The organism is Corallococcus sp. AB038B, assembly GCF_003668955.1.
In the GTDB taxonomy this organism is placed as follows: Bacteria; Myxococcota; Myxococcia; order Myxococcales; family Myxococcaceae; genus Corallococcus; species Corallococcus exiguus.
The window spans coordinates 169,139-226,290 of the sequence record NZ_RAWO01000008.1 but is presented as its reverse complement, the minus strand read 5'-3'; the positions used below and the strand labels follow the sequence as shown (position 1 = coordinate 226,290).

Here is a 57,152-nt window from a genome sequence, read left to right as displayed (position 1 = left end):
GAGGAACGCCGGGACACGCTTCCCGGCCAGCTCCAGCGCGCGCTGGGGCACGGAGGTGGCGGACGCGGCCGTGTAGCCCGCCTCCAGGAAGAGGGACTCCGGCGTGTCCGTCATGTCCTGGAAGGACGCACCCATGCTGGCGAGCACCGCGTGAATGTCGGCGCTGTACTCGCGCTGGAAGCTGGCGCGCATCAGGTCGCAGTACACGGCGTGGTGGGGGAACACCTGCTGGAGCACCGCGAGCATGTCCCGGCGCTGCGCGGTGGACAGGTACATGAGCACGCCCTCGATGATGACGTGCGTGCGCCGCGGGTCCTGGTAGGGCTCCAGCTTCCGGGCGAGCGACTCCGTCCCGAAGTCGATGGGGAGCCGCTCGAGCGGGTTCTTCGCCTCCGTCACCGGCAGCTTCGCGTCCTTGAGCGTGAGGATGGCGGGCTCGTCCACCTCCAGCCACCGGCCTCCACGCAGCCGGTAGGCCCGCGTGTCGAAGCCCGCGCCCAGCACCACCACGCGCGCGTCCGGAGCGCGGTCCAGCTCCTCCTGCACCAGCGCGTCGATGATCCGGTGCCGCGCGGCGTTGCTCGCGTTGGGCCGGTCGAAGGACTGGAAGTTGGACCAGATCCGCCGCGCCTCGTCATCCATGAAGCGGGCCGCGAAGGAGTCATTGCACAGCGGCCGTGGCTTGCGCGCGTCCTCCGCCCGGCAAGCCAGGGTGTAGTACGCGGTCTTCGAGATGGCGTTGGCCATGGTTGGGGCTCCTTGAAACCTGCGCGCAGCTTGCATGAGATACGCGCTTTCTCGAAAGGTTGGTCCAGATGCGATTCGTGATGGCGCTGGGTGTGGTCGCGTTGGGTGCGGGCTGTGCGCATGCTCCAAAGCCGGCGGACCCAGCGGCGCGGGCCCAGCAGCTCTCGGAGGAAGCAGAGCAGGCCTATCTCGCGTTGGACTTCGAGCGGTGCGCGGAGCGCTTCCTCGCCTCCGGCGAGGCGAACGGGGAGGGGCCGGACCGCGCGGAGTCCCTCTATCGCGCCGCGGGGTGTGCCTCCCTCGCGGGCCATGCGGACGCGGCGGTGGAGGTGCTGAAGCGCTCAGTCCAGGGCGGCTACTACGACGCGGATCACCTCGAATACAACCCGGAGCTGGCGGCGCTGCACGCGCTGCCCGCGTGGAGCGGCATCGTGGCGGAGGCCCGCGCCAACCTGTCGAAGGCGCCCGAACCTCCGTTCCCGGTGATGACGCTCATGGGCGTGGATGCCTTTGGTTCGCGGAAGGTGGACCGGGCGACGGTCCAGCGGGTGCTGGGGCTGGAGGTGGGCAAGCCCATCGTGCACAGCGCCGCGGTCTTCAAGCAGAAGGAGGCTGCGCTGCGTGAGCAGTACGGTCTCGCCTTCGCCCACGTGGGCATGTCCATCTACTTCGCCGATGAGCGCAAGGGCACCGCCTATGTGGTGATGGACATGGTGGACGCCGAGGACGCAGCCCGGCTGCGCTTCCTGCCCGAACCCAAGGGCCACCCCGCGGATCCAGAAGGGCTGGTCGCCCGGTGGGACGCGTACAAGGAGCGCCTGAACATGCTCCAGATGATGGGCAAGCTCGCCGAGGACTCCAGCTGCAAGGTGGCGCACTGCATTGGTGGGTTCGGCCATCCGGACCTCGCGGCCTACGAACCGGAGTTCCTCGCGAAGGTGCCCCAGCAGATGGACGCGCTGAGCGCCGTCCTGCGCGAGGAATCGGACCCGGGGAAGCGAGGTGCGGCCGCGTCCCTGATGGCCTACGCGCCTACGGCGGAGGAGACCGTGAAGCGGCTGGAGCCCTTCATTCGGGATCCGGACTACGGGGTGCGCAACAACGTGCTGCGCGTGCTGACGGCCACGCAGGAGGCCGCGACGAAGCCGCTGCTGGACGTGGCTACGGTGGCGGACGCGGTGGCGCTGCCAAACTCGAGCGACCGCAACAAGGCGACCTATCTGCTGACCTACCTTCTGGCGGACCTGTCGCCGGAGGCCCTGAAGGCACAGCGGGCCGGACTGCTCCGCCAACTGGGGGAGCGGCTGGTGGAGATGTCCGCGCTCCAGATACCCATCAACAGAGAGCCTGCGGTCCTGGTACTGAAGCAGCTTTCCGGTGAGCAGTACGAGACCGCCGAGGAGTGGCGCGCGTGGCTTGCGCGTCAGCCGAAGACGGAAAGGTAGGGGACCGCTCAGTCCCCGACGACGACGGAGACGGGCGTGGAGAACTGCCGCACGACGCAGTCCTCCGCGCCCCCGTCCTCCCACGCCAGCATCGCGAACTCGGCCGGTTCATCGAGCGCGATGATGGGGTGGTGCCACACGCCCTGGTGGTAGTTCACGCCCTGGCCGGGGCCGCAGACGAACGCTACGAGCCCTTCCAGGTCGGGCCCGCCCGAAGGCGCGGTCGGCGCGACGCACACCAGGAAGCGCGAGCAGCGCATGGGCAGGAACGCCTGGCTGGACTGGGGATGGTGTTCGAGCAGCTTCACGGTGAAGGGAAGCGGCTGCGGCACGGAGCGGAACACCGCGAGGTTGGGCTTCGCCCCCGGCCGGCCGTTCTCCAGCCGCGCCGACCAGTCGAAGCGCACCGCGGTGCCCTGGTTCGCCGAAGCGCCGCTCTTGAGCCCGGCGGACACGACGTCGCCAAAGGGAGCGAAGCCCTCCTGCGTCAGGGGAAGGGCGACGATGGAGCGGAGCGGGGCGGAAGCGTCCCTCATGAGAGGACTATAGGGGCGAGTGCCAGGGCTGGCGTACCGGGCCCGACTTCCGGCTCCCACATCACCCCAGGTAGTCCTGATTCAAGGAGAACACGTCTCTTTCTTGACATCACGCGTCTAGACCTCTAGAGGAAGTGAAAATGAGAATGCCTATCATTTTCATGTCCGGGCCCCCGTCCCGGCTGAAAAGGGCAGGCGCTCATCCCCCCACTCCAAGAGGCCACTGCCGATGAAGCATCTGTTTGCCTTGCGTTCCTTGCGACTCTCCACCGCGGCGATCGCCCTGTCCCTGTTCGCGGGCTGCGGCGACGACGAAGAGGAAGGAACGGACACGGACGGTCCGCTGTACGCCATCACCACCCAGATGCTCGCGGAGGATCCCTCCGACAGCTACGTCCTGGTGACGCCGGACGCGGAGAAGGCCGCGTCGCTGTCGCTGGACGGCGCCATCAAGATCTCCGGCCGCGCGCTGGGCGTGGGCATCCCCAAGACGGGCTCCGTCTACGTGGTGAGCGACGAGAGCGCCACGGTGACCCGCTACAAGCTCAACAGCGCCGGCAAGCTGGAGGCCTCGGGCACCGTGAGCTTCAGCCCCCAGGGCGTGACGTCGCTGGGCGAGTACCAGGCCAACTTCCAGTTCGTCTCGGAGACGAAGGCGTACTTCTTCGACGGTAACGCCGCGAAGATCGTCATCTGGAACCCCACGGCGATGACCGTGACGGACACCCGCTCGCTGGACGCACTGGTCCTCCCGGACACGGTCATGGCGTTCTCCGGCGCCGTCGTGCAGACCGGTGGGCAGATCATCATGCCCGTGGGCTGGAGGCCGGTGGAGGGCAACAGCGTCACGAAGAAGGCGGGCGTGGTCTCCATCGACACGGCGACGGACGCCGTCACGCTCGCGACGGATGACCGCTGCGGCTACACGCACGACGCCGCGCTCGGCACCGACGGCAAGGTCTACATCGCGACGGAGGCGTACGGCGCGGCGTCGCGCCGCGTGGTGGGCGCGGACTCGCCGGAGCCCTGCCTGCTCCGGTTCGACCCGACGACGCGGGACTTCGACAAGACCTTCTACCGCTCGCTGGCGGAGCTGGTGGGCGGTGGCACCGCGGGCGCGCTCATCCCGAGCCACACGCCGGGAACGGCGTACGTGCGCGTGCTCGACGAGACCATCACTCCGGTGTCGGAGGGTTCGCATCCGCGCACGCTCGCGAGCGGCACCGGCTGGCAGTGGTGGGAGCTGAACCTGGCCACGCTGACCGCGACGCGGAAGGCTGACTTCCCGTCCACCTCCGGCAGCGTCTTCCTCTTCGAGTCGGAGAACCAGACGCTCTACACCGAGTTCGGGGCCGGCGCCTCGTCCACCACCTTCCGGGTGCTGGGCGACAACGGCAAGGCCACGGTGAAGACGCCGGGCCTGTCCTTCTCCTTCCTCCAGCTGCGCTAGTCCCAGGACCCAAGACCATGAACAGCAATTCGATGCGCCACGCGGGCGTGTTTGTCATTGCGCTGTTGGGGGCGACGTCCGCCTTCGCCACCAGCACGGGCATCAGCGGCAATTCCGGCAAGGACACGGCGACCTGCAACACCTGCCACAAGGGCGGTGAGGCCCCCACCGTGGAGTTCGAGGGCCCCTCGACGCTGGAGAAGGGCGCCACCGGCCAGTACACCCTCATCATCCGGGGCGGGGCCGGGAAGACGGGCGGCGCGGGCATCGCCGTGGACGACGCGGGGGCCAGCCTCGTGGCCGGCACCGGGATGAAGAAGCTGGGCAGCGAACTGGCCCACTCCGCTCCCCAGGCCTTCACGGGCACGGAGCTGCGCTTCAACTTCTCGCTCGTCGCGCCCGCCACGGACGTCACCCTCAACCTCTTCGGCGCGGGCAACTCGGCGAACGCGGACCAGAAGAGCGACGGCGACCGCGCGGCGTCCACGAAGCTGAGCATCAAGGTGGGCAACGGCACGCCGGTGGTGCAAGAGCCGGGTGGCGACGAAGACGAGGGCGGAGGCTGCGCCGCCGCGAGCAGCGCTCCGTTCTGGGCGCTCGCGCTGGCGGGCCTGCCGCTGGTGGCGAGCCGCCGTCGCCGCCGGAGCTGAAGCACCCCCGGTCGTCTTGAAGCACGAGGCCCCTTTCCCGCATGCGTGGGGGAGGGGCCTTCTTTTGCGTCAGTCCGTGAAGGTACCGGGCTCCTTGCTGAACCCCGCCTTCGCGTGGTGCGCCAGCCGCTCCGAGCGCGACGCGTGCTCCAGCGCGGCGATGATGGCCTTCTCCGCGTCCGGCCCCCATTCCTTCACCTTGGCGGGGTCCACGCCCTTGTCCTTCACGTACTTCTCCAGCGCGGCGGCGGCGACCTTTCCGCCCGACCCGGCGTTGACCGCCAGGTCGGTCATGATGGCGGTGCCGTACTCGCTGGTGACGACGTCCTTGAGCTTCAGCTTCGCGCTCTTGGGATGGCCCTCCGCGTCCTTGCCCGTCACGGACACCGTCCTGTCGCGGGTGCCGGAGATCTTCCCCTCGTTGGCGAACTTGATTTGAGCCTGCTGCATGGCCGGGTCGGCGCCCGCGGCCATGAAGATGGCGGACAGCTTCACGTCGGTGCGGATGGCCTCGGCCGCGGCGACGCCCTTGAGCACCGTGCCGTCCGGCCGGGTGAGCACCACGCCCTCCTTGCCAATGTCGATGCCGAACTTGCCGAAGCTCTTGTCGTACTGGGCCGGGTCGGTCTTCTTCAGGTCCCGCATGAACTCAGCGAGCGTGCCGTTGCCATTCTTGCCGAGCGTCCACTGGGTGAAGCCCCACGACACGCGCCCGATGTCCCAGGTGTTCACCTTGCTGAAGGTGCCCTCCAGGCCGGAGATGGACTCGAGGACCTTCTGCCGGTCCTCGCTGATGCCGCTCTTCTCCAACTGGGACGTGACCTGCGCGTCTGAGTCTCCGGAGACGGCGCCGCCATCCACCGCGTTCCACGAATTCGTGTAGGCAGTTTCGCGCCCATCCCGCATGCGCACGGTCGTCCCATTCACGGTGACGTCCGAACGGGTCTGCTTGACGCCGACCATGGGCGCGTACGCGTCGACCCGAGCGAGCAGCCCGTCCTTCACGGTCTTCATCCGGGCCTGCGCGTCGGTGACCTTCGCCTTCGCCGCGTCGAGCGCCGTCTTCTGGGTCTGCCGGAACGTCTCCGCTTCGGCGGGGTCCTTGGGAACCTTCGCCTTCTTCTGCTTCGCCTCCAGCCCGGCGAGCGCGCGTTCGGAGACCTTCACCGCCGCCTTGGCATCGCGGAGGGCGGGATTGTCTCCAATGTTCTTCCTGAGCCACTCCTTGACCTTCTCGCCCTCGGCCTTGACGGTCTCCTCCGCGGCCTTGAGCTTCTCCTGCGCGGCCTTCTTCGCGGGCTCGGTGGTGGCCGCGTTGACGGCGGCCTCCGCCTTGTTGCGCGCCTCGACCGCCTTCTTCAACGGGGCGTAGGCCTTCGCCTTGGGGGGCTTCAGGGTCGCGACGTTGCGGGGGATGAGGTCGTTGAGCTCCACGGCGTTGCCGCGCTGGAGGGTGCCCTCGTCCTTGGCCGTCACCTGGATGGCGTCGAGGTTCTTCTGGATGTCGCTGACGGACGCGGCGGCGACCTTCGTGGTCGCGGCGGCCTTGGTTGCGGCCTGCACCGGCGCGGAGGGAGTGGCCGGTGCTTGCGGCTGGAGCGCCGTGAGCGCGCGCTTCAGGTCCGCGCCCTCGAGCTCCAGGTGGAGCGCGTCTTCCAGAGGGGTGCTGGTCAGCTTCTCGTACTTCTCCGCCACCTGCTTGAGCTGGGATGCATCCAGGCCCTCCAGGACCTCGAAGACGGCGGCCTCGTCGGTGCCCCAGATGTCATCCATCGCCGTCTTGAGCTTCGCCGCGGCGGCGTCCACGGCGCTGGTGGGAGCCGAGCGCTTCGTGGCTCCCGCGGACGCGGACATCGGGTTGAAGGAGAAGCCCTGATGGGAAGGGGGGCGTCCGCGAATCTGATCCGCCAGGCGCTTGAGCGTCACGCCGGAAGCGCCGCCCGCCACGGCCTTGAGGAGGAAGGTGCGCTCCGCGTCCGCGTCGGAGCGGGGCGAGGCCTTGGTGCTGACTCCCGCCTTCGACAGCAGGCCCGACAGCTCCTTCTGTTGCGCGGGGCTGAGTCCGCCCACCGCGGTGGCGATCGCGCCCGCGTCGGTAGGGGACAGGCCGCTCGAAAGCGCCTTCATCAGGGCCTGCCGCGTGGGGCCTTCCGGGAGCGCGGAGAGCTGCTGCTCCGTCTTCCGCTGCGCTGGAGACTTCGCGCCCGCCGAGATCGCGGCGGCCATGGACGAGGTGGCGGTGGAGGGGCGCGAGGGCGCCACGGTCGCGGCGGAGGGCGCCTGCGTGACAGGCGTATCCACACTCGCGACGCGCGTCGCCTTGGGGCCAGGGGAGCCGGTTATCTTGACCATGCGGCCCCGAGCCTAATGCACTGTCAATGTGGCTGACATCCGGCCGCCGGACAGGGGAGGGCCCTGCCCGGCGCGTCAAAGCCGGTTACTTCGCGGCGACGGTGGACTCGCCCAGGATGTTGAAGGTGCTGGCGGCGGCCTTCACGTCGATGGAGGAGAAGCCGGTGTACGGATAGTGGCCGTCGCCGATGTCCTCGACGATCTCCAGGAAGTCGCCGCTGACGGGCTTGCCATCCACATTCAGCGTGAAGGCGTCACCGGTGCCGCGGAAGGTCCAGCTGCAGGCGCCCGGGGCGACGCGGCCGAACATGCTGCTCCCCATGCCGTGGTTCTTGAAGCCGAAGTCGTACCGCGTGAGCCCGATGTGGATCTGGTACCACACCGAGCCGACGCCGTAATCGGGCTCGAAGTAGTGCGAGTTCATCAGCATGTTGCCGCGCCACAGGTTGACGGTGAAGGGCGAACCGCCCGCCCGGCCCGAGAACGAGGGCCGCAGGGTCACCTGATCGCGGTCCTTGCCCGGCTGGACGCTGATGGTGCTGACCACCTGGTCGCCGTCACGCGCGGCGAGCGTGAAGCCCTGGCCTGCGGCGCCCACGCCACCCAGCTCCGTCTTCAGCACCCAGTCGACGGCGCGAGGGAACTCGCTGGAGAAGCCGTCCGTCTTCACGTTGGTCAGGTTGGACACGGCGATGCTCTTGCCGGTGTTCGTGAGCGTCGCGCGGCCCGTCGCGCAGTTCTTGATGCCCTCGAAGCCCTCGATGCAGGTCCGCTCGGCCTTCGCTTCCTGCGTGGCGAGCGAGTCACCCGTGCTCGTGGTGGGCTCTTCACCCTGGCAGCCCGCGGCCGTGACACTCAGGAGCGCGGCCGTCAGCAGGCGGCCCGTCAGCTTCATCATCATGGAGAGATCTCTCGTAGGTGGGGGATGACTGCATGCCGGTCCCGGTAAAGCCCGGCGCGGGGCACGCTTGCACCCACCGAGCCACCCGCCGACCCGGAGGTCCCTCCTCTGGGCAGGGCGCCACGAGCCGGGTCCGCGTGGCGAGTCAGGTCACAGCCAGGCGCACCGCGTAACCTGTCGTGTCACACGGGAGCGGAGGGAGCGAGCCCCGGGTTCCCGGTCGGGACAGGGCCGGAAGGACGCGGCGCGCCCCGCCTCCTCCCTGCCATCCCGGCCGTCCGTCTCCACCGTGAGTGAAGGAGGCAACGACAGTCATGGCGCAGGGATATTCCATCAACATCGGTTTGAACGCGGTGGATCCGAAGCACTACGCGGGCTGGGATGGCCAGCTGCTGGCGTGCGAAGCGGACGCCGAGGACATGGTCAGCATCGCGAAGGCGCAGCAGTTCAGCCGCGTCCGCCCCTTTCTCACGAAGGACGCCACGCGCGCGAAGGTGCTCGCGGAGCTGGGCGAGGCGGCGTCGGTGCTCCAGGCGGGGGACCTGCTGCTGTTCACCTATTCAGGGCACGGCGGCCAGCTCCCCGACATGAACGGGGATGAGGACGACGGGCTGGATGAGACGTGGTGTCTGTATGACGGGGAGCTCGTCGACGACGAAATCTACCAGGCGATGGGGAAGCTCAAGGCGGGCGTGCGGGTCTTCATGCTCTCCGACAGCTGCCACAGCGGCACGGTGAGCAGCGTGGCCTATGCGGCCCTGCGCTCCAGCGGCAGCCTGCAACTGCTGGCGGATTCGATGCGGACCACGGAGCCCGCGGAGCGGCGCTTCAAGGAGATGCCCCTGGGCATCGAGCGGCGCACGTACCGCGAGAACAAGGCGATGTACGACGGCATCCTGAAGGGGCTGCCCAAGGACGACCCGAGGCTGACGCTCAAGGCCACGGTGCTGCTCATCTCCGGCTGCCAGGACAACCAGCTCTCCAGCGACGGCGTCCACAACGGTCTCTTCACGGCCAACCTGCTGCGCGTCTGGAACGGGGGGAAGTTCAAGGCCAGCTACCCGACCTTCCACCGCCGCATCCTGCGCACCATGCCGCCCATCCAGTCTCCGGCGTACTCCATCATCGGAGTCCCCAGCCGCGAGTTCGAGCGCATGGTGCCATTCCACGTCGGCTGACGCGAAGGGGTCAACGGGCCTGGACGGCGCGGAGGCCCTCCTGACCAGCGGAGTGGACGGTTTCGCGAAAGGGCTCGCTGGGACGGCCCCTGGCTCGCGAAATGCTTTGCCTCCCTGGGTCTCACAACCCAGGGGGTCTCATGGAGAAGGCCGGCAAGACCGATTCGTTCATGCAGTCCACGCGCATGCCCACGTCCACGGTGGATGCGTTGACCGCATGGTGGGACCGCAGGCTGCCAAACAACCTCGCATACAGCGGCTACCTGCCGTTCAAGGTCAAGATCGAGAGCAATGCGCTCGAGGATGGGGTTCGGGTGCTGCGCTTCTTCGTGGTCGGCCATCCCTCGCCCGCCGACAAGCCCTTCGAGCTGAAGCTGCAGCTCGAACATGGCTACGTCTGGCCCGACCTGCCTTCGACGGCCCAGTGGGGCTTCAAGGACCAGTTCGGGTTTCTCTTCCTGACCTCGCTGTGGCTGTCGCAGAACGGTGTTCCCGAGGCGCTCGCTGAAGGCGGCGGCAAGTGGCCGATTGGTGCCGCCTTGGCGCCCGCGCTCGCCCTTCAGGTGCTGGAGGCGCTGCAGGACGAAGGTCTGCGCCAGCAGGTGCAGCGGCTGATGGCTGAGCACCTCCCTTCGAAGGGCTGAGCGCACCATGGACTCCTACCTCACGGTGATCTCCTACCCGGCGAAGATGGAGACCGTCTTCGAGAGCATCGCCTTCAACGTGCAACGGCAGGACTCGCAAGAACGGCAGGACGCGCAGCACCGCTTCTACAGGTGCCAGGACCCGGCCCAGCTCTACGAAATCGTCATGGGCGCCGGGCGTCTGCTCACGCGCCTCGACCTCGTGGGCCATGGCTCTCCCACGCGCTTCCGGCTCGGAGATGGCGACCTGCTGGAACTGGGGCGCGAACCGCACCCGGTGCTCAAGCAACTGGCCAAGGAGCTGCCCGACGACATCGAGGTCCGCGTCCTGGGATGCCTGACGGGCATTGGCCAGGAGGGCCTCGCCATGATCCAGGCCGCCTCCGCGGCCCTGGGAGACAAGACTGTGATTGGGACGACCTCGCGGGTGGAGCCGGAGCACTTCGGGGCCGAGGGGCTGCTGAACAGCTTCACGGCGACTCACTCCTCCCGCAGGACCGACATCGCGAGGCCCTTGCCAATCCCTTTCACGGCTCCGGCGATTGGAGCCGCGTCCGGGCGCAATCCGTACCTCACCCATCTGCTCACGCTGGACATGCAGGACGTGGAGGCCTTGCTTCATTGGAAGCAGTTCTTCCCCGCGGGTTTCCAGCCGCTGGGCCGAGGTCAACCCCTGGCGCGGCCGGACTTCAGCCTCCGCCACGAGGGAATCCAGGTCACGTTCGCCTGCGACTGCCGGTTGGTGCTCATCCACGACGTCCCCGGCAAGCCGCCCCTGCTGATGGGCTGGAGCAGCCCGGATCCCGTCCCTCTCCTGCCCGCGATGATGCAGGCGCTGGGGGCTGACGGGCTTCCAGGGCTCTTGTTCGCGCCTGCCACGCCTCACCCGGAGCCTCGCGGGACGAAGCGCTCACGGAGGCGCTGAGTCCTTCGCGGTCCAGTTCGGATGTCTCAACGCAGCATGTGATGTCAGGGAGGACATATTCATGGCGATGCGAACCAAGGGGCTTGAGCGGTTCCTGGCGAGGGCTGACCCACGGAAGGGCCCGCACAGGCTGGAGGCTGCGCACCTGGCGGAGGAGGCCGCGTCAGGCGAGCCGGGCTGTTCAGTGAAGCAACTGCCCGAACGCCTCCTGATGCGAGCGGCGGAGGTGGCCAGCAGGCTCAATCCCGTGAACGAGCCTGTCTTCGGGCGGATCGCCGCGGCGGCCGAGGGCGCCTTGCTCACGCCCATGATGGCGGCGGTGATCACCTCCAAGTACTGGGGCCTCAAGCCCCGAAGACTCACCGTGAGCTTCATGGACAACGCGCCGGTGGACCTGCGCAGGCGCATCGTCACGCACCTGAACGCATGGGCGCGGTTCGGGTGCATCGAGTTCGTCGAGACCTCGGGTGTCGGGCAGATCCGGATCGCGCGTGAGCCGAAGGGATACTGGTCCTATCTGGGAACGGACGTCCTGCTCATCCCCCAACATCTGCCGACCCTGAACCTGCAGGGTTTCACCATGAGCACGGATGAGAGCGAGTTCAGGCGCGTGGTCCGCCACGAGGCGGGACATACCCTGGGAATGCCTCACGAGCACATGCGCAGACAGCTGGTGGAACGGATTGATCGTCAGAAGGCCTACGATTACTTCCTGCGCACCCAGGGCTGGAATCGGTCGACCGTGGACCAGCAGGTGCTCACGCCTCTGGAGGATGCGTCCATCATGGCCACTCCCGCGGATGAGGACTCCATCATGTGCTACCAGCTGCCGGGGGGCATCACGATCGACGGCAAGCCCATCCGTGGCGGCGTGGACATCACCGCGTCCGATGCCGACTTCGTCGCCAAAATCTACCCACGGGCTGGAGGGCTCCCCGCGATGGGGCGCGGCTGGACCGAGAACGACTGGCCCGAGAGCGACGACGTCCAGGATGAAGACCTCCTGATCGACGCGGCCTGAGCCGAGCGGGTCCCCGCCGCGGGTCAACCCGCGGCGGGCGGTTGCTCGCCCGTCATGCGGCGCTCAGGGTGACACCGGATGGGCCATCCACTTCCGGAAGGAGGAGACCTGCGTGGAGACGCCAGGGAAGTCCGGGCGGGCGCAGCCCACGCCGAAGCTCGTGATGCCCACTTGAAGCACCTTGCCCTCGGCGGTGGTCATCAGGAGTGGCCCGCCACTGTCTCCCGGACATGCGTCCGCCGTCCCGGGCGCGCTCACACAGAGCATCCCGGGCGTGATGGGGTACTTCCCCCGGTAGCGGGTCGCGCACGCGGCTCGGGGGGCCACCTGCACCGCCACCTCGCGCAGGACCGGGGTGCTGGCGTGCCCCTCGTGCGCGCGGCCCCAGCCGAGGGTGGTCAGGGCCTGCCCCTCTTCCAGCACCAGGTCCGGTTCAGCGAGCCGCACGGGGGCGAACTCCGTCACGGGGGCGGCCAGCCGGAGGAGGGCGACGTCGTTCTGGAAGCTCTGGCTGTCAAATCCCACAGGTGAGGTCACCGCGACGATCCGGAGCGCGCGTCCCCGGGTCGTGGACAGGTCATGTCTGCCAATGACGGCGTAGTGGCCGGTGGAGACCTCGCAGTGCGCGGCGGTCAGCACGGTGTCCGGTGAGATCAATGAGCCGCTGCAATACTGCGTCAGGGTGCCCTGCTGGTTGCGATAGGTGATGGCGACGCTGAAGGGCCACCTTCCAGGCGCGGCCTCGCGACCTCCCGCGATGGACTGGGTGGCGCGGACCCGTTCGGCGCGAGGGCTCGCGGCCTTGGTGGACGGGCGCTCGCTCGCGGAGGGCTGCGACACGCCCCGGGCCTTGAACATGACCCGGGTGCTGTCCTCGAGCGACAAGGCCACGGGCGGCGCGGGGCGGTGCGGAGGTACGGCCAGGGTCATGCTCCAGAACAGGCCGAGGGGCACAAGCATCATCGGACGGATGCTCCAGGTGTCGCGGCACGGAAGGAGGGCCGCTCGTCCCACGGGAGTGCGTGAACTGTGCCGCCACCCGGTTGCGGCCCGGCGCGCGTCGCTCCTTGTCGTTGGGCCGTCGGGCCTGTCCAATCCGGGCGACTGCGTGCCCGTGGCCTGTCGAGCCGGATGGACGGCGTGGCGCCTTCGAGGTGCGGTCCGCCTCACTGGCCCGGTGTGCAGTTGCATGCGTGGATGGCATTGGCGGACACTCGGGGTCCGATGCCAGGGGAACCTGCCGCGCCGCCCCCCTCCGGGCCGGGTGCCATCGAGGTGGACAGCCAGGTGGATGGCTTCCGCATCGTGCGTTTCCTCGCGGAAGGAGCAATGGGCGAAGTCTTCCTCGCCCAGGACGAGGAGCTGGGCCGGCGGGTGGCATTGAAGTTCCTCAAGGTGGAGCTGCTGGGGGAGGCGCACGCGGAGCGGCTCATGGACGAAGCGCGCACGACCGCGCGCTTCAGTCACCCCCACATCGTCACCGTGCACGCGGTGGGCCGGCATCACGGACGCCCGTACCTGGCGCTGGAGTACGTGGATGGCGAGTCGCTCCGCGAGCGGATCGCCCGCGAGACGCCCGGCCTCCATGAGTCGCTTCGCATCTGCCGCGCCATCGCGGAGGCCATCGCGGAGGCGCACCAGCACGGCATCATCCACGCGGACCTCAAGCCGGAGAACATCCTCATCCCCCGGGACGGGCGGGTGCGGGTGGTGGACTTCGGGTTGGCGCGCCATGCAGGGGGGGAACAGGGCGCCGCGTCCGGCACTCCGGCGTACATGGCGCCCGAGCGCTGGCGGGGCGCCCCCCCTTCGCCCGCCATGGACCTCTGGTCCCTGGGCATCATCGCGTGTGAGATGCTGGAGGGACGGCGTCCGCTCGACGACGTGCAGCTCGCCACCTTCGCCTTCACGCCGAAGCCCCTGGCCTTCTCCCCCCGCCTGCGAGGGCTTCCAGGAGGCGACGTGCTGGAGCGCTGCCTCGCGCTGGAGCCCGAGGCCCGCCCCAGCGCGAGGGACGTGGCCCAGGCGCTGTCGGAGGCACTCATCCCTGAGCCACTCCGCCTGGTGGACCGGGCCCCCTTTCGTGGACTGCGGCCGTTCACCGAGGCCGACGCAGGGGACTACTTCGGCCGTGAGCTGGAGCTCGATGGCTTCGTTGAACGCCTGCGCCATGAACCCCTGGTGCCACTGATCGGGCCTTCGGGCATTGGCAAGAGCTCGTTCCTCCATGCGGCGGTGTTCGCACGGTACCGGCGGATGGAGCGCTGGTCGGTGCTGCACGCCCGGCCCGGTCCGAACCCGTTGACCCGACTTGCCGCGCTGCTGACGTCGGGGCGGGAGGGGGAGCCTTCCGTCAGCACCGTCGCGGAGTCGCTCGCCAGCCGGCCTGGAGAGATCGTGCGTCACTTGCGGCGCCTCTGCCAGGAGACGGGCGGCAGCGTGCTCCTGGCGCTGGATGCATTCGAGGAGGTCTTCACGCTCGCCTCGCCACAGGAGGCCGCGCGGGTCGCCGCGTGCCTGATGGCGGCCGCATCCCTGGAGGAACCCTGGCGCATCGTCCTGGTGCTGCGGGACGACTATCTGGGCCAGTACTCGCGGCTGGAGCCGCTGAGGACCTCCCTGGGTGCTGCCTTCGCGCTCGCCAGGCTGACGCCCGCGGCCCTGCGGGAGGCGATTACAGGCCCCCTGCGGCGCGTGGGATATTCCGTCGACTCGCCCTCGCTGGTCTCGCGGCTGGTGGAGGAGGTGGAGGCCCAACCCGCCGGGCTGCCCCTGCTGCAGTTCGTCTGCATGGCGCTGTGGGAGCGGCGCGACGTCGACTCGCGCACGCTGCGCGCTTCCGTCCACGAGGCCCTGGGGGGCGTGGGGGGAGCGCTCGCGCTCTATGCGCAGAAGTTCCTGCAACAGCTTCCCGCCGAGGAGATACGCGCGGCGCGCGGCCTCCTACTGCGTCTGGTCACCGCCGCGGGCACGCGCCGGCCCCGTCCCCTGGCCGAGCTGCTGGAGGGCCTCGCGGACTCCGCGCCGGGCGTGCTGGAGAAGCTCCACGCCAACCGGCTGGTGGTGACGACCCGCGACACCCAGACAGACGAGCCGCTGGTGGAGCTGGCCCACGAATCGCTCGCGACCACCTGGCCCGCGCTGGCGCACTGGGTGGAGGAGACCCGCGAAGAGCGCGTGCTGGTGCAGCAGCTCGAGGAGGCGTCACGGCTCTGGGAGCAAAGGGGGCGGCCGGACGGGGAGACGTGGGCGGACGAACCCTTGCGGCAGGCCCTGCGCCGGGTAGAGGCCTGGAACATCTCATTGCCCACGCGCTCGAAGTCCTTCCTGGAGGCGGGGCAGCGGCGGGCCTGGACCCTGACTCGCCGCCGCCGGTGGCTGTTGGGGGGATTCATCAGCCTGCTGGTGGGGGTCTCCATCGCGGCGGTGCTCGCGGCGCTGGCCTTCCGTCAGAACCAGCTCGAAGCCATCCGCCAGCAGGCCACCCTCCGTCTGGCCTCGGCGGACATCGGTGAGTTCGACCTCATCCTGGAGTCCCACGACTTCGATCCGATGACGCAGCGCTGGACGAAGGCCTCGCGGTCGGACGTGGTGGCCTGGCGCCTGGCACCCGTCCAGGGCGACACGAAGGCGGAGGACGCGCTTCCCTACCGGGAGCCGGACCTCCAGCGGCGGCAGCTCCTCCGGGAGGCGGACGCAAGTCCTCGGGAGCGTGTCGAGGTGCCCTCCCGGCCGGCGTGGTTGGTGGTGGAGCGAGAGAGCTGCGGGCCGTCCATCCTCCGGTTGGAGCGGCTCCCCGGCCACCGGGAGCGGATACCCGTCCAGGAGATCCGCCTGCCCATTCCGACGTGCGAGGCCTCGCGTGTGGGATTGGTCTCCATTCCAGCGGGACCCTTCTGGCGCCCGGCGGACGACGACACGCGCGAGCCGGAGCGGACGGTCGACGTGGCGGGCTTCGCCATGGACCAGACCGAGGTCACCAACGGCCAGTTCCGCCTCTTCGAGGAGGGCGTGCTGCGGCGGACGCCGTATGTCCACGAGCTCCCACCTCAGCATCCCATCTTCTCGCGCTCGCTCGAGCTGGCGAGTCCGGTGACCGGGCTGGATGCCTTCTCCGCGGAAGCCTTCTGTCGCTACCTGGGAAAGGCGCTCCCGACCGCGGACGAATGGCGCAAGGGCTTCCGGGGGGGACTGACGCTCGATGAGTCGGGGACGCGCATCAACCCTGCGCCGAAGCGGAAGACCGCCTGGCTGACGCCCAGGAAGGACCCGCCCGCGAACCTCCTGGGGCACGATCCGTATCCGGGGGTCGCGCCCGTGGGCTCCTTCCCAGAGGACCTGAGTCCATACGGCCTGTTCGACATGGCGGGCAACGTCGCGGAGTGGACCGAGACGACGGCCATGCAGGGAGACTTCCAGAACCTGCGAAGCCTTCTGGGCGGGCGGTGGGATGCGCCGAGGGAGGAGGGACACCACGAGGTCACGTGGACGAACCACCTGCCTCCTCGGCGCTTCGAGTTCGGCATCGGGGTGCGCTGCGTGGAGCGCCCCCGTCCCAGCTCATTCCCGGGGCAGTCCGGGATCCGCTGACGCGGCCCCCTCCTAAGCCGAAGAAAGCAGCAGGTGTTGGTAGTCGTCCGACAGTCCTGTCTGGCCAAAGTGCCAGGGCTCGAGGACGCCGGTGGATACGGCGATCTTCTGCTTTAGGACCTGCTTGACGTCGTTGAACATCTGCAGCCCCGTGTCCTCGGCGCCCGTCAGGCACCCCAGGAACCGGATCGTGGTGGCGCGGGGGAGCAGGTCATTGAGCTCACGGACCACGCTGGAGCGGATCCTGCCGTTTTCGACGAGGATCTCATCGCCCAGCTTGAAATAGCCCGCGCGACCGTGTCCCACGAGGTCGAGGACCGACACGTCCGGCAGTCTCTCCGGACCCCGAGGCCTGCTGTTCGCGATGGCCAGGCGCAGGCCACTCCCATTCTGACACCTCGCGAACTTGTGGTCGCTGGACTGGTTGTTGGCCGCCAGGGCGACCGCCTCGAACATCGGATGGATGGTTTGAGGATAGGAGATGACCGTGAGGTGGATTCCCATGTGCCGTCTACTTGAGCAACAGGTCGAGCAGTTCCAGGAGGTCATCCTGCCGTTGCTTGTCGTGAACGCGTTCCATGATGAACTCGCGCAGGGACTTCTCTCCCGCGCCAATGGGCCATTTCCCTCCACCCTCCGCGAAAGCACCCAGATTCGTGCCCACCGTCTGGCTTTGTGTGGCGACCCACTCCGGCGACAGCAGCAGGAATCCGTAGGGCGCGTCCTTCGTGGCGAATTGAATGGTCGAAGGCAGGTCCGACCACACGAATCGGTAATCATCCTTGAGGTCGACGTAGAAGGGCCCGAGCGCTTCATTCCGAGCGAACCGGAAGGTCAGGAGGTCCTTCTTCTGTTGCAGGTCCGTGGTCCGGCTTTCGAACCTGACCTTGAACGCGTTGTAGAGGCGCACCCAGTTCTTGAACCACCAGGCGCCCAGTTCGTCCGGATGCTTCTTCGTCGAGATATCCGCCCGGTAGTAGTCCTCGGTCGAAATGGTGTCTGCCATGAACTGCCTCGTCTCAGACCGCGTGTGGTACTGCGTGAAAGACCCGCGCGTTACTCCCGCTTCAGGCCGAAAGAGTGCATGAGGTTGTAGACATGCGCTCGGGTGAGGTCGAACTGGCGGGCCACCTCGCTCACGTTCCCACCAAAAGTTTTGAGCCCTCGCCGCAAGAGCTTCTCCTGGAACCGCCGCGTCGCCTCATGGAAGGAGAGGGGGCCCTCCTGCTGGGAGGGAAGTCCCTCCGCCAGATGGCGCGGCTCGATGTAGCTGGCGCCTTCCGCGCTCGCGCGGATGAGCGCCGCCTCCAGTCGGTGCCGGAGCTGCCGGACGTTGCCAGGCCATTCAGTGGCCTCGCAGGCCGCATGGAAGCCGGGGGAAGCCCTGAGTGCCGGCAGCCCATGCTCCTCCGACAGCCGTTCCAGCAACTGCTCCACGAGGCACCCCATGTCCTCCTTCCGCTCGGCAAGGCTGGGCATGCGGAGCGTGAAGACATTCAGCCGGTAGAAGAGATCCTCGCGGAAGCGCCGCTCGGCCACCTGTTGTTCCAGCGACGCGTTGGTGGCGGCGATGATCCGGATGTTCGCCTTCGCGAGCCGCGAGCTCGCCAGCGCATAATATTGCTTTGACTGAAGCAGCTGCAGCAGCTTGCCCTGGGCCGCCAGTGGAATCTCCGCGATTTCATCCAGGAACAGCGTGCCGCCTTCCGCCGCCTCCACCTTGCCCACCGTGCGCCGCGCCCCTGGAAACGCGCCGGGCAGCGCCCCGAAGAGCTCGCTTTCGATGAGCCCTTCGGGAATCGCCGCGCAGTTGATCTCCACGAAGGGGCCGCCACGCCGCTTGCTGTTGTCGTGGATGGCCTGCGCCAGCTGGGTCTTCCCCGTGCCGGAGGCACCGGTGACGAGCATGGAGACGTCGAGGGGCGCCGCCAGCGCCACCTGCTCGAAGACGTGCGCCATGACACGGCTGCGCCCCGCGATGGCATCCAGCCGGAGCTTCTCCCGGAAGGGCCGGGTGGGATCCTCCGCCTCTCGCCAGCTCCCGGAGCCCGCGTGCTGCACCGCCGTGCCCACGAAGCGAGCCACGGTCTCCGCCACCTGGACCGCCTCCGCGGAGAAGGGCCCCGCGCCCCGTTGGCCCTCGAGGTAGAGGACGCCCGGGCCGCTTCCGCTCAGGGGCACGCAGAGCACGGCCTCCAGCCGTTGCTCCTTGACGCTGCGAGCGCTGGAGAAGCGTGGGTCGAGCAGCGCGAAGGGCGTATGGAGCGTCTGTCCGGAGGCGATCGCCGCCGCGACGATGCCTCGCGAGGTCACCGCGCGGATGTGCTCTTCCTCGCTCGTCGAGCATCCATGGGAGAGGGACCACTGGCGCCCGCCCGCCGCCAGGTCCGCGTACAGCTCCAGGTAGGCGCGTTCCGCCTGGGTCACCTCCACCAGCGCGGTCAGCACGTCGCGCAGGGGCTCACCGGGCGCTGGGGCCCCCAGGAGGCGGAGCAGGTGGAGGTACAGACTCCGCTCGCGGGTCAGGCGGATTTCCAGCTCGGTCATTCCCGAGACTCTAGGACCCTCTCGCAGTGAGACAAATGGCCTTCCCGCGACGTGCATGTCCGTGAGGTAAGCATTTCGCGCGCCAGCCCCCATCCCGGGGCGAGCCGCCAAAGACTGTCCACCGGACTGGTCAGCTCCGAGGCCGGAGATTCAAGGCGATTGGACACCGCGACGGCATGTCGCCGGGCGAACAGTCCTGGCACGAAGGCTGCTGTGGAGAAAGGGAGCGCCGCGCCGCCGAGGGTGGGGCCGCGGGGGGGAACCTCGCCAGCGGCGGCGTTGGCGTTCACGCCCTGCTCACGCCGTAGTGGAGATCGTCGATGCCTGTCCAGACGCGAGATGAAAACAGACTTTCCGTGTGTGTCGGGGCCTTGGCATGGCTGTGCGCCATGGGCCTGCTGCTCAGGGGGACGCCTGTGAATGCCGCGGAGTCCGAGGCTGACACCCGCATCCCGGAAATGGAGCTTCTTTGCACAGACGCTGTGCCTCCTCCCGTCTTGGACGCCGCCGAGGACCCCAGGTTCGTCATCAACAGGTCGGGCGCGGTGACGCTCTCCAAGAAGAAAGAGAACCTCTTGATGGAGTTCAATCTGGGAGGAAATGCGCATCCCGCCTGGGTCCAGGTCGAGCGGGTCACCCACAAGGGCGTCCGCCATCCCGTGGCTTGCGGCCAAGTGGATGATGGGATGCGTTATCGGCTTCCCGAGGCCGACCCGGAGACCGAGAAGGACGTCCTGGTGGTGCGCCTTTTCGACCTGCCCCGCAGCGCGGTGGAGCAGGCCCGGCTCCGCTCCGTTCGCGAGGAGCGCGAGAAGGTGCTCCTCACACCCGGGATCATCGAAAGTGAGCAGGCTGCGCTCCGGGATTGGGCGGAAGTGGGCCTGGTCGCCAAGACCGTGGAGCAGTTCGCATTGTCGACCGATGGCAAGGAGGAAGTCCTCGCGAAGGCTGTGATTGCCAACGCCCTGAGCATCGTCGCGCAGCTCGGAGCTGCGTGTCCGGGTGCTGGCTCCGCTGCGTCCGGTCCCGCACTGCTCAACAAGCTCTGCGAGGAAAACCGGTCGTTGGATTCGCAGCTGGGAACCGTGTCCGAGGCGCTCGATCGCTATTCTCGCGCGATGAGGGACGCTGCCCTCAAGGAGCGGCGCACGGAGTTCCGCGTTGCGCTGCGAGCCGCCGCCGAAACCCTGAAGCCTGGAGCGCGGCTTGAGGGCGAAGCCCGCGAAGCACATTGCACACAGATTGCCATGCTGAACTGGCTCCACGACGACGAGAGGCCGCACCTGGTCGCCCAGGTCGAGCTCCCGCTGGTGGACGGCGCACGGATCGTCGAGGCGACGTACGGCGGCGGTGACTCCAGACAGGACCTTTCCTCTGGGATGCACAAGCCGCTCGCGGTGTTGCTCCACGATGTCACGTCTGGGGTCGAGTTGGGCGTCGGAACGCAGCAGGTCATCACCGGACGCAATGACGCAGCGGATGCAGTGGCGGGAGCCTTTTCCTTCATGATCCGCCTGGCGAAGCTCGCCCCTGGGGCGCTGCCTGCCGCGGTGGGAGGGAAGGTTTTCCCGGCGGCTCACCGAGAGCTGGACTTCAGCGTGAAGGCGCCCACCCTCATCTGCCTCGACCAGACAACGGCCCCGGCCGGCGCATCGGAAAGGGTCCTGAAGGCTACGCTCAAAGCGGACATGGGCGCGCCACCGCTCGCCCGCATTGGCACGCGCACCCTCGTCGTGGAGCCGCTCGACAAGGGCTCACGACGCGAAGTCTATGTATGTGATGCGAAGCCTTGCGAGCCTTCGAAGGACAACGTCAAGGTCCGCAATCGGGTGATTCTGGACGCGGACCAGGGGAGTTCCTTCCTGTTGCTGGTGGAGGTGGCGGGAACGGCGGCCATGGAGGGGCAGGGGGGATTCACCACCCCTCGATACGCGCCGCTGGGGAGCAGCGCCGGCCCGCAGCGGGTCTACGAGTTGCGCGGTGACTACCGCACCCAGGACCTGGCTTCTGTTTCAGTCCTGTTCGGAGTGAGGCTGTCTCGGAGCTGGCTGTTGGCCGGAGGCCCCAGCGTCCTCGTGGGCACTTCCGGGGGGACGTTCTCGCAGCTGGGCTTGCGCGCGGGCTGGGAGTTCGCACGAGGAGTGGTCTTGACCACCGGTCCCAGCCTGCGGTTCGTCCAGACGGCCACGAAGGAGGCCCCGCTGGGCTCACGCATCGCGCTGGCGAACGGAGAGGAGCCCAAGGTTCCCGCTCCGCCCGGGCTCGAATACCAGCCAAGGTTTGGATGGTCGGTTGGGCTCGGAGTGGATGCCTCGGTGTTGACGGATGCCGGCAAGTCGCTGCTGAAGAGCGTGGGGGTGACGGAATGAAGGCATTCTTTGGTGTGTGTCTGGCGTTGTCGGTCCTGCTGGCGGGATGCGGTGGAAACGAGACGGTGAAAGGCTATGACGCGAAGCCCGAGGCGGAGTTCGATCCAGGGCTGACCCTCGTCTTCCCGGACAGGCAGCCCAACGGCACCCTGCCGCTAAAATCCGGAGGGACGTTCAAGGTGCGGCTGGACGCATTCATCCCCCACCTCTGCGAGCCCATCACCGCGACCGTGGAGTTGGTCACCGCGGCGGCTCCAGAGGACGCGAAGGTCTCCGCCCTGGCGACGCTGAGCCCGCAGAGCCCCTGTGAACAGGTCGCCGGCGAGGTGGAGCTGGCATGGCCCGAAGGAGGTGAGGTGCTTGTCCGGGCGACACTTGCCGGTGCCATCCGGGAGGAGCGGGTGGCCTTCGGGACGCGCGGCGTCCTGGAGCTCCGCGTCGACCCGGCTCAAGCGGTGCTGCCCGCGGCGGGGGAGGTGGTCGAGGTGACGGTCCTCGCGACACTGGATGGGGTGTCCGCTCCAGGCATCCCCATCCGCGTGGAGGCGGTCCCCGCGACGCAGGTGCTCCCTGCCACGGGTGTCTCGGATGCGCGCGGCGCCTTCCGCGCGAGCATCCTGGTTCCAGTGGACACGCTTGGGATGCGCATCGACGCCATCGCGGGCAGCGTCCGGACGGGAGTGACCCTCCGCGTGGCCCCCTGATGTGGGGCTCCGTGCCCGCTCTCCCGGGTGAGCGTTCAGCCGCGCGCGAACACGGTCGGCTCCGGGGTGTCGCTCCAGAGCAGCTCCAGCGCCTTGCCGGTCAGCCGCGCGCGCAGGACCTCGTAGCCGTCCACCGCGAACAGCCCCTCCGGCGTCAGGGGCGTGAGGCGGGCGGGGGCCCGGCTTCCCCGGCGGAGCCACAGGACTCCGTCCTTCCAGGACACCTCATTCGGTCCAAAGCGGCCGGCCAGGGCTTTGAGGGCCTGCGGCGCGATGGAGACCGGGTGCAGCCCTGCTTCCACCGTCGTCTGGGCCCAGGCGTATTCGAAGCGCTGCTCGGGGGCGAGGCCGGGAGTCGCCAGCAGCTTCTTCAAGGCGCGGGACTTCGCGACCTCCAGGGCCTGCTCGGGAGGTGTCTCTACGTCCGGAGCAATGCCCACGCCCTCCCAGTTCGTCTGGCTGACCGCGTGGACCGGGCGCCCATGCGAGACGCTGAGCACGAAGCAGGGGGCGACGGGCACGAGCGAGTTGTTGTTGGCGGCCCCCGCGGTCCTGGCGCCGATCAGCTCGCCCAGCTTGAGCTGCTGGACGTGATAGGCGAACTCTTCCCCCGCTGAAGCCACGCGCGGGTTGATCAGCACGTACAGGGGCTTGCCCATCAACCTCCCGGCGGGAAGGTGCTCCAGCGTCCGGGACTGCTCGGGAGGCTTGGAGCCGGAGAGAAACGTCAGCAGCGGTACGTCCCCATCGAGGAAGTGGCTGACCAGGTAGCGCACCGCCGCGTGGGAGCCACCTCCGTTGTCCCGCAGGTCGATGATGATCGCGTCCCCGTCCTTCAGGAACCGCAGGGCGTCGTCATAGGCCGTACCGGTCTCGTCCTGGACCCAGTGGAACCCGGTGACCCTCAGGTAGCGCACGTTGCCCGGCAGCACGCGCAGATCCGTGAGGCCGTGGTGTTCGCGCAGGGCCAGCTGGTGCCAGTACGCGTCGGTGTCCGTCGCCCGCACCCTGGGCGCCTCCGCGGCGGTGTACCGCGCGGCATCGTTCACCAGGTACATGTGCCGGTCCTTGCTGGCATCCACCAGGTCGGCGGTGACGCGCTCGGCGAACGCCGCTGGCGAGTCCACGTTGTAGCGTCCCGCCTTCCGCTCTTGTTCCAGACGCTCGACGAGCGCCGCGCGCTTCTCCGGGAAGACGTAGGTCCGCTGGAGCTCCGCCTGGATGGAGGACAGCGCCGCGTCGCGCTCCGTGGCGGTGAGCCGCGCGGGGGCCGTGACGGCGCCACTGACGGGGCGCTGCGCGAAGGAGGGCAGGGGTCCTGTCACGAGCCACAGGGCGGTCACTGCGATGAGCAGACGGTCAGCGCTTGGAATCATGGGTCGCTCCAGGTGCGTCGGAATCTTCGAGGTGCAGCAGGTCACCCACCCGCGCGCGCAGGCCGCGGCGGAGGCGACGAGCGCGGGCTGCCTCGGAGCGCTGTCCATGATGCCGTCGCGGCCATGACCCCTTGGGTGCTTCCACCGTGAAATCCGGCCCTCGCTGGCGACGACTCCCAGGTCCGAGCGAAGCCAACGCTCGAGCCCGTTCATCGGCACGGAGGCGTGCGTCTTTTCGCTCGGATCGAGTGGGGAGGTCGCCTTGGCGCCTGGCTGTCCATGGCGCGAAGGGAGCGATGACGCTTCACGCGCACATCGCTCCCCTCATGTCAGCGACGACTCCTAGTCCTTCGTACAGACGACGTCGTCGACCTGGAGGTGGTCGCGGTCGGCGACGCTGCGGCTCGGATAGAAGAACAGGCGCCAGTCGCGCACGTTGCCGGTGAAGCGGAAGAACACCGGCTGCCACTCGTCGCTGTCCACGGTGACGAAGTCCGTCTGCGGGCTCCAGCCGCCGCTCGAGTAGCTGCGGTGGCGGATGCTGCCGTGGCCGCGCACCCGGTACGAGCAGGAGTAGTTGCCCACCGGCACGTTGAACTTCTCCGTGGTGAAGCGCTCCGCGACCTGGATGGGCACCACGAACTGCAGCGCCGCCGAGCCGCCGTGCACCGCGCTCGTGTAGCGCGCGAGGCGCGAGGGCTTGATCTCCGAACCCGGGTCCGTGATGCCGTTGTCCAGGCCGTACCAGTAGTCCGGGACGTAGTTGTTCCCGTAGTAGGGGATGGCGCGGGTGCTCCAGTTCTCGAAGCCGCCGTTGCGGATGATGTTCGCGGAGTGGCTGGCCGCGACGCAGCGGCGGGTGGCCGGGTCGCAGGCAGGCAGGGCGCCGCGGCAGTCATACGTCGTGAAGCAGGCGCCTTCGGCCAGCTCGCACACGCCCGTGCTGGGGTTGCAGCTCGTCGCCGGGTTGCTGCACGTAACGCCGGCGCAGGGGTCGCCCTCGATGCAGAGGTGTGAAGCGGTGTCGCAGACGGGCGTCTCCGGGGTCCCCGCGCAATCCGCGTGGCGGGTGCAGCGGTCCTCGGCGGTCACGCAGGTGTGGGTCGCGTCGCAGGACTGCCACTCGCTGCAGTTCGTGGCGTCGTCGCAGCGGCCGGAGAGCGGCTTGCAGGTCACGGTGGTGTTGTCGCAACGCGCCCAGGCCTCGCAGCTGACCGAGTCGCACGGCTCGGGGGCCCGCACACAGCGAACGTCGTCGATGAGCAGGTGATCGCCGCTGGTGTTCCGGACGCTGAAGATGAGCTCGAAGGTGTCGAAGACGGAGTTGGCCAGGTTGAAGTTGTAGCTCACCTGGGTCCACGTCCGGGTGTCGACGGAGGTGTAGGCCGAGTAGCTGGAGTAGTCGGTGCCGAACCAGCCGTTGCGGACGTCACCGGTTCCCCGCGCCTGGTAGGTGCAGGAGTAGCGGCCCGCTGCCATGGACTTCGCCACGGTGGTGAAGCGCCTGTGGGTGGCCGAGGTGTTGATCAGCTGGGCCGCGTTCACGCCCTCGAAGGGCTGCGTCGTGACCTTCCGAACCACTTCTTCGATGTTCGTCGTGCTCCCGGACCACCGCGCAGGAAGCGCACCGGACCACTCCTCGAAGCCACCGTTGTCGATGACGTTCACCTCGGTGGGCCCGCCCGCGTCCGGATTCCCGGAGCCCGCGTCGGTCGGCTCGGTGCCGGCGTCAGGCGTCTCGGTGCCGGAGTCGGGAGTCTCGGAGCCCGCGTCGGGCGTCTCCGTGCCGGAATCCGGCGTTTCAGTGCCGGAGTCCAGTGTCTCGGTGCCGGAGTCCGGTGTCTCGGTGCCGGAGTCCGGCAGCGGATTGCCCGAGTCGGGCGTCCCGGTGCCCGAGTCCGGCCGGGACTGCCCGGCGTCGGGCGCCTCCGGAGAATCCGAATCACCGCCGCACGCGACGGCCAACACCAACAGCGAAGTCAGGCACACTCGAAACAACTTCAACGCAGCCTCCGGTTTTAGAACTGGATCTTTCGTACCACACTGTACCGGAGAGCAACCTCCCCAGGGGCCGGTGGCGCGTTTCTTCCTCCGGAATGGACCGCGGACTGGCGGGCCTCAGCGGGTTCCGGACGGAGCCCGCCGCTTCGCGCGAGCGCGGATGGGCGCGAGCACGAAGGAGAGGCTCATCAGTTGCTCGCGGCCGGGCGCCCTTGGCTGGCTGTGTCCACCAGCTCCTGCCGCACCGGAGAGGTGATGCGCGGGATGGGGCTCACGCTCGCCAAGGACGACACGGTGGAGCAGATGGCCCGGCATTTCTGGATGGCCGCCGACCGTCAGAGCGCCGTGCACGCCATCGGCGATTTCGTGACGAAGGTCCGCTACCTCTCCGTTCGTGGAAAGGAGGAGGGCGCGCTCGTGAAGCAACTGTCGGCGGCCCTCCCCGTCTGGAACCTCGATGACCTGCTCAAGCGCATCATCGAACAGTATCAGGGGCCTTCCGCGCGGCGGGCGCTTCGACGCAAGAGCCCCCTGCACGTTCGAGTTCCTCCTCCGCCCGGTGCTAGACTCGACGCAATGAACGCCAACCTGCTCGGAACGCGCGTCCTCATCTCCCGCTTCCTTCCACATCGCGTGTCGGGATGGATGCGGCGCGCGCTCGAGCACGTGAGCGCTCCCCCTGACTTCTCGGAGGAGGAGCTGCGGCTTTGCCAGGAGGTCCTTGCCTTCACGATGACCAGCCCCGAGCGGATGGTCGCACTGCTGCATGCGGTGCGCTACGTGGTGGCGAACGACATCCCAGGGAGCATCGTGGAGTGCGGAGTCTGGCGTGGTGGCAGCATGATGGTCGCCGCCAAGGCCCTGCTGGCCCTTGGCGTGCAACGTGCGCTGTACCTGTTCGACACCTTCGAGGGAATGACGCCTCCCTCGGATGCGGACCGTTCCTGGCGCGGTGTCTCGGCGGAGCAACTCCTGTCCAGAGAAGCCCGGCAAGAGGGCTTCAACATCTGGTGCATCGCTGACGAGGCGGACGTGCGCGCCAACGTGAGCAGCACGGGCTATCCCATGGATCAGGTCCATCTGGTGAAGGGGAAGGTGGAGGAGACGCTCCCCGCGCAAGCGCCCGACACCATCGCCCTGCTGCGCCTGGACACCGACTGGTACGAGTCCACGCGGCACGAATTGGAACACCTCTATTCCCGGCTCTCGCCGGGCGGAGTGCTCATCATTGATGACTACGGCTACTGGCAGGGGTCACGTCGGGCCGTGGACGAGTTTTTCGCGAAGCAGCCGCGCAAGCCGCTACTCCAGCGAATCGACATGTCGGGGCGCCTGGCCATCAAGGCGTGAGCACGCATGAATCACCGAGCCACCAAGGTTTGATTGGGTGGGACTGCCGCGCCGCGCACTGCTCGCGGGTGAGTGTGTCCGAACCCGGTTTGATCTGGAGTGGCTCCCCCGGCGATGGTTCCCGGCATGAGTTCGTTGGGGTTGAGGCTGTTCGCGGTTCTGGCCGCGGTGGGGGCGCTCATTGGCGTGGGCGGTTGCGAGGAGGCGAAGGAGAAGCCCTTCTCGCCCGTCACTCAGTCGGCGCGACTGCTGGACCCGCCCCAGTACGCCGCTGAGTTCCTGGGCGACCTGTGGCCGGGGGACACCGATTCCTCGCCCATGACGCTGACGGAGGCGAATGGACTCCTCTATTTCTCGGCCGGACTCTTTCCCGACTTCCATGCTCCCTGGAGGAGCGATGGGACCGTCATCGGGACCGTCCGCCTTCTTCCTCCCTACCCGCGCCCAGAGCTGAGCCTTCATGAGGTGGCGTCCTTCACCGCGGTGAACGGCACCGTCTTCTTCACCGCCGGAGATGCGGACACCAGCAATCAGGATGTTGAGCTGTGGAAGACCGATGGCACCGCCATGGGAACCTCGCGCGTGAGGAACCTCCACCCGTCGGATAGCTCGTATCCGGAACAGCTCACGGCGGTGGGGAACACGCTGTTCTTCACTGCTGACGACGGCGTGTACGGAAGACGCCTTTGGAAGAGCGATGGAACGACCGCGGGCACCGTCCTGGTGCAGCCCCAGAAGCCCCCCACGATGCAGGAACCCGGCTGTCTGACGAACTTCAACGGGACGCTGTTCTTCGTCGCAGACAGCTCGACGTACGGCCTCGCGCTGTGGAAGAGCAATGGCACCGCGAACGGCACCGTCGTCGTCAGGACCCTCAATGAGGAAAACTGGGGCGATTTCGAACCGACCCCGGACCTGGCCTGCGCGGTCATCGGGAACCGGCTGTACTTCGAGGGGCCCAAGCCATCGGGTGGACGGGCGCTGTGGCGGAGCGATGGGACGGCTGCGGGCACCGTGCGCATCAAGGACATCACCTCCCGTGGCGCGGACAACCGGCTTGGTGTTTTCACGAACGTCCATGGCACGCTCTTCTTCACCGCTCAGGACCGAAGCCTTGTCGCGTTGTGGAAGAGCGATGGCACCGCGGAGGGGACGGTCGAGGTCTCGCTGTTTCCCGCCTCCCGGGAAGAAGACAGGCCGCAGTCTCTGACCGTGGTGGGCAACCTCCTCTTCTTCACCCGTCGCACCGGGGCGGGCGTCCGCGAGTTGTGGAAGAGCGATGGCTCGGAGTCGGGGACCCAGCGCGTCATGGAGATCCGTCGCGGGAGCTCGGCGCAAGAGCCCGCTTCGCTCGCCGCCTTCCAGGGCCTGCTGTACTTCACCGCCGAAGATGAGACGAGCGGAGCCGAGTTGTGGCGCACCGACGGCACGGAAGCCGGGACGGTCCGGGCGGTCGACCTGTGGCCTGGTGCCGCCAGCTCGGCGCCTTCCTCCCTGCGGGTCGTCCGGGATGCGCTCTACTTCGCGGCCAATGACGGGGTGAGCGGCCGCGAGCTGTGGAAGAGCGATGGCACCTTGGCTGGCACCGTGCAGATGCGGAACATCTCCACCTTCAAGAAGAGCTCCGCTCCCTCTTTCGGCGTGGCCTTGAATGGCGTGCTGTACTTCGACGCTGAGGATGGGCCGCATGGGCGGGAACTCTGGCGGACGGATGGCACTCCGGCGGGAACCGCGTTGGTGAAGGACCTCTTGCCAGGGCAGAAGCGGGGCATGCCCACGCAACTGACGCCGATGGGGGGCACGCTCTACTTCACGGCTTTGGACGCCACGGGGTCCTCCCTGTTGTGGAAGAGCGACGGCACCGAGTCAGGCACCATGCAGGTGCTGAACAGCTTTCCCGAAGGAGGGAGGGATGTCGCGAACCTGCGGCGACTGGGGAACCTGCTGCTGTTCACGGCCTCGGAGCGAATCGGGGGGCGAGAGCTGTGGAGGAGCGACGGGACCGAGGCAGGCACCGTGCGGGTGAAGGACATCGATCCCGTGGCGCAAAGCATTCCGCCCCTGCCCGGGCTCGCGATCCTCAAGGACCACGTCTACTTCACGGCCTCCGAAGGCACCTCGGGCTACGAGCTGTGGAAGAGCGACGGGACCGAGGCGGGCACCGTGCGGGTGAAGGACATCGCCGTGGGCAGCGGGAGCAGTACCCCCATCGACATCTCCACGGTGGGCGAGCAGCTCTTCTTCTTCGCCAATGATGGCGTCACGGGCTCCGAGTTGTGGAAGAGCGACGGCACCGAGGCCGGCACCATGCGGGTGAAGGACATCTGGCCCGGGACCGCCAGCAGCAGGACGCCCGACTGGGGCCAATTCGTCGATGTGGACGGAGTGGCCTTTTTCATGGCCAATGATGGCTCGAGTGGCACGGAGCTTTGGAGGAGTGACGGCACGGAAGAAGGCACCGTGCGCGTCAAGGACCTCTCTCCTGGGAGCGCCAGTTCCACCATCTCCGCATCCAATCTCAAGGTCTACCAGGGGCAGCTCTTCTTCGGATTCTTCGACGGCCAGCAGGGCAACGAGCTGTGGCGCACGGATGGCTCCGAGGCGGGCACGGTCTGTGTCAAGGACCTCGTCCCCGGCGTCGGGGGTTCCTATCCCAGCAACTTCGTGGTCGTCGGGGGAACGCTCTTGTTCACAACCTTGTCTGGCCAGGGCCGAACGACGATCTGGCAGAGCGATGGAACGTCGACGGGGACGCAGCCCTTCGCGGGAGGCGGGGAGTGGTCCAATCCGGGGCAGCTGGCGCAGCTGGGCGACGATCTGATCTTCGTCGCCAGCGACGCGTTGCACGGACGTGAAGTGTGGCGCCTCCCTCGTGTCATTGATCAGACGCCACCCCGGTTGACGTGCCCAGCGTCCCTGGTGGCCGAGGCGACGAGCGCCCAGGGTGCGACGGTGGACTACCCGCTCGTGACGGCAACCGATGAGCGCGGGGAGACTCCGACGCTCCGCTACAGCCAGGAGAGCGGGACCCCGTTTCCGCTGGGGACCACGTCGGTGGTCGTCACCGCAGCCGACGCCGTGGGCAATAGCGCCACCTGCTCCTTCACGGTCGACGTGTGGGACACCACGCCGCCGGAACTCACCTGTCCGGTGGACGTGAGCACCTGGGCGACGGCCAATGACGGCGCCACGGTGGAGTATCCGGACGCCATCGCGACGGATACGGTCTCCGCCGCGACGCTCGAATACAGCCATGCGACCGGGACACGGTTTGGTCTGGGGCTCACCAAGGTCACGGTCGTGGCGACGGATGCCGCCGGGAACTCCTCTTCGTGCGCCTTCCAAGTCCAGGTGGCGGAGACGCCAGCACCGGCAATCACCTGTCCGGTGGACATCCAGGCCGAGGCCATTGCCGCCACGGGTGCGCCCGTCCATTACCCGGAAGCGAGCGCCACGGGGACCGGCGGGGTGTCGGTGACGTACAGCTCCGCGAGCGACAGCGTGTTCCCGCTGGGGGACACGTTGGTGACGGCGACCGCACGTGACGAACGAGGGCGCACGGTGAGCTGTGCCTTCACCGTCACCGTGCGCGACACCGCGCCGCCGCAAGTGGGCTGTCCGGGGGACCTCGTGGCCGAAGCAGAGGGCCCCGACGGCGCGTCCGTTCCGTTCCTTCTCGTGAATCCCCAGGACGCGGTGACGCCTTTCCCCTCGGTGACGTCCAGCGCCAGTGCGGGGGCCCGCTTCCCGCTGGGAACCACGGAGGTCACCGTGACGGCGACGGATGCGGCGTCCAATGCCGCCACGTGTGCCTTCTCCATCACCGTGAGGGACACCACGCCCCCCGAGCTCAGCTGCCCCTCGGATGTGTTGATCAAGACCGGGAGCGACGAGGGCACGGTCGTGACCTTCCCGGAGGCCGTGGCCCGGGATGCGGTGACGCCGGTGGTTCCCGTGACCTACAGCCACGCGTCTGGCAGTGGGTTTCCGCGCGGCGCGACGGTCGTGACAGCGACGGCCCAGGATGCGTCAGGCCTCTCCGCTTCGTGCACGTTCCAGGTGACGGTGGCGTACTTCGTGCCCCCACCGGCGGGCGGGGAGGTGACGACGGGGTGCGCGTGCTCGGCGGAGGCTTCCGGCGGTGGTGGAGGCGCCGCGTGGTTCGCGCTCCTGGGGAGCGCCTTCTGGCTCCAGAGGCGTTCCCGCCGGGAGTGTTGAGGCAAAGGGCCCGGGGCCACTACCTCGTGCAGGGCGTCCCGGACCTGCTGGTGCTCAATCGCGTGGGCTGGGGCGACTCCGCGCAGCCACGAAGGGCCACCTGGAACTGCTCCGCGAAAGCGCGGCACCCGAGCAATTCAGCCCGCCCTGCCAGCCAGCTCCTTCGCTGCCTCGATGAAGCGGCGCAGGGGCTCCGAGCGCTGTGCGCGGCTGGGGGAGTAGAGGAAGAAACCCGGCACGAAGGGCGCGTAGTCCTCCAGTACCCGAACGAGGCGTCCGGAATCCAGATGCTCCTGGATGGCTGGCTCTTGGACGTACGCCAGCCCCAGCCCCTCGATGGCGAATGTCACGCTGGCCATCTCGTCGTTGGTGGCGACATTGCCGCGCACCGGGATGCGCCAGGTCCTGCTTTCGCGCTCCAGCTCCCAGGCATAGGGAGTTCCGGTCGTCTGTGAGCGCAGGACGATGCATTCGTGCTGGAGCAGGTCCTCGGGGCGCTCAGGAGCCCCGCGCTTATCGAGGTAGGCCGGTGCACCCACCACCACGAAGCGGAAGGCATCCGTCAGACGCACCTGCACCATGTCGCGCTCGATGGTCTCGCTCAGACGCACGCCTGCGTCGTAGCCCTCCGCGACGATATCGATGAGGCGCTGTTCGACGATGATGTCCACCTCCACGCGGGGGTATCGCGCGCGGAAGGCTGACAGCACGGGCGCGATGAGCAGGGACACCGCTGCTCGTGGCACGGACAGCTTCAGCCGTCCGACGACCTCCCCTGGCTCGGCCGAGGCCCCGTGGAGCGCGGCGGCCGCCTGGGCAAGGCCCGGACCGGCCTCCTCCACGAGCCGCCGTCCCGCGTCCGTCAGGGACACGCTACGAGTGGTGCGGTGGAGCAGGACCACGCTCAGCTGCTCCTCCAGCTGCCGGACGGACTGGCTCACGGCGGCCGTAGAGACGCCGAGCTCGCGCGCCGCGCCGCGGAAGCTCTGCAGCCGCGCGACGGCCAGGAACACGTGCAGCTGCTGGAAGAGGACCGTCTTCATGTCGGGACTCCTCTGGGGCGCGAATCGCCGGGCCACCATCAACTCCTGCTTAACGGCCCGTTCGCTCCTCGACATCTAGTCCTCGGAGGGCGCGCCGCGTAGTTCTTTCACCGGGTCCTGCTGCTGCGGGGGCACGACGCGCACGGCAAGGGCCTTGCGGACGTCGATGCCTTCCAGCGCACCCGACAACCTGAGGGAGCCTCATGTCCATCTCACTCGCTGGCGCGTCCGTGGCGCCGGCCCCGCGCTCCGCGTCATGGAGCGCCGTGTTCGCGCTCACCCTGTGTGTCTCCACGCTCATCGCGTCCGAGTTCATGCCGGTGAGCCTCCTGACGCCCATCGCGTCGGACCTCCACCTGAGCGAAGGCCGCGCGGGCCAGGCGATCGCCGTCTCCGGTCTCTTCGCCGTGCTGACGAGCCTCTTCATCGCGTCCTTGGCCAGGTTCGTCGACCGCCGGAGGCTGCTCCTCGGTCTCACCGGCGTCATGTTGGCTTCGGGGCTCGTGACCGCCTTCGCGCCCAGCTACGCCGTGCTCATGGTGGGCCGTGCGCTCATCGGCATCGTCATTGGCGGCTTCTGGTCGTTGTCCGCGGCCACCGTCATGCGACTGGTCCCCCAGGACGAGGTACCGCGCGCGCTTGGCCTGCTGAACGGTGGCAACGCGCTGGCCACCACCATCGCGGCGCCGCTCGGCAGCTTCCTGGGCCAGTACATCGGGTGGCGGGGCGCGTTCTTCGCGGTCGTTCCGCTCGCGGCCATCACCCTCGTGTGGCAGGCCTCCACCTTGCCCCCAATGCCCACGGAGCGCGCCGCTCCGCCTCCGAGCACCTTCGCCATCCTCCGGCGCCCGAAGGCGCGGTGGGGCATCCTGGCGGTCGCGCTCTTCTTCATGGGCCAGTTCGCCCTCTTCACGTACCTGCGTCCCTTCCTGGAAACCGTCACACGGGTCGGGGTGTCCACCCACTCGCTGCTCCTGTTGGGAATGGGCATCGCGGGGCTTCTGGGCACGTACCTCATCGGCTTCCTCGTGAGCAGGCGGTTGTCCGCGGTGCTCATCGCAGCCCCCGTGGCGATGGCCGTCATCGCGGTCCTGCTCATTGCCTTCGGCCCATCCCTCGCGGCAACGGCCGTCCTGCTGGTGGGGTGGGGGCTCATCGGCACGGCGGCACCGGTCGCGTGGTGGACGTGGCTCAGCCGCACGCTGCCGCGCGACGCGGAGGCTGGCGGCGGCCTCATGGTCGCGGCCATCCAGCTCGCCATCACCGTGGGCGCTTCGCTTGGAGGGCTGCTGTTCGACCGGAGCGGCTACCGGAGTTCGTTCGGAGTGAGCGCCTTGCTGCTCGGGGGCGCGGCCCTCCTGGCCCTCCGGGCGTCGAAGCCTGAAGGCTCAATCAACCCATGAGGATGAAGACAATGAAATCATGTTTGCCTGGCGGGCTCCTGCTGGCGTCCCTCTCCGCGCTCGCGGCCTGCGCATCGCCGTCGGCGGCAGTGGCGCGTCCAGCACCGGGCCTCGCGTCTGGTGACACATCCAACGGTGCGGACAACTTCTACACGAGCGACCAGGTCATCGTGGAGAAGGTTGTCTTCAAGAACCAATACAAGATGGATGTCGTTGGGAACCTGTTCGTCCCCAAAGGCCTGAACCGCGACGCGAAGACCCCGGCGATTGTCGTCGGACATCCCATGGGTGCGGTCAAGGAGCAGAGCGCGAACCTGTACGCCACGAAGATGGCGGAGCAGGGATTCGTCACCCTGTCCCTGGATCTGTCCTTCTGGGGCGAGAGTGCGGGCCAACCCCGCAATGTCGTCGCGCCGGACATCTATGCCGAGGACTTCAGCGCCGCGGTGGACTTCCTGCGCTCCCAGCCGTTTGTCGACAAGGAGCGGGTGGGCGCCATCGGAATCTGCGGCAGCGGGAGCTTCGTCATCAGCGCGGCCAAGATCGATCCTCGCATCAAGGCCATCGCGACCGTCAGCATGTATGACATGGGCGCCGCCAACCGGAACGGGCTCCGGCATTCGGTGAGTCTCGAGCAGAGGAAGAAGTACATCGAGGAGGCAGCCCTGCAGCGCGATGTGGAGTTCGCGGGCGGTGAAACGAAATATACGAGCGGAACGCCCGAGACCCTGAATGACCAATCCACTGCGACGGATCGCGAGTTCTACGACTTCTATTGCACCGCGCGTGGGCACCACTCGAACACCACGACGCACCCGACGCTCAGCAGCAATACCCGGTTCATGAACTTCTACCCGTTCACGGACATCGAGACGATCTCTCCCCGGCCGATGCTCTTCATCGCGGGCGAGAACGCCCATTCCCGGGAGTTCAGCGACGAGGCCTACCGGCTCGCCGGTGAACCCAAGGAACGGGTCCTCGTTCCCGGCGCGGGTCACGTGGACCTCTACGACCGCGTCGGCCGGATTCCCTTTGAAAAGCTGACCACGTTCTTCATGACGAATCTGAAGTGACCGAGGCACGCGGTCCCTTCCTCCCGGAGGAGGCATCGGGGCCACCACGGCCGGTGCCTTCGCGCTCGAAGAGGCGACGGTCGCGGAGCTGCGGGCGGGCTGACTGAGGCCTACCTCGGGCGCATCCGTGCGCTCGGCCGCATCGGGGACCTGCCGCTGTGCTCGGTCATCAAGCTCAACGAGCAGGCTTCGCACGCGCGCCGCACGCCTGGGTTCGCCCGGAGCATGGACCCGCGTGGCGGGTAGGGTGGACCGGGCCGTGCCCACTTCTTGATCCTCGTCAATGCGGGCGAGGGCTCCTCCCTCCAGTCTGGAGGCCACAACGTCGCTGAACGTTCTGGTGCCCTCGTGATGAACATCTCCCGCCTTCACTCCCGCTCCCTGGGAGCTCTCTTTCTTCTTCCGTTCTTCGCCTACGGCATCGGCACCGCGCTCGTCACCTCCGTCCTGAATGAGCCGGAGCACCTGGCCGGACAGAGGACGCTGTTCGTCGGGGGCGCGCTGCTGCTCCTGTTGAACTCCCTCTTCGTCGTCGGAATTGGCGTGCTGTTCTTTCCCATCCTCCGTGAGCGGAGCCCGGGCATCGCCGTCGCCTACGTCTGCACGCGGGTGATGGAGGCGCTGACCCTCATCGTCGGAGTGGTGTTCCTGCTGTGCATTCTTGAGCTCGGAGATTCCGCGCAAGGGCAGGCGCCGCTGTTCCAGCTGCTGTCGAAAGGGAACTTCTGGGCGTACCAGCTCGCGATGATCATCCTGGGGGTCGGCAGCGTGGCGTTCTGCCTGTCGCTGTACCGCTCCCGGCTTCTTCCCTCGTGGCTCCCGCTGGTGGGCGCGGCGGGCTACGGGCTTCTGGCGCTGGGGTCCGTGCTGGAGCTCTTCGGGCTGCCGTGGGGCATCCTCTTCTCCGGGCCCGGAGGCCTGTTCGAGCTGGTCCTGGGCGGCTGGCTCATCGCCAGGGGGGGCCGGACGGTCACGCCCTCCGTCGCGGCGTAGCCGGCTTGCCGCGCGTGGCGATGCGCTTCCGGATCCGGCTCAGCGACTCGGGCTTCACGCCGATGTAGCTGGCCAGCTGGTACTGGGGAATCCGCTGGAGGATGTCCGGCCGCGTCTTCGAGAGCTTGAGGTAGCGCTGCTCCGGGGTCTCGGTGAGATAGGAAGCGAACCGCTCCTGCTGTTCCGCCAGGACCTTCTGCATCACCATCCGGGAGATGCTCTCGAAGCGAGGGAAGCGCCGATACAGGTCCCCCTCGCGTTGCTCGGTGCCAACCACCACCGTGGTGTCTTCCGCGCAGACCATGAAGTGATCCGCCGGGGTCCGGTTCATCATGCTGTGAATCGAGAGGACCCATTCGTCCTCGGTGAAGAACCCGTTGCTCCGCTCCTCCCCGTCGACGAGGGAGTACTGGCGGACGCAGCCCTGGAGGACGAAGTAGGCCTCGGTGGAGACCTGTCCCGCCATGAGCAGGTGCGTGCCTTTCGGACAGCTCTTCACCACCATGCTGTCCAGGATGGCCTGGGCTTCCTCGTCCGACAGAGGCGCGATGCGGCGGAAGTAGTCGACGAGTCTGTTTTTCATGAGGGCACTGCTCAGAGAGGTTCTGCCCGGTAGCCGCTGGGGATGAAGAAGCGCTCCGCCCGCTGCTCCCCAATCTGGATGTCCGTCAGTGTGATCGTGCCGAAGAGATCGGACTCCTCGCGGACAGGGTAACCCAGCTCGTCGTCGAACCACTGGGTGACCGTGTCGTTCGGGGTGTGGCGCCGGAGCCAGCGCCGCGTGGACCGGCCCGCCACGGTCTCCTGGCCCTGTCCCTCACAGCGGGCCTTGTTCTCCGTGCAGCCTCCGGACAGGTGCAGCGGCAACCCCAGCTCGTCCATCCGGGTCAGCGCGGCGTGGGTGCGCTCCGTGGGGTCCAACGTCACACGCTCCAGGGTGGTGGCGTCGTAGAGCATCGCCGGGGCCTTCGAGCCGTCCGCCGACTCCAGGAGGATGCGGCCGCAGCGCGAAACGAAGAGGCGGCTGCGGATGACGCGGCCCTCGTTGCGCCAGGTGGCGGTGGCGCTGAAGTCCTTCGGGTACACCGCCTGGGTGCAAGCGGCCGTGCCCAGGTCGGCGTCCTCCGGGGCCTCCCAGGCCCAGGCCACACCTGACACGGCCAGCACCGCGAGCGCGCCCCCCACGCTCACGGCCCGCCGCATCCCGCCCGCGGCCTCTCCCACCGGGCCGTGGCCCAACAGCCGCCGCACCCGGGCCGCGAGTGGATGCGTGCCCGCGCCCAGCGCGAACCCCTGCTGCCGCAGCTCCTCCAGCCCCAGCAGCGCGCCGGAGTACATGCGCGCGTCACCGCAGAGGTGGACCGCCGCGTCGTCGCAGCAGTGCTCGCGCTCCAGCCGGACCCGCTGGGACAGCCAACGCGCGGCGGGGTGGAAGAAGAACAGCGCCTCCACCAGGTGCTGCGCCAGATTCGCGGCCGGGTCGCGCCGCTGGACGTGGGAGAGCTCATGCGCCAGCACCGCCTCCAGTTGCGCCGGGGAGAGCCGCTCACTCGCGCCACGCGGCAGCACGAGCACCGGCCGCACCGCGCCCAGCACCAGCGGAGAGGGGGCGCGGGAGGACTCCAGGACCTCCACCAGCCGGCGAAGGCCCAGCTGCTCCGCGACCCGGCGCGCCAGCAGGTGGAGCTCCACGGGCGCGGGCGTCGAGGCGCCCAGCCACTGCCGCGCGGCGCGCCGGGAAGCCACCATCCGCCAGGCCAGCGCGGCGACGGCCCCCATGAGCCAGAGCATCACCAGGGCGGACGGCAAGCGCGTCGTGAAGGCCGTGAACGGGGAAGGGGAGGGCTCCAGGGGCGGCGCGAAGACAGTGCCCGCCAGTGCCTCCGCCTGGACGGGGCCGCCTGGGGCCGCCGCCATGGCAGGGGAGTCCACCGCCTCCGCCACGGCGACCGTCCGCGATGCCAGCAACACGCTGGCCGATGGGCCGGCCACGAGCAGGGTCAATGCCAGACATCCCACGGCGTACCGGCTCCGGGCCGAGTGGCGGCGCATCAAGGCCAGCACACCCGCAGCGGCGAGCGCCACGGCGGTGGTCTGCCATACCCCATGCATGAGCCACGCAGTCGTGCCGCGCCCCACTGCGTCCACCAGCGCATCGATGCTCATCGCTTGTCCCCCCTGTGAGGCTTGTCTCCGTCCAGCAGCTTGCGCAGCTCCTCGAGCTCCTCCTTGGACGCGGGCTTGAGTGACAGCGCCTGCAGCGCGAGCGCCGCGGACGAGCCTCCGAACACGCGGTCCAGCAGGTCCTTCACCAGCTGGCGCTTGGTGCGAGCCTCGGCGACGTTCGCGGCGTAGACGTGGCTGCGCGAACTTTCATCCCGGATCACCAGCTCCTTGGCCGTCATCACCTGGAGCTGCTTGAGCGTGGTGGTGTAGCCCGCGCTCTTGCCGTCCTCGCGCCCGAGCGCCTCGTGCACGTCGCGCACCGTGCTGGGCCCGCGCTTCCAGAGCACCGCCAGGATGGCCAGCTCCGCTTCCGTGGGAATGGCTTCCGTCGTCATGGCGACAACCTACGACTCAAGTCGTAGGCTGTCAACGACGTGCGTCGTACTTCGAGGCCCATGCTCGGTTTCAGGTGGGGTGTTCGTGCCTTTGGCTCCACGAGCACCCCAGCTCCAGCGTCAGAGCGTCTTGAGGTACTCAACGTGGTTTGTGAATGAATGAGTCGGAGGGACTCAGCGCTGTTCGGGAGGGCGCTTCGTCGCCGGCCCGCGCGAGGCTGCGAGGGTATCCGACGGGCTCTCTTCAAAGAGCTTCTTGTATTCGACGCTGAATCGCCCGCCGGACACGAAGCCGAGTGAGGCCACGACGCCAGCGACGGTCGTCCCCGGCGCGCCTGCGAGCAGCGTTTGTCGCGCAAGCTCGAAGCGACGGCGGCGGAGGAACGCGCCCGGGGACATTCCCCGCGCCGCCATGAACGCACCGCGAAGCGAGCGCTCCGGCACCCCGGTGGCCGCGACGATATCGGCCAGGGAGATGGGTTCGCCTGCGTGCGCCTCGATGAACTCCTCCGCGCGGCGCACGGACGCAGGCGCCGCGCGGCGCGGGGGCGCTTCGAGGAGGCTCGAGGCGCTGTGGCGCGTCCCCGTGAGGAGCGCGGTCAGGAGCGCGTCCCGCAGCGAGGCCACGAGGAACGACGAGATGGTGGGCAGCTCCAGGACCTCCACGAACAGCTTCAGGATGGGACCGACGCCGGCGGCAGATGTGAGATCCAGCGCGACGTCGAACACGAGCGGCCCGGGGAGCTCCCGGCTCGTGAGCGCCGTGAAATGGGACTCGAGTGTCGCGCGCTCGATTGCCACGGAGCGCCCCTGGTAGGCCGGCGGGCACTCCAGCGTGACGGGGCGCTCCGGAGAGAGCACCGCGCTGCGCCGCGCGGGCTCCAACTCGTAGGGCTCGTTCGCGTGGATCCCGCGGGCCTTGCCGTGCAACGCCCCCGTGATGAGGTAGCGCCCGAGGACCCGAGGAATCGTGCACCGGCCGCCGGTGGGCCAGGTCTCGTGGACGATACGAACCGCCCCACAGGTAATGACCCTCAGCTCGCACGAGAAGGCACGTCCCAGTGAAGGCTCCAGCCTCGACTCCGAGTAGATGCCACTGAATACGGCGCGCGCCTCCTCCAGATCCGCCATGTGGTGGACGCGGCTCTGTGGAACCAGCCACACGTCCGTCGTACGCATGAACCCCAAAGCAAGTGATCGCGCCATATTCACAAGACCCGCTCAACCGGCTTCAGAGCACGACTATTTGAGGTGAGCGTCCACACTCAGCGCTGCCGCGACCACCGTGGCATACACTGGTGGTCTTGTGTGGAACTCAAACTGAATGATGTATGTCCATTCCTCCTTGTCGCGATGAGCGGCTCCGGTGCCAGGCGTTTGAACGGCGCGCTCGCGAGGACCAGGAACCCGCTCGCGCGGGACGGATCCAGCTGCACGCCGTCTCGATATGCAATTGCCTCCTGGGGCCGTCTTGAAGCTTCTGACGATGGCCGCGCAGGGGTCGGGCCAGTGTTGGAGCTCCTTTGGGGCTCAGCGGCCCACGCGGGCGATTGCCGCGCCCAGGCCCTGCTCCACGACGTTCCGGTAGAGGCCCTCGGGAACGTGGGGCAGAGCGTCGACGGCCTGTTGGTAGTGCGCGCGAGCCGTGGCGAAATCGCCCCGGTCCTCGGCGCACCTGCCCAGGTTGAGGTGGAGCGACGCGAAGAAGGGGCGCACGCGGTCATCATCCACGGCCTGGGCCCGATCGAGCGACACCTGGTTCCAGTGTCGGGCGCCCTCCGGCGTGAGCTGATGTCGCGCGAGGTAGTGGGCCGCGATGCAGGCCTCGTAGTCGTCGGTGGCAACGTCCCACGCCCGTTGGAAGCACTCCTGTGCCTCCTCCGGACGGCGGGCGGCTTCCGCCTGCATGCCCTGGCTGCACAGCTTCACGACGGGATTCTCCGGGTCCATGCCCTGGAGGATGCACCGGCCCCTCGGCCCTTGCGATGCCGTGACGGACCGCGGCCCCGGAGGGGCTCGTGCCGGCCCCCACCGTCCCCCTCTTCACGGCGCGCGGAAGGGGTCGAAATCACTCCACGAGGACCCCAACTCCAGCGTCAGAGCGTCTTGAGGTACTCGATGATGGCCAGACGCTCCGGGTCGGTGAGCACGGAGTTGAACTCGTGGCCGCCGTTGTCCTGGCCGAAGGCGTTGGTGTTGTAGATCTTCCGGTCCTCCAACTGCTGCCGCGTGCGGGTGGGCGGGAAGAGGATGTTCCAGGAAAGAGCCAGGTTGCTGAAGAGCACGTTCATCATCTCCTGCGCCAGGGGCGTGGTGAACTCGTCGCCCGGCTGGCAGTTGATGTACGGCGACACCGCTGGATTCAGGGGCGTGCGCCACTTGCAGGGGATGGTGTCGTACTTCCAGCCGAGCTTGGAGGAGTCGTAGGCGCGTTGCAGGTCCGTGTCGAAGCCCATGAGGCTCAGCGGCTGATCCCACCGCGGCGGCGCGGAGACCCGGCGCCAGATGGGCTTGCGGTCGGCGGGCTTGAGCACCTCCCAGACATTGGGAACCGAGCCGTTGTGCAAGTACGGCGAGGTGGCCCAGACCCCGTACAGCGGCGGCGCGAGGTAGCCGAGCTCCCGATTGCCACGGATGTGCGGCTGGTTCTGCGGACCACAGTCGTTGGCGGTGCCAGCCGTTGAGGGGTAGCCGAAGAAGTTCTTGGCGCCCGAGGACTGAACCGCCGCGTTGTTGGTGTTCACCCGGACCGGGTCCGTGCCAATGATTCTCAGCGGGGCGATGTAGCTCGCCATGCCCTCCAGCGCTGGTGTCGCCAGGAAGGCCGGGTTGTTGACGTAGCGGGGCGAGTAGGCCCCATGGCAGCTCGCGCACGAGCCGTTGCCCTGCGGCCGCGGCACGGCGTTGTTGCGCGCCGGTGCCCACATGTCGAGCGTGTGGAACAGCACCGCCCCCTGCTCGGCCAGCGTCTGGTTGATGGGCAGTGGATAGGGCGGTGACTTGAGGGAATCCACCCAGGTGTTGAGCGCCGGGCCGTTGGTCCGCATCCAGTCCTGGCCCGCTTCACTCAGCGGCCCGCCGGCGCTTCCGAACAGGCCAATGAACGGCGTGTAGAACACCATGTCCACGCGCGGCGCATCCATGGGGAAGACGCCGTCGACGAACTTCACCGGCCGGTGCCCCATGTTCCACCAGGCGGGCGTATCCATTCCGGCGGTCGAGCCGGAGTTGATGAGCCCAATCACCTCGGAAGGCGTCAGCAGGTTCTCGTCCGGGAACAGGAAGGCGAGGTTGATGTCGCTGGCGTTGTTGGTGCCACGGGTCCGGTTGAGGTTCAGGAACGTGGCGAGCGACGCGGGGTAGCCCAGGGGCAACAGGTCGCTCAGGAACAGGTCCAGGTCCGCCAGGCTGCTGCCGCCGCCCACCTGCACCCCAAGGCCCGGGCCATCCCCGGGTTTGCCCACCATGCCGCTGTGACAGGCATGACAGGTGACGCCGATGCGGCCGCTCCAGCTCCCATCCGGGTTGCGAAGCTGCGTGAGCATCTGCGGCAGTTGTCCGCTCCCGCCGTTGGAGAGATTCGGAAGCTGCCCGGGCAATGGATAGGGATTGCGCGCGGTGCTCTGCCCCGACCCGTAGCGCTGGGCGACCAGGGTGTCGAAGTTGTCGGGACGGAAGAGAAAGCCCCAGACGCGCCACAGTTCGTTGTACTGGGCCGCGGAGAAGGTCGCGATGCCGAACGCAGCCTCGGGCCGTGTGTAGTCGTTGCCGGTGAACAGCACGCCCACGTCGGGATGGCCGTTGGTCAGCAGCCCCTCGCCATGAGCGAAGCGCGCACGCAGCTCGCCACAGGTCTTCGCCGCTCCCTGTTCCTTCACTGCCACCGGGTCGACATGACAGTTCTTCCAGTAGGCATTGAAGTGCACCGCCCTCCCGTCACTGATGCCGGGCTGCACCAGGGTCCGGGGATCCACCGGCAGGAGCGCACTGTCCGGCTTGCCACAGCAGAAGTCCCACTGCGCCGAACCGCCTCGACTGCTCCCCAGCAAATCACTCGCGGCGCTGACGCCAGGCACCGCCAACGTCGCCAAGACAGACAGCATGCGAACGAATGGCACGGCGGCGCCGCTTCCGACGAACGGCCTTCTCTCAACGCGCATGAACTCCTCCTGCTTCGCGGCGGACTTTGCTGACGGCGAGGCGGAGGAGCGCGCGGAGGATGAGGGTCGGGCGCCTCGCTAAGCGAAACGATAGGTCTCTATTGGCAGTCCGTCAATAACGGATGGAAGGCCCGAGGCGCCCGGGTGGGGACGTCAGGGTTTGCCCAGCAGCTCCAGCGCGGAGGTGGTCATCAGGGTGACGCCTGTGCGCAGCGCGCGCTCTCGGTCCGGCGCGTAGAGTGGCGAGTGAGGTGAGGGCAGCGCCTCCTCCGTACCCTTGGCCTCGGTGAAGCGTTTGGGTTCGGTGATGCCCAGCCACAGCATCACCGAGGGCACGCCCGCGCGGCCGTACTCGGAGAAGTCCTCTCCGCCCATGACGGATGGCGTCTCGCTGAGGTTCTTCTCGCCCAGCACCTTGCCCACCGCGGCCACCAGCCGCTTCGTGAGTTCCGGGTCATTGTAGGTGGCGGGCGTGCCTTCGGTGACGTTGACGGTGGGGGGACGGGGCGCTCCAGATGCCATCGCCTCCGCCTTGGCGATGCGCTCGATGCCAGCCAGCAGCGCCTTGCGCACCTCCGGCTTGTACGTGCGCAGAGTGATCTGCAGGCGCACCTCGTCCGGGATGATGTTGCTCTTGGTGCCACCGTGGATGGAGCCCACCGTGAGCACGGCCGGCTCCAGCGGGCTCTTCTCCCGGCTGACGAGCGTCTGCAGCGAGAGGACGGTGCGTGCCGCCATCACCACCGGGTCCACGGTGGTGTGCGGGTACGCACCGTGCCCGCCCTTGCCGTAGAGGGTGACGTCCACCGAGTCCACGCTCGCCAGCGCATAGCCGGGGGTGAACTGCACCATCCCCGCCGCGGCGTTGGCCACGGTGTGCATGGCCACGGCGACGTCCGGCTTGGGGAAGCGCGTGAACAGGCCGTCCGCCAGCATCTGCCGGGCCCCGGCTCCAATCTCCTCGGCCGGCTGCCCCACCAGCATCAGCGTGCCACGCCACCGGTCCTTCGTCCGCGCCAGCAGCGTGGCCGTGCCAATCCATGACGTCATGTGCACGTCGTGCCCGCACGCGTGCATCACCGAGACTTCCGTCCCGCCTGCATCCTTCGCCTTCGTCTTGCTGGCGTAGGGAAGCCCCGTCTTCTCCTCCACCGGAAGCCCGTCCAGGTCCGTGCGCAGCATCACCGTGGGGCCCTTGCCATTGCGCAACAGGGCGACCACGCCGTGCCCGCCCACCTTGGGCGTCACCTCGAAGCCGAGCTTGCGCAGGCGCTCGGCCAGCTTCGCCGCCGTCTTCTCCTCCTGGAGTGACAGCTCGGGCGTCTGGTGCAGGTCGCGGTAGAGCGCATCCAGTTCGGGGTACAGCGCGTCCAGGCCCGCGAGGACCGTGGGAGGGGGCGCCGCCGCGAGCGCGAGGCCGCCGGGCGCCGCGACACAGGCGAAGAGCAGGGGAAGCAGGGGGAGCGTTTTCACCAGGGGGTCTCCTGACCGTCAGGGAGCCCTCACTGTACTCGGGCGAGGCATACATTCGAGGCGGGGGGACATATGTCCACGAGCAATCTTCCGATCGAGGTCGAGCTCATCTACGAGCTCATGCCCTGCAACGCCATGCGCTCGGCGCAGGAACCCCTCAGGCCGCCCCATCCCTGCGCCTATTTCCGTCAGTGGGGGAGCTACCACAGCTACGACTACGTGGAGGACAGCCCGCCTCTCGAGCCAGGCATCGTCCACCCGGCGAAGTACGTAGGGCGCGCCCCCCTGGTCCCCGAGGCGCTGAGTGGCTGCCGTAAGGCCCCCATCATGGCGGTGGGGATCAACCCCAACCTCCCGGCGTGGTGGAGCGCGAAGCGCCAGTCGCTCTACCCGCTATTCGACGACTACCAGCAATACGCGCACTACTTCCGGTACCGCGCGGTGGACAAGCTGGAGGTGCCGCGCGCCGACTACGAGCGCTTCGGCGGCGGTGAGCAGGACACGCCGTACTCCGACTTCGAGCTTCAAGTGCCCGAAGATGAGAGCGGTGCTCGCCGCGTACCGCTCAAGCTCCAGCCCCAGAAGATGTATGAGACGTATCAGGGGCTGCTGGACGCCGTGGCGGAGGAGATGGGCTGGAGCAATCACAAGCTCCGCGTAGGGGAGGACCTCTCCTACGGGAACATGGTGGCGTGTCCCTCGGCGAAGTGGACCACGAGAGCCTCCCCGGAGGATCCGAAGCTGCCCCCGATGACTGTCGCCCAGCGGGATGGCATTGTCAGCGAGTGCTTCCGCGAGCGGAGGTACTTCCTCCGACAGCTCTTCCAGAGCCTTCCCTCCGTGCTGCTGTGCTTCAGCCAGAGCACCGCGAACGCGCTCATCTCCGAGTTGAAGTCTCTCTTCGTGAAGGGAAATCCCCAGCCGGGGGAGCCGCTGGAGTCGCTGATGTCCCGGGAGATCCGCCTGCGGTTCGGCGCCGCGCCGGATGGCAGCGAGCTGGGTGCGCGAGTCATCTTCGCGCCTCACATCACCGGGGACTCCGCCGACTTCGAGAAGTCCCGAGCGCGGGTCATCGAGCAGCTCCTGGAGGAGGCCAGGGCGGGACGGCTCGCCATGAATCCACAGACCGGGCACCTGCGGCGCCCCAGGGGCGCCTGCGTCCTCTGCACCCTGATGCGGATTGGTCCGTGTGACTACGAGCGTGAGCTGCAGCCGCTCAGCCAGCAGCCGGCGCTCACCGCCGCCTCGCCCGGGCCGCTCCTGGCCAGGGAGAAGTCCGCACAGCTCGCGTGGGTGCGAGAGACACTGGCCGTGTCCCCTCCGGTTCCGGTGGCCTGGGGCGACACGGATGAAGAGGCAGGGGAGCGCTTCGATTCGAAAGACCTGCCGTGAACCCCCTGCGCGGAGCCGTGCGCCGTAAGCCCCTCACGCGAAGGTGGCGCTGCGCAGGATCATCACGTCGGCGAAGTCGTGGCGCCGCGGCGCGAGACACAGCGCCCCCTGCGACACCTGCTCGAGGAAGTGCTCGCCGTAGTCGTGGCGGGGGCCCGAGGCGTACACGGTGATGTCCCGGGCCCGCGCGACGTCTCCGAGCATCCGGGCCACCGCGTGCGCCACCTCTCCCCAGAAGGGGAAGTACAGATAGAACGCGGTGCCGTCCGACAGGTCCACGTCTCGGACATCCGCGTGGATGAACTCCAGGTTCGGCAGCGCGAAACGTGCGCTATTGCCGCGCGCGGACTCGACGTATGTCTTTGCGAACTCCACGCCCTTGACCCGGGCGGAGGAGCTCGCGGCGACTGTGATGGCGAACTTCCCGTTGCCACAGCCGAGATCGTAGACCGTGTCGCGCGGCCCTGGCTTCGCGATGGAGAGGAAGTCGGAGATGCGCTGGGCCCGGGAGGCCAGGTTCACCTGACCGAATGGGGGGCGGTCCTGGCCGGTGGTGATGCGTGAAATGCGCAGCAGGCCCTCGAGCCAGTCATCCGCCGCAGTGCTCGCGCGTCCCGTGGCCTCGGTGAAGCCGAGCCCCTCCCACTGCTCCCGGAAGCGTGCCGGTGAGAGGTTCCCCGTTCGAAGCAGCTGGGCGATGTCATCTCCGGCCGCATCCAGTGCCTCGGACACCAGGAGTGCACGCACCTGCAGCGCGTCCCAGAGCGCCTGGAGCTCCGGACGGGCCCGCACATCCAGAAGGAGCAACTCCGGTTCCACGTTCTCCTTCACGAAGGCGAACCGCTCAAGGAGCTCCCACTGCGCGCCCAGGCCCAACGTCCGCGAATCCCTTGGGGCCAGGAGGGCCTCGGCGCGCTCGGCCCACCAGGGAGGGGCAGGTAGGACGGGGGTAGAGGGCGGCATGGGGCAGGAGGCTATCAAACAGCCAGGTCCCATGTTGGGGCAGGTCCAGGGCCGCCCCTCTACCCACGTCGTGAAGGCACTCCGCTCGGTACCGCGCTTGATTCCAGTCCTGGGGCCCCGGCTCACCAGCCCGTTGCTGATAGACGGCGCCGACGTTCCGGGTCCACTGAAGGTGTGGCATCACCCGCGCCGAGGGCTCCAGCAGCCAGGCTTCGCGTCAGCGGTAGTAGGGCGAGAGCGCGCTGGAGACGCGCGCCAGCAGATCCTCGGACTGCAACCGCTCCTCGCCCGTGAGCGACGGGAGCTGCGCGGTGAGCGTGTCGCGGGCCTCGCGCAGCGCCGAGTACGCGGGCAGTGTCTGGAATTGCTTCAGGATGTCCACCATGGCGCGGCGGGCCGCGTAGCCGCGCACGCCGTCCACGTTGAGCAGGATGCCGCGCACGTCCGCCATCACCGGCGCCGTGAACTGCGGCGTGGTGGGCGCATTCGCGGTGAAGATGCCGCCGCGCGACGACACCGGGTCCAGGTAGAGGCGCGTGAGGACGCGGCGGGCGAGCTCATCCGCGCGGGAGGCGTAGACCGCGGGCGCGCCCGGAGGCACGACGAGCGGCGGCCGCACCTGGGCCAGGATGTCCTGGTACGCCCGCACCTGCTCCGTCCCGGCCCGCACGAAGCCCAGGACCTGGTTGGTGCGGGTGCTGAGGGTGAGGTTGAGCCGGTTGGTGACCGAGGCCGTGGTGAGGAAGCTCTGCGCGTAGACGTTGAAGTCCGCCAGCGTGAAGCTGAACGTGTCACTCGTGCGGTCGTACATGGCACAGCGCGGGTCGGTGAACCGGTCTTGATCCGTGCAGAACGCCCAGGTGGGCAGCTGGGTGTCCAGCCCGTAGAGGTAGCGCACCGCCTGCACGTCGTAGGGGCCCGGCGCGCTGTCCAGGACGGAGTCCTCGTTCGCGACGTAGTCCATCACGGAGCTGCTGCGCAGGCCCGTGGGCGTGCCGTCGTAAGCGAGCGATCCGGCGAAGTTGTGGCGCAGGCCCAGCGTGTGGCCAATCTCATGCAACACCACGTGCGTGAGGTAGGCCTCCACCTTCTGCTTCTTCGTCCGCGGAGTGACCGCCGTCAGCGACGACGCGAGGCCAGCCTCCGGGTCGCCGAAGCGCTCGAGGACGTTCAGGTCGCACAGCTGCTCCGCCTTCATCCCGGACCAGGACATGCTCACGGGCGAGAGCGTCCGCGCCCGTGCGGCGGCGAACGCACCGGGGTCGCTCTCGAAGGTCTCGTCCCCGAGCACCAGCCACATGGCCGGCAGGTAGACGCTGGCGCCGCGCAGCTCGCTGGTGTTGGGGTTGATGCGGAAGTTCGCGAAGGCGTAGGGCACGCCCTCGTCCGGGTCGAAGATGAGGACGTTCTTGTCGTCATCCGCGAAGTCGAGCCCCGCGCCGCCCACCGTGGCCTCCAGGACCTTGAAGCCGAACGCCTGGTTCCAACCCTCCACGCCGCGCTTGATGGCGCCCACCAGGTCATAGTCCTGGAAGCGCGGGTCGGCCTGGATCGAGAGCACGGAGGGGGTAATGAACCAGGAGATGGGCTTCATCCCGGGGTGGATGTTCCACTTCATCGCCGGGATGTCCTGCCAGCCACCGGCGTTGGTGATGAAGCTCGGCGCTCCCGCGAAGTAGAGCGTCTGCTCGGGCATGGCCGTGGGCGTGTAGCCGGGCCCCTCCTTGTAGCGGCGCAGGGCGAGGCCGAGCGTGCCGGAGGCGCGGTAGCCATTGGGCTCCAGGTAGTCCGCGGCGAACGGATCGGACACCTCCGAGTAGCCCGTGAAGACCTGCTCGAAGGCGATGCCGTCGGTGATGGGGTGGAAGCGCTGCGCGAAGCTCAGCTCCGTCTGGAATCGGGTGGAGACGGACAACGAGTCCCCCATCACGCCGAAGCGGTTGAGCCCCGCCGACGGGTCGATGAGCACGTACTGGTCGGCGTTGCGCAGACGGTTGAAGGGGCCGTAGTCGGTGACGACGGGGTAGGCCTCCACCAGCACCTGTGGGTCGAACACGTCGCTGAGCTTCTTGCGGTCGTCCACATCCACCACGAAGAGCCGGCCGTTCTGCTCCTGGAAGGAGACCACCCGCGTGCCCAGGGACCTGCCAGCGCCGAAGAGCACCCCTCCCGGATGGAGCTGCTTGAGGAACGCGGACAGGAACCACTTCTGCTTCAGCTCGCTGCGCTTGATGGCCAGGTAGAAGTGGGTGCCCGCGTCCTCCACGATTCCGGACAGGCGCTGTTCCACCTGTTGGCGCTGCTCCGTGCTCGTGGCCCGGGGCACCGCCACGAAGGCGTCCTCCAGGCTGACGGCCAGCGAGGCTTCGGGGGCTTCCGTTTCAGTCACGGGCCCGCCGGTGTCACAGCCGCCGCTCGTCAACATCACCACCAGCGACGCGGCGCCGAGCCAGCGGCGCCGCGAAGACCACGCCCGTCCAAGCATCGAATCACTCCAGAGGGTTGGGGCGGCATCGCGCCGCCCGTTGCACCGGAGGAACGACATTTCGGAGGGGGGCATACCGGAAGGGCGCCAGGCTTCGGAAGAAGCCCTCCACTGCGCAAGGACTTTCAACCCGGACGATATGCCGGCCCGGTTCTCGCCCGCGACAGGGCGCCCGGACGTTGGTGGCATCGGGGGCCTTCTTGCGGACGCTCGACGCGCATGGGGGGCGCGTCTCAGCGGCGAGCCGGGCCCCGGGCTGGTGCCTTGGTGTGATGGCGCGCGCTCCCACCGTGCCTATCTCTGGCGGGAGCATTCGAAGGGGAATCCGCCATGGACATCATCGACCTCATCGACCGGACCCGCGACAGCATCTCCGCGCGCAGCGTCTTCGGCCAACCCATCCAGCAGGGGGAGGTCACCGTGATTCCCGTCGCGCGCGTGAGGGGCGGTGGAGGCGGCGGTGGGGGCGAGGGCCCGGTACCTGAGGCCAACTCAAGGGAGGGCATGGGACATGGGGAGGGCACAGGCTTTGGGCTGAGCGCGCGTCCGGCCGGCGCCTTCGTCATCCGCGGAGACAGGGTGTCGTGGCTGCCCGTCGTGGAGCCCACGCGCATCATCCTCGGCCTGCAGGTGCTGGCTGGCATCGCCCTGCTCGTCCACTCGCTCACGCGGCAGCGTGGCCATGACCGTCACGTTTTCGCTGCCTAGAGAGGACATCACATCGCTGGCCGGACGCCGCCTACCAACAGCTCTCCCAAACCGTCAGGAACAAGCGAGCGGGAGTCGGGTCACGTGCCCTGGAATCGAAGCGCGACTTCCTTCAGGTGTGTTCGGCACATGAAGAGATAGGCAGTCCACACATCGCCCCAACTGGCATCCGTCACATCAGAGGGAGAGAGCTGCAGCAGCAGCTCCATCAGCTCCCCACAAACGGTGCATCGTGGTGTCTGGTCTGGGCCGTTCACCCAATTGGGATATCCGCCGAGCACGACCCCTCTGTTGCGTGAGTGGGGTTTCTCGCGGGCGTGGGTTAGCTCACTGGCGACTCGAGCCACCACGTGCCAGTTCTCCCACGCCTGCCGAGCACCGGAGTTTCCGGGGACTCGGTCCCAGAGCGGGGGACAGTGCACCTCGAACCCAACGTCATCAGGGAGCGATTGTTCGAGTCGTGGGGTCACGAATCGAGGCTCGAACTCTTGCCAGTGGTAGCCTTTAGAGGCATCCGGCTCCAGTCGGAGTTCGCATGCCTGGGAAGGCGAGAGCGACGGGTACGCCATCACCCGAAATCCTTCCCGCTCCTTGATTCCGTCCCGCGGCTTTTTGGGGTGCAGCGGGCCGCAGTCCCAGCAGTAGAAGAACGTGAAGAAGGCGATGCCGAGCGTGGGCGAGTGCCGAGCGTCTCGTCCATGGTTCACCTGCGCAACGAAGCTCAGGAGATGGCCGCGGTCACAGATGGGCCACCGTTCGCCACCGCGCCCCGTGGGCACGCCACCGAAGCGCGTGGCAAGCAGCGAGTCGTCGCGGGAGGAAGCTCCCGGCACCAGCATCGTGCGCTGGCGAATCAACGGACGTAGCCATCGACCGACCTCGTCCGCGCTGAGGGCATCGATTTTGTCGCTCCGGGCCTTGGACATGGGCGGTGAACGTAGCCTGCCGGGCAGACGGAGCGAAGGCGCGCGGGCAATTGCATCCAGCCCCAACCGTGAGTCGCGGACGGACAGCCACTCGCTTCTAGCGCAGCGCCGCGAGGGCCGCGCCGACCTTCGCCACCGTCACCGACACGGGCGTCGTCACCTCTGGAGCGAAGATGGCCACGCGGAGCTCCTCGAAGGCCCACCGCAGCTCCTGCGCTGCCTCCTGGTCACGCACGGTGGCGCTCCTGGCGAGGAAGGTGTCCCACAGAGGGGTGAAGGGCGCGGCCTTCCCTGCGTCCTTGCTGGGGTTCGCCACCGCACGCGACAGCCGTGCCTGGGCCGCGCGGAGGTAGCGCGGGTAGTTCAGCAGGCGCGCGAAGGGAATCCACTCGATGAGCTTCGCGGGGAACAGCTGCCCGAGCTGCGAGCGGATGTCCCGCACGGCCGCCGCGCCGCTCTGCCCCTTGGAGGCTGCCTTGAGTGCGGCGAGCGTCTCAGCGAGCTCCGCGGAGGTGGCAACGACGACGTTCGTCCAGTCCCGGGCCGTCTGCTCGATGCGCGGAGAGCCCTCATGGACCAGCGCCTCGAAGGCCGCCTTCGTCCGGGGCAGCGGCGCACCCGGTGCGAGCTTGAACGCATCGTCGACGCTGCGTGCGAGGACAAGCGCCCGGAAGGCGTCGGCCTGGCCCTTCGCGGGCGGCGCGCCGTCCAGGGACGGGAAGGGAAGCGGCATGCGCGCGGCGCTGACGGCCACGTGTCCGCGCGCGGCGAGCATCAGGAGCCGGCGGACCCCCGTGCGCGTGGCCGCTTCGGCGGCGGGGGAGGTCTCGAGCAGCACCAGGTCCACGGCAGCGCCCCGGTCGACGAGCGCGGGATAACTGCGGACATCGAGCCCGCTGACTCGCCGGGTAACAAAGGGGGGCAGCTCGCCGAAGGTCCAGGCTGTCAGCCCCTTGCGCTCCCAGTCCGAAGTCGGTGCCGCGCTGCGCAGCGCCGCCCGTGCATGTCCCCCGTACTTCTCGAGCAGCGCGTCGGCGTCGCGGCTTTTCGCGAGCTCCTTTCCCCGCTCGTCGAGCACCCGGAGCGTGATGCGCAGGTACGGCACCACCGCATCTGCCCGGAAGGACTCCTCGGGCACGTCCGCGCCGCACAGCCGGGACACCGCACGCGCGAGCGCAGGAATCATCGGCCCGCGGAAGGGCACCAGCTCCTTCTGGAGACGGTCGACCAATTCCGGCACCGGTCCCAACTGCTTGCGCTGGGCGCGGGGGACCTGCTCGAGCAGGGCGGTGAGCTTCTCCCGCTGCCACCCGGGGATGGTCCAGTCGAGCTCACCGGGGACCAGCTGGGCGAGCAGCAGCAGCGGCACGCTCAGGGTGATGCCGTCATCATCGGCCGAGGGGTCGAAGGTGTACGTCACCGGTACGGACGCGCCGTGCAGGGTGATGGAGTCCGGGTAGTGCGCCGGGGACAGGCCCGGGTCGTGCGAGAGGGCATCCTCCATCGTGAGGATGAGCACGTCGGGGTCGGCCGCCTCGGCCTTGCGGCGCCAGTCCTCGAAGCCCGCTCCGTCCGTCACGTCCGCCGGGACGCGCTGGTCGAAGAACGTCAGCAGCGCCTCGCTGTCTAACAGCTCGCTGCGCCGGGCCTTGTCCCGCAGTCGCGCCACGTGCTCGAGCACCTGTTGGTTCTCCTCCTGGAACGCCCCCCGGGTGCGGTACTCGCCGCGCACCAGGGCATGCTCGAGGAACATCAGCCGTGCCCGGGCGGGGTCCATGCTGGACAGGGACACGGGGCGCTCCTTGAAGACCTGAAGCCCGAAGAGGGTCGCGTTCTCCTTCACGATGGCGCGCGCGGACTTCTCCGACCAGTGCGGTTCGGAGTAGCTGCGCTTGAGCAGGTGGGGGGCCGCCGACGCGAGCCACTCCGGTTCGAGCTTCGCCACCGTGCGCGCGAACAGCTGGGTCGTCTCCACGAGTTCGAACGCCATCGCCCAGGCAGGGGGCTTTTTCGAGAGCGCCGACGAGGGATGAACCATGAAGCGTGTCTGCTTCGCGCCCGTGTAGTGGCGCTGCTCCGGATTCCACTGGCCGATGCGGGACAGGAGCCCGGTGAGGAGCGCCTGGTGCAGGACGTCCCCGCGCGCCGGTGCGCCGCGGCCCTTGCGAGGCAGGCGCAGCTCGCGGACGGTCTCCTCGAGCTGGCGCTGAACGTCTCGCCATTCGCGCACCCGCAGGAAGGACAGGAAGTTGTCCCGGCACACGCGCCGCAGATGGGACGTCCCGCGCTCCTCGGCCTCGCGCACGAACGCCCACAGCTTGAGCAGCCCCGTGAAGTCCGAGTGCTCGTCACGGAAGCGCCGGTGCAACTCGTCCGCCTTCTGCGCCAGCTCCCGTGGCCGCTCGCGCGGGTCCTGCAGGTTGAGCGCCGCGGCGACGATGAGCACCTCGTCCACGCACCCGTACTCGGCGCCGGCGAGAATCATCCGCGCGATGCGCGGGTCCACCGGGAAGCGCGCGAGCTGGTGCCCGAGCGGCGTCAAGGTGCGCTCCTTGCCCTCGATGGCCCCGAGCTCCTCGAGCACCCGCCAGCCCTCGGCGATGGCCCTCGGCTGGGGCGGGTCGAGGAAGGGGAAGTCCTCGACGTCACCGAGGCCGAGGGACTTCATCCGCAGGATGACCCCCGCGAGCCCGGTGCGTTTGATCTCCGGGTCGGTGAAGGCGGGCCGCGTGGTGAAGCTCACCTCGTCATAGAGGCGCACGCAGATGCCCTCGCGCACGCGTCCGCAGCGCCCCTTGCGCTGGTCGGCGCTGGCCTGGGAGACCGGCTCGATTTGCAGGCGCGTGGTGCCCGAGCGTGGGTCGTAGCGCGACAGGCGCGCCACCCCCGTGTCCACGACGTACACGATGCCCGGGATGGTGATCGACGTCTCCGCGACGTTGGTGGCGAGGATGACCCGTCGCTGGGGGATGGTGGCGAAGACGCGCGACTGCTCGGAGGCCGACAGGCGCGAATACAGGGGCTGCACCACCGTGCCGCGGAGCTCGCGCGCGTTCAGGGCATTCTCGGCCTCGCGGATCTCCCGCTCGCCAGGGAGGAACACGAGCACGTCCCCGTCCGGGTCGAGCGAGAGCACGTTCGCCACCGAATCGGCGACGGAGTCGGCGAGCTCGTCGTCCTCGGGGGGCGGCTCGTACAGCACGTCCACCGGAAAGGTACGGCCCTCCACCTGGATGACGGGAGCGCCCCCGAAGAACTGTGAGAAGCGCTCGGTCTCGATGGTGGCCGAGCTCACCACCACCTTGAGGTCGGGGCGTCTGGGGAGGATGCGCCTGAGCCACCCGAGCAGGAAGTCGATGGTGAGGCTGCGCTCGTGGGCCTCGTCGAGCACGATGGTGTCGTAGCGGCTCAGCAGCGGGTCGCTGTGGATCTGCGCGAGCAGGACGCCGTCGGTCATGAACTTCACGGCCGTCCGCCGGGTCGAGCGGTCCTCGAAGCGAATCTGGTAGCCGACGTCCGTACCCAGCTCCGTGCCGAGCTCGCGAGCCACGCGCGCCGCCACGCTCGTCGCGGCGATACGCCGGGGCTGGGTGACGCCAATCTGGCGCGGGCGGCCGCGCCCCATGGCGAGCAGGATCTTCGGCAGCTGCGTCGTCTTCCCTGAGCCGGTGGCCCCCGCGACAATGACCACCTGATGGGCGGAGATGGCCGCGGTGATGTCCTCCACCCGGCTCGAGATGGGGAGCTCGGGGGGAAAGCGCAGGGTGGGCAGGCCGCCGGGGGAGGGAACGGATGAGTCGCCGGACATGGTGGTATGGACTAGCACTGAAGCGCGCGCTCCGCCCCTGAGGAATCGTGTGGGAGCCTGCTCGGCGGGCGTTCCTGGGGAATTCTCCCTGCAGGCCAGTCCGCACCTGCATGCGAGCCGTGGGAGTGGCGCACGGCGGAAGGATGCACTCAACGCGCGCCGGGCCGTATCATCGTCGCATGACGACACGGCGCACGCTCACTGATCTGATGAACGAGGTGTCCGGCCGTAGCGCCCGCGACTGGTCAGTGCCACAGGACCTGGGCTGCGATCGCATGACGGTCACGGCCGCCTGGCTGGCGAGCGACGATCCGGTAGCGATGCTGTTCCTGCTCGCCGCAGTGCATCCCCGACGCGAAGTAGAGAAGTGCATCGAGCTGGCGACCGAGATGTCGTTCTTCGAGCCCATGCGGGACGAGGCTCACACGATGAGTCGCCGCCTCCCCGGCATGAACTTCAATGGTCGGTCACCGTTCTACTTCATTCATCTCTACCAGAGGCTGCACTCCGCCTTGCGGTGGATGGAGGACACCGAGCGGTCGCGGCTTGAGCTCAAGCTGGCCGCAGCGATCCGCGTCGTCGTCCCCGATCCGTTCACGCTCGTCGGGCCCGCCGCATAAGGCCGGGGATCAGCAAGCGGATTCTCGACTCGCTCAAGAGCGTGAAAACCGGTTTTCACGCGACTGTGCGCCTGCGCTAGCCTTGGCTGATGAGAACGCCCATTGCCTGTCTTGCTATCGTTATCGCCGTTTTCGCATGGTCCGCCATCGCACCCTATGAACGCAGCACATGGTGGATGGAGGTCGCGCCCGCTCTCATCGCCTTGCCGCTTTTATTTGCCACATACAAGAAATTCCCACTGACGACGCTGCTCTATGTTTTGATCGCCGTGCACATGATCATCCTCATGGTCGGCGGGCATTATACGTACGCGCGCGTGCCGGGCTTTGAATGGCTGGGCGAAGGACGCAACAATTACGACAAGATTGGCCATTTCGCGCAAGGATTCATCCCCGCCATTGTCATGCGCGAGCTTCTGATTCGCACGTCGGATCTGAAGCCGGGCAAGTGGATGGCGGTCGTGATTGTCTTTTCCTGTCTTGGCATCAGCGCGGTATACGAACTGATCGAATGGGGCGCCGCCGTCATGCTCGGTCAGGGCGCGGATGAATTCCTCGGCACGCAAGGCGACGTCTGGGACACGCAAAAAGACATGGGCATGGCCGGCATCGGCGCGAGCGCGGCGCTGATCCTGCTGTCCAGAGCGCATGACAAGGCGCTCTCTCGCCTTTAGCGAAGGGCGCCATTCCGCCGAGGACCGCTCCGCGTCGAGCGGTCCTCGCGGTGCCCGGTGCTACCGGGCGCAGGTGAACAGGTTGCTGCCGGCGTTGATGCCGCTCATCGCGTACCCGCCGGCCAGGCATACGTGCATGGGATAGGTGTCGCTCGTTCCGGGGCTGCCATCGACAGTCTCGAAGACGACGCTCGTTCCGGGAGACTGGCAGGCCAGGTGGTTATTGCCGACGTGCAGGCCGACCATGACGCTGCCGTAGGGACAGGCATGCATCCCGTTGCGCGTGGTGCCCACATCCAGGAAGCGGGAGCCGCTCGTGGAAGAAAGCCTGGCGCACTTGAAGACGTCACTGCCGAGGTGGGCGCCAATCATGGCGTAGCCGGTAGGGCAGCAGTGCATGGTGCTGCCACCGACGGTACAGCGCGTCCCCGCATCGTAGATGGGCACGCCCGTGAAGGAGAGCGACGACTCCGCCACCTCCACGTCGAACTCCGCTCCCTCTTCTTCTGGCGCGGCGCCGCAGCCAGCGAGCATCGTGACCGCGGCCAAGGACACCACTGCTGAAGACGCCCCCTCGAAAAATCGCTTCATTGATTCATTCCCCCTTCATGTGATGACAGGTTCACCTGGGGCGCGTTGTTCCTCCCCAGCCCAATGCCTGCCGGTACGTCAGGGCAGGCTTTTTCAAGTTATTCCGAATTTAACGAATAATCAAGAAGAGCCCTCCCCCGGGTGAAGGCTTGCGTCGGTTCGAGGTGTCGCCGCATCGCGTCTTGCTCCGTTCTTGGCCTCGCTGGAGGGGTATGTTGGGGGCGCCGCGCTCGTGGCATCCGAGGAGCCCGCTGCCATGTCACCCTCCGATGAGACTTCCCGGAACACGCCGGTCAGGGCGCACGGACCTGGCGCAATGAGCCGTCCGGCCGCTCCGGGGCGGGTCCTCGCGGCACTGCTCTCGCTGATGGCCTCCTCGTGCCTGGGGAGCGTCAGTCACTTGCTTCCCATCCATCCCTATGACTGGGCGGAAGCACCCGATTTGCGAGCCCAGGTGAGCGCCGACGCGGTGTTCGTGGTGGTCTGGCTGGCCGGGGTCGCGAGCTGCCTGGCGGCGCTGTCTCTCGTCATTGCGTTGAGGCTGCGGGGGATTGGCAGGTCCCGCCGCGTGGGCCTCGTCGTCGGCGGACTGCTGGCCCTGTCTCTGGGGGCCGCCCGGCTCGCGGAGGTCCTTCCGGAGTATCAAGGCTGACCCCTGGGGTTGCAGAAGCGCTGCGGGCCTGCATCACAAGGCCCTGGGGCCAAGGGTGGTCTCACGGGCCATGCCGTGGAGGCGGCGGGGCGAGGTGGCGGTCCAGTGCACCCGCCCCCACCCTCAACAGGCCTTCAATTCACCCTATGCGTATGCGTCGATGATGCAGTCGAGGCAGGCGGTCCGACTAGAAATAGCCACCGTCATCAGGAGGTTCCTTCTGCACAGGTGACACCTGGGGGAACGGCGGGGCGGCCGTCTTGCAGTACTTCTTCGAAATACTATTGATGTCCGCTGGACTCTTTTTGACGTCGTTAACGCTCTTGCATGTCTGTAATTGACTCTCGCAGAGCTTTTGGCGGTCAGCATTGGCTTTCGCGAACCCACTGGAACACGACTTCTTTTGCTCAATGCAGGCGTTCCAGCACGCTGCCGTGAGTTCCTCTGGCTTGTGTAGGTAGTCGAGTCTGGCGACGGCGTCGGGCCAGTCAGTGCCTTTGCCGACGTAGAGCTTGAAGTGATACCCGGCCGCATGCTTCCCCTTGTTGTCGTGGCACGACACGGCGGGGGCCTTGATTCCGCCCAGGGGATATCTGGTATTCGGTGACTTCTTCGCCTCGCTC

The 57,152-nt window shown here is 68.1% G+C and carries 45 protein-coding genes (2 of these 45 running past the window's edge); 21 read left to right on the top strand and 24 right to left on the bottom strand.

Going from position 1 to position 57,152, the window contains the following annotated elements; translation table 11 throughout:
• Window positions 1–747: the 5' portion of a class I SAM-dependent methyltransferase gene (locus D7Y04_RS28170; RefSeq protein WP_158627598.1), read on the bottom strand. Its footprint begins 63 nt before the window's first position; 747 of the gene's 810 nt are visible here — the first part of the coding sequence; the start codon lies at window positions 745–747; its stop codon lies off the left edge, out of view.
• Between the two features lie 68 nt (window positions 748–815).
• On the opposite strand from D7Y04_RS28170, the gene D7Y04_RS28165 reads away from it, so the two are divergent.
• The gene (locus tag D7Y04_RS28165; protein ID WP_121761265.1) at window positions 816–2,192 is read left to right on the top strand and encodes a HEAT repeat domain-containing protein; all 1,377 of its coding nucleotides are present in this window, start codon (window positions 816–818) and stop codon (window positions 2,190–2,192) included.
• A gap of 8 nt (window positions 2,193–2,200) precedes the next feature.
• Here D7Y04_RS28165 and D7Y04_RS28160 read toward each other — a convergent pair whose 3' ends face one another.
• On the bottom strand, window positions 2,201–2,728 hold the full coding sequence (locus D7Y04_RS28160) for an ureidoglycolate lyase (RefSeq protein WP_121761264.1): 528 nt from the start codon (window positions 2,726–2,728) through the stop codon (window positions 2,201–2,203).
• 229 nt (window positions 2,729–2,957) lie between these two features.
• Between D7Y04_RS28160 and D7Y04_RS28155 the strand changes: the two genes are divergently transcribed.
• Both D7Y04_RS28155 and D7Y04_RS28150 read left to right on the top strand, forming a co-directional pair.
• Window positions 2,958–4,178, top strand: a complete 1,221-nt coding sequence (locus tag D7Y04_RS28155) for an MxcI protein (protein ID WP_121761263.1) — start codon at window positions 2,958–2,960, stop codon at window positions 4,176–4,178.
• Between the two features lie 17 nt (window positions 4,179–4,195).
• Window positions 4,196–4,828, top strand: coding sequence for an MXAN_6652 family MXYO-CTERM-anchored protein (locus D7Y04_RS28150; RefSeq protein WP_120596663.1), 633 nt, complete (start codon window positions 4,196–4,198; stop codon window positions 4,826–4,828).
• A 69-nt stretch (window positions 4,829–4,897) separates the two neighbouring features.
• Here D7Y04_RS28150 and D7Y04_RS28145 read toward each other — a convergent pair whose 3' ends face one another.
• Both D7Y04_RS28145 and D7Y04_RS28140 read right to left on the bottom strand, forming a co-directional pair.
• Window positions 4,898–7,129, bottom strand: coding sequence for a hypothetical protein (locus D7Y04_RS28145; protein ID WP_158627597.1), 2,232 nt, complete (start codon window positions 7,127–7,129; stop codon window positions 4,898–4,900).
• A gap of 136 nt (window positions 7,130–7,265) precedes the next feature.
• Window positions 7,266–8,081 (bottom strand): hypothetical protein, encoded by an 816-nt coding sequence (locus D7Y04_RS28140; protein WP_121761261.1) that lies wholly within the window; start codon window positions 8,079–8,081, stop codon window positions 7,266–7,268.
• Between the two features lie 314 nt (window positions 8,082–8,395).
• Here D7Y04_RS28140 and D7Y04_RS28135 point away from each other — a divergent pair, with 314 nt between their 5' ends.
• From D7Y04_RS28135 to D7Y04_RS28120, 4 genes are all read left to right on the top strand, one after another.
• Complete coding sequence (locus tag D7Y04_RS28135; protein WP_121761260.1) at window positions 8,396–9,259, top strand: caspase family protein; 864 nt, start codon at window positions 8,396–8,398, stop codon at window positions 9,257–9,259.
• Between the two features lie 140 nt (window positions 9,260–9,399).
• A complete protein-coding gene (locus D7Y04_RS28130) occupies window positions 9,400–9,903 on the top strand; it encodes a hypothetical protein (RefSeq protein WP_120596659.1) in 504 nt (167 codons plus the stop codon).
• Between the two features lie 7 nt (window positions 9,904–9,910).
• Window positions 9,911–10,828 carry a hypothetical protein gene (locus D7Y04_RS28125; protein WP_120596658.1) on the top strand — a complete coding sequence of 306 codons (918 nt, stop codon included), beginning with the start codon at window positions 9,911–9,913 and terminating at the stop codon, window positions 10,826–10,828.
• A 184-nt stretch (window positions 10,829–11,012) separates the two neighbouring features.
• Entirely contained in the window at window positions 11,013–11,849 is an 837-nt protein-coding gene (locus tag D7Y04_RS28120; protein WP_199749742.1) for a M12 family metallopeptidase, read from the top strand.
• Between the two features lie 63 nt (window positions 11,850–11,912).
• Here the strand turns inward: D7Y04_RS28120 and D7Y04_RS28115 are convergent, their stop codons facing one another.
• The gene (locus tag D7Y04_RS28115; RefSeq protein WP_158620698.1) at window positions 11,913–12,812 is read right to left on the bottom strand and encodes a serine protease; all 900 of its coding nucleotides are present in this window, start codon (window positions 12,810–12,812) and stop codon (window positions 11,913–11,915) included.
• 261 nt (window positions 12,813–13,073) lie between these two features.
• On the opposite strand from D7Y04_RS28115, the gene D7Y04_RS28110 reads away from it, so the two are divergent.
• Window positions 13,074–16,439 carry a bifunctional serine/threonine-protein kinase/formylglycine-generating enzyme family protein gene (locus D7Y04_RS28110; RefSeq protein WP_158620697.1) on the top strand — a complete coding sequence of 1,122 codons (3,366 nt, stop codon included), beginning with the start codon at window positions 13,074–13,076 and terminating at the stop codon, window positions 16,437–16,439.
• 12 nt (window positions 16,440–16,451) lie between these two features.
• On the opposite strand, the gene D7Y04_RS44590 is transcribed toward D7Y04_RS28110, so the two are convergent.
• The 3 genes from D7Y04_RS44590 to D7Y04_RS28100 are packed head-to-tail and all read right to left on the bottom strand — an operon-like array spanning window position 16,452 to window position 18,986.
• A complete protein-coding gene (locus D7Y04_RS44590) occupies window positions 16,452–16,943 on the bottom strand; it encodes a DUF4347 domain-containing protein (RefSeq protein ID WP_158626998.1) in 492 nt (163 codons plus the stop codon).
• A gap of 7 nt (window positions 16,944–16,950) precedes the next feature.
• On the bottom strand, window positions 16,951–17,445 hold the full coding sequence (locus tag D7Y04_RS44585) for a hypothetical protein (protein ID WP_120595567.1): 495 nt from the start codon (window positions 17,443–17,445) through the stop codon (window positions 16,951–16,953).
• A 50-nt stretch (window positions 17,446–17,495) separates the two neighbouring features.
• Window positions 17,496–18,986, bottom strand: coding sequence for a sigma-54-dependent Fis family transcriptional regulator (locus tag D7Y04_RS28100; RefSeq protein WP_120595568.1), 1,491 nt, complete (start codon window positions 18,984–18,986; stop codon window positions 17,496–17,498).
• Window positions 18,987–19,375: 389 nt separating this feature from the next.
• Between D7Y04_RS28100 and D7Y04_RS28095 the strand changes: the two genes are divergently transcribed.
• Both D7Y04_RS28095 and D7Y04_RS28090 read left to right on the top strand, forming a co-directional pair.
• Window positions 19,376–21,355, top strand: coding sequence for a hypothetical protein (locus D7Y04_RS28095; protein ID WP_147454528.1), 1,980 nt, complete (start codon window positions 19,376–19,378; stop codon window positions 21,353–21,355).
• Window positions 21,352–22,059: a hypothetical protein gene (locus tag D7Y04_RS28090; RefSeq protein WP_147454529.1), complete on the top strand. Its 708-nt coding sequence runs from the start codon at window positions 21,352–21,354 to the stop codon at window positions 22,057–22,059. Before D7Y04_RS28095 ends, D7Y04_RS28090 begins: the two co-directional genes overlap by 4 nt.
• 35 nt (window positions 22,060–22,094) lie before the next feature.
• On the opposite strand, the gene D7Y04_RS28085 is transcribed toward D7Y04_RS28090, so the two are convergent.
• The gene (locus D7Y04_RS28085) at window positions 22,095–23,435 is read right to left on the bottom strand and encodes a S41 family peptidase (protein ID WP_120595590.1); all 1,341 of its coding nucleotides are present in this window, start codon (window positions 23,433–23,435) and stop codon (window positions 22,095–22,097) included.
• Here D7Y04_RS28085 and D7Y04_RS46420 point away from each other — a divergent pair.
• Window positions 23,434–23,562: a hypothetical protein gene (locus D7Y04_RS46420; protein ID WP_255428684.1), complete on the top strand. Its 129-nt coding sequence runs from the start codon at window positions 23,434–23,436 to the stop codon at window positions 23,560–23,562. The two genes, D7Y04_RS28085 and D7Y04_RS46420, sit on opposite strands and share 2 nt — an antisense overlap.
• A 215-nt stretch (window positions 23,563–23,777) precedes the next feature.
• Here the strand turns inward: D7Y04_RS46420 and D7Y04_RS28080 are convergent, their stop codons facing one another.
• Window positions 23,778–25,439: an invertase recombinase-like protein gene (locus tag D7Y04_RS28080; protein ID WP_120595571.1), complete on the bottom strand. Its 1,662-nt coding sequence runs from the start codon at window positions 25,437–25,439 to the stop codon at window positions 23,778–23,780.
• Window positions 25,440–25,700: 261 nt separating this feature from the next.
• On the opposite strand from D7Y04_RS28080, the gene D7Y04_RS45220 reads away from it, so the two are divergent.
• Window positions 25,701–26,786, top strand: coding sequence for a TylF/MycF/NovP-related O-methyltransferase (locus tag D7Y04_RS45220; protein WP_199749741.1), 1,086 nt, complete (start codon window positions 25,701–25,703; stop codon window positions 26,784–26,786).
• A gap of 126 nt (window positions 26,787–26,912) precedes the next feature.
• On the top strand, window positions 26,913–31,004 hold the full coding sequence (locus tag D7Y04_RS28070; protein ID WP_158627596.1) for an ELWxxDGT repeat protein: 4,092 nt from the start codon (window positions 26,913–26,915) through the stop codon (window positions 31,002–31,004).
• A 137-nt stretch (window positions 31,005–31,141) separates the two neighbouring features.
• Here D7Y04_RS28070 and D7Y04_RS28065 read toward each other — a convergent pair whose 3' ends face one another.
• Entirely contained in the window at window positions 31,142–32,047 is a 906-nt protein-coding gene (locus D7Y04_RS28065; RefSeq protein WP_120595573.1) for a LysR family transcriptional regulator, read from the bottom strand.
• Between the two features lie 203 nt (window positions 32,048–32,250).
• Here D7Y04_RS28065 and D7Y04_RS28060 point away from each other — a divergent pair, with 203 nt between their 5' ends.
• From D7Y04_RS28060 to D7Y04_RS28050, 3 genes are all read left to right on the top strand, one after another.
• Window positions 32,251–33,450 carry an MFS transporter gene (locus D7Y04_RS28060; protein ID WP_121761257.1) on the top strand — a complete coding sequence of 400 codons (1,200 nt, stop codon included), beginning with the start codon at window positions 32,251–32,253 and terminating at the stop codon, window positions 33,448–33,450.
• Window positions 33,447–34,523 (top strand): alpha/beta hydrolase, encoded by a 1,077-nt coding sequence (locus tag D7Y04_RS28055; protein WP_233601610.1) that lies wholly within the window; start codon window positions 33,447–33,449, stop codon window positions 34,521–34,523. The genes D7Y04_RS28060 and D7Y04_RS28055 overlap by 4 nt, the downstream gene beginning before the upstream one ends.
• Before the next feature lie 351 nt (window positions 34,524–34,874).
• Entirely contained in the window at window positions 34,875–35,516 is a 642-nt protein-coding gene (locus D7Y04_RS28050; protein WP_121761255.1) for a DUF4386 domain-containing protein, read from the top strand.
• Here D7Y04_RS28050 and D7Y04_RS28045 read toward each other — a convergent pair.
• From D7Y04_RS28045 to D7Y04_RS28015, 7 genes are all read right to left on the bottom strand, one after another.
• A complete protein-coding gene (locus D7Y04_RS28045; protein WP_120595577.1) occupies window positions 35,494–36,099 on the bottom strand; it encodes a Crp/Fnr family transcriptional regulator in 606 nt (201 codons plus the stop codon). The two genes, D7Y04_RS28050 and D7Y04_RS28045, sit on opposite strands and share 23 nt — an antisense overlap.
• 11 nt (window positions 36,100–36,110) lie before the next feature.
• On the bottom strand, window positions 36,111–37,682 hold the full coding sequence (locus tag D7Y04_RS28040; protein ID WP_121761254.1) for a M56 family metallopeptidase: 1,572 nt from the start codon (window positions 37,680–37,682) through the stop codon (window positions 36,111–36,113).
• Window positions 37,679–38,077: a BlaI/MecI/CopY family transcriptional regulator gene (locus tag D7Y04_RS28035; RefSeq protein WP_121761253.1), complete on the bottom strand. Its 399-nt coding sequence runs from the start codon at window positions 38,075–38,077 to the stop codon at window positions 37,679–37,681. Before D7Y04_RS28035 ends, D7Y04_RS28040 begins: the two co-directional genes overlap by 4 nt.
• 174 nt (window positions 38,078–38,251) lie before the next feature.
• Complete coding sequence (locus D7Y04_RS28030) at window positions 38,252–39,256, bottom strand: AraC family transcriptional regulator (RefSeq protein WP_158620638.1); 1,005 nt, start codon at window positions 39,254–39,256, stop codon at window positions 38,252–38,254.
• Between the two features lie 351 nt (window positions 39,257–39,607).
• Complete coding sequence (locus tag D7Y04_RS28025) at window positions 39,608–40,027, bottom strand: tetratricopeptide repeat protein (RefSeq protein ID WP_121761252.1); 420 nt, start codon at window positions 40,025–40,027, stop codon at window positions 39,608–39,610.
• Window positions 40,028–40,173: 146 nt separating this feature from the next.
• Window positions 40,174–42,195 carry a hypothetical protein gene (locus D7Y04_RS28020; RefSeq protein ID WP_233601609.1) on the bottom strand — a complete coding sequence of 674 codons (2,022 nt, stop codon included), beginning with the start codon at window positions 42,193–42,195 and terminating at the stop codon, window positions 40,174–40,176.
• 195 nt (window positions 42,196–42,390) lie between these two features.
• Window positions 42,391–43,710 carry an amidohydrolase gene (locus D7Y04_RS28015; protein ID WP_120595583.1) on the bottom strand — a complete coding sequence of 440 codons (1,320 nt, stop codon included), beginning with the start codon at window positions 43,708–43,710 and terminating at the stop codon, window positions 42,391–42,393.
• Between the two features lie 72 nt (window positions 43,711–43,782).
• On the opposite strand from D7Y04_RS28015, the gene D7Y04_RS28010 reads away from it, so the two are divergent.
• Window positions 43,783–45,102 (top strand): hypothetical protein, encoded by a 1,320-nt coding sequence (locus D7Y04_RS28010; protein ID WP_121761250.1) that lies wholly within the window; start codon window positions 43,783–43,785, stop codon window positions 45,100–45,102.
• Window positions 45,103–45,135: 33 nt separating this feature from the next.
• Here D7Y04_RS28010 and D7Y04_RS28005 read toward each other — a convergent pair whose 3' ends face one another.
• Window positions 45,136–46,065: a methyltransferase domain-containing protein gene (locus tag D7Y04_RS28005; RefSeq protein WP_158627595.1), complete on the bottom strand. Its 930-nt coding sequence runs from the start codon at window positions 46,063–46,065 to the stop codon at window positions 45,136–45,138.
• Between the two features lie 217 nt (window positions 46,066–46,282).
• On the bottom strand, window positions 46,283–48,550 hold the full coding sequence (locus tag D7Y04_RS28000; protein WP_121761249.1) for a zinc-dependent metalloprotease: 2,268 nt from the start codon (window positions 48,548–48,550) through the stop codon (window positions 46,283–46,285).
• A 330-nt stretch (window positions 48,551–48,880) separates the two neighbouring features.
• Here D7Y04_RS28000 and D7Y04_RS27995 point away from each other — a divergent pair, with 330 nt between their 5' ends.
• Window positions 48,881–49,258 (top strand): spore germination protein GerW family protein, encoded by a 378-nt coding sequence (locus D7Y04_RS27995; protein ID WP_120595587.1) that lies wholly within the window; start codon window positions 48,881–48,883, stop codon window positions 49,256–49,258.
• Between the two features lie 80 nt (window positions 49,259–49,338).
• Here the strand turns inward: D7Y04_RS27995 and D7Y04_RS27990 are convergent, their stop codons facing one another.
• Both D7Y04_RS27990 and hrpA read right to left on the bottom strand, forming a co-directional pair.
• Window positions 49,339–50,184: a DUF1963 domain-containing protein gene (locus D7Y04_RS27990; RefSeq protein WP_121761248.1), complete on the bottom strand. Its 846-nt coding sequence runs from the start codon at window positions 50,182–50,184 to the stop codon at window positions 49,339–49,341.
• A gap of 97 nt (window positions 50,185–50,281) precedes the next feature.
• Window positions 50,282–53,992: an ATP-dependent RNA helicase HrpA gene (gene hrpA, locus D7Y04_RS27985; RefSeq protein ID WP_121761247.1), complete on the bottom strand. Its 3,711-nt coding sequence runs from the start codon at window positions 53,990–53,992 to the stop codon at window positions 50,282–50,284.
• A gap of 179 nt (window positions 53,993–54,171) precedes the next feature.
• On the opposite strand from hrpA, the gene D7Y04_RS27980 reads away from it, so the two are divergent.
• Window positions 54,172–54,612 (top strand): hypothetical protein, encoded by a 441-nt coding sequence (locus D7Y04_RS27980; protein WP_121761246.1) that lies wholly within the window; start codon window positions 54,172–54,174, stop codon window positions 54,610–54,612.
• Window positions 54,613–54,701: 89 nt separating this feature from the next.
• Complete coding sequence (locus D7Y04_RS27975) at window positions 54,702–55,286, top strand: DUF2238 domain-containing protein (protein ID WP_120599727.1); 585 nt, start codon at window positions 54,702–54,704, stop codon at window positions 55,284–55,286.
• Window positions 55,287–55,346: 60 nt separating this feature from the next.
• Here the strand turns inward: D7Y04_RS27975 and D7Y04_RS27970 are convergent, their stop codons facing one another.
• On the bottom strand, window positions 55,347–55,835 hold the full coding sequence (locus tag D7Y04_RS27970) for a hypothetical protein (RefSeq protein ID WP_147454845.1): 489 nt from the start codon (window positions 55,833–55,835) through the stop codon (window positions 55,347–55,349).
• Between the two features lie 358 nt (window positions 55,836–56,193).
• Between D7Y04_RS27970 and D7Y04_RS27965 the strand changes: the two genes are divergently transcribed.
• Window positions 56,194–56,529, top strand: a complete 336-nt coding sequence (locus D7Y04_RS27965) for a hypothetical protein (protein WP_121761245.1) — start codon at window positions 56,194–56,196, stop codon at window positions 56,527–56,529.
• A gap of 187 nt (window positions 56,530–56,716) precedes the next feature.
• On the opposite strand, the gene D7Y04_RS44130 is transcribed toward D7Y04_RS27965, so the two are convergent.
• On the bottom strand, window positions 56,717–57,152 hold the 3' portion of the coding sequence (locus D7Y04_RS44130; RefSeq protein WP_147477203.1) for a hypothetical protein. 128 nt of this gene lie beyond the right edge of the window; the window shows 436 of its 564 coding nt (coding positions 129–564); its start codon lies off the right edge, out of view — the gene reads right to left on this strand; the stop codon is at window positions 56,717–56,719.

Coding starts and splice junctions, on each gene's coding strand:
- D7Y04_RS28165 (WP_121761265.1), top strand. CDS start 816: ATGCGATTCGTGATGGCGCTGGGTGTGGTCGCGTTGGGTGCGGGCTGT.
- D7Y04_RS28160 (WP_121761264.1), bottom strand. CDS start 2,728: ATGAGGGACGCTTCCGCCCCGCTCCGCTCCATCGTCGCCCTTCCCCTG.
- D7Y04_RS28155 (WP_121761263.1), top strand. CDS start 2,958: ATGAAGCATCTGTTTGCCTTGCGTTCCTTGCGACTCTCCACCGCGGCG.
- D7Y04_RS28150 (WP_120596663.1), top strand. CDS start 4,196: ATGAACAGCAATTCGATGCGCCACGCGGGCGTGTTTGTCATTGCGCTG.
- D7Y04_RS28140 (WP_121761261.1), bottom strand. CDS start 8,081: ATGATGATGAAGCTGACGGGCCGCCTGCTGACGGCCGCGCTCCTGAGT.
- D7Y04_RS28135 (WP_121761260.1), top strand. CDS start 8,396: ATGGCGCAGGGATATTCCATCAACATCGGTTTGAACGCGGTGGATCCG.
- D7Y04_RS28130 (WP_120596659.1), top strand. CDS start 9,400: ATGGAGAAGGCCGGCAAGACCGATTCGTTCATGCAGTCCACGCGCATG.
- D7Y04_RS28125 (WP_120596658.1), top strand. CDS start 9,911: ATGGACTCCTACCTCACGGTGATCTCCTACCCGGCGAAGATGGAGACC.
- D7Y04_RS28115 (WP_158620698.1), bottom strand. CDS start 12,812: ATGATGCTTGTGCCCCTCGGCCTGTTCTGGAGCATGACCCTGGCCGTA.
- D7Y04_RS28110 (WP_158620697.1), top strand. CDS start 13,074: ATGCCAGGGGAACCTGCCGCGCCGCCCCCCTCCGGGCCGGGTGCCATC.
- D7Y04_RS44590 (WP_158626998.1), bottom strand. CDS start 16,943: ATGGGAATCCACCTCACGGTCATCTCCTATCCTCAAACCATCCATCCG.
- D7Y04_RS44585 (WP_120595567.1), bottom strand. CDS start 17,445: ATGGCAGACACCATTTCGACCGAGGACTACTACCGGGCGGATATCTCG.
- D7Y04_RS28100 (WP_120595568.1), bottom strand. CDS start 18,986: ATGACCGAGCTGGAAATCCGCCTGACCCGCGAGCGGAGTCTGTACCTC.
- D7Y04_RS28095 (WP_147454528.1), top strand. CDS start 19,376: ATGGGCCTGCTGCTCAGGGGGACGCCTGTGAATGCCGCGGAGTCCGAG.
- D7Y04_RS28090 (WP_147454529.1), top strand. CDS start 21,352: ATGAAGGCATTCTTTGGTGTGTGTCTGGCGTTGTCGGTCCTGCTGGCG.
- D7Y04_RS46420 (WP_255428684.1), top strand. CDS start 23,434: ATGGGTCGCTCCAGGTGCGTCGGAATCTTCGAGGTGCAGCAGGTCACC.
- D7Y04_RS28085 (WP_120595590.1), bottom strand. CDS start 23,435: ATGATTCCAAGCGCTGACCGTCTGCTCATCGCAGTGACCGCCCTGTGG.
- D7Y04_RS45220 (WP_199749741.1), top strand. CDS start 25,701: ATGGGGCTCACGCTCGCCAAGGACGACACGGTGGAGCAGATGGCCCGG.
- D7Y04_RS28070 (WP_158627596.1), top strand. CDS start 26,913: ATGAGTTCGTTGGGGTTGAGGCTGTTCGCGGTTCTGGCCGCGGTGGGG.
- D7Y04_RS28065 (WP_120595573.1), bottom strand. CDS start 32,047: ATGAAGACGGTCCTCTTCCAGCAGCTGCACGTGTTCCTGGCCGTCGCG.
- D7Y04_RS28060 (WP_121761257.1), top strand. CDS start 32,251: ATGTCCATCTCACTCGCTGGCGCGTCCGTGGCGCCGGCCCCGCGCTCC.
- D7Y04_RS28055 (WP_233601610.1), top strand. CDS start 33,447: ATGAGGATGAAGACAATGAAATCATGTTTGCCTGGCGGGCTCCTGCTG.
- D7Y04_RS28050 (WP_121761255.1), top strand. CDS start 34,875: ATGAACATCTCCCGCCTTCACTCCCGCTCCCTGGGAGCTCTCTTTCTT.
- D7Y04_RS28045 (WP_120595577.1), bottom strand. CDS start 36,099: ATGAAAAACAGACTCGTCGACTACTTCCGCCGCATCGCGCCTCTGTCG.
- D7Y04_RS28040 (WP_121761254.1), bottom strand. CDS start 37,682: ATGAGCATCGATGCGCTGGTGGACGCAGTGGGGCGCGGCACGACTGCG.
- D7Y04_RS28035 (WP_121761253.1), bottom strand. CDS start 38,077: ATGACGACGGAAGCCATTCCCACGGAAGCGGAGCTGGCCATCCTGGCG.
- D7Y04_RS28030 (WP_158620638.1), bottom strand. CDS start 39,256: ATGCGTACGACGGACGTGTGGCTGGTTCCACAGAGCCGCGTCCACCAC.
- D7Y04_RS28025 (WP_121761252.1), bottom strand. CDS start 40,027: ATGGACCCGGAGAATCCCGTCGTGAAGCTGTGCAGCCAGGGCATGCAG.
- D7Y04_RS28010 (WP_121761250.1), top strand. CDS start 43,783: ATGTCCACGAGCAATCTTCCGATCGAGGTCGAGCTCATCTACGAGCTC.
- D7Y04_RS28005 (WP_158627595.1), bottom strand. CDS start 46,065: ATGCCGCCCTCTACCCCCGTCCTACCTGCCCCTCCCTGGTGGGCCGAG.
- D7Y04_RS28000 (WP_121761249.1), bottom strand. CDS start 48,550: ATGCTTGGACGGGCGTGGTCTTCGCGGCGCCGCTGGCTCGGCGCCGCG.
- D7Y04_RS27995 (WP_120595587.1), top strand. CDS start 48,881: ATGGACATCATCGACCTCATCGACCGGACCCGCGACAGCATCTCCGCG.
- D7Y04_RS27990 (WP_121761248.1), bottom strand. CDS start 50,184: ATGTCCAAGGCCCGGAGCGACAAAATCGATGCCCTCAGCGCGGACGAG.
- hrpA (WP_121761247.1), bottom strand. CDS start 53,992: ATGTCCGGCGACTCATCCGTTCCCTCCCCCGGCGGCCTGCCCACCCTG.
- D7Y04_RS27980 (WP_121761246.1), top strand. CDS start 54,172: ATGACGACACGGCGCACGCTCACTGATCTGATGAACGAGGTGTCCGGC.
- D7Y04_RS27975 (WP_120599727.1), top strand. CDS start 54,702: ATGAGAACGCCCATTGCCTGTCTTGCTATCGTTATCGCCGTTTTCGCA.
- D7Y04_RS27965 (WP_121761245.1), top strand. CDS start 56,194: ATGAGCCGTCCGGCCGCTCCGGGGCGGGTCCTCGCGGCACTGCTCTCG.